Below are 57545 nucleotides of genomic sequence, written 5' to 3'. Positions count from 1 at the left end.
ACACGGGTGGGGCGGGGCGCTACGCCGTGCTCGTCCGTCAGCCCGAGGATGCCCGGGATGGAGAATCCGTGCACGTCGGCGTCGACGATCCCGACCCGGAGTCCCCGCTCCGCCAGGGCGACGGCGAGGTTGGCGGTGACGGTCGATTTGCCGACCCCGCCCTTGCCGCTGGTCACGGCGTAGACCCGCGTCAGCGAGTCGGGGCCGAACTGCGCGGTGCGGGCCGCGCGGCCGCCGCGCAGGCGCTCGGTGAGCGCCTTCCGCTCGGCCGGTGTCATGACCGTCACGTCCACCGTCACGTCCGTCACCCCGGGCACGCTCGCGGTGGCCGCGCGCACGTCGCGCTCGATGGCGTCCGCGGCGGGGCAGCCGACGATGGTGAGCTTGATACCGACCGTCGCGTGGCCGTCGGGCGCGACCTCCACGCCCCCCACCATGTCGAGCTCGGTGATCGGCTTCCGGATCTCGGGGTCGAGCACCGCCGCCAGCGCACGCCCCACGGCGTCCGCCAGCTCAGGCACGGGTCGTCTCGCCCTCTCCCGCGTCGCGCTCCTCGAGGTCTTCGAGCAGCGCGCGCAGCTCGGCGCGGATGAAGTCCTTCGTCGCCATGTCCCTCACGGCGAGCCGCAGAGCGACGACCTCGCGCGCCAGGTACTCCGTGTCGGCCAGATTGCGTTCGGCACGCTGCCGGTCCTGCTCGATCTGGACCCGGTCGCGGTCGTCCTGCCGGTTCTGCGCGAGCAGGATGAGCGGGGCCGCGTACGACGCCTGGAGGGAGAGGACCAGTGTCAGCGCGATGAAGCCGAGCGCCGCGGAGTCGAAGCGCCAGGCAGGCGGGACGAGGGTGTTCCAGGCCATCCACGCGGCGACGAAGATGGTCAGCCCGAGGATGAACCACGGCGTCCCCATCGCGCGCGCGATCCACTCGGTGAAACGTCCGAACCGGTCGTTCTGATCGGCGCGCCCCCGGCGGGACGACGAGCCGAGGACGGGAGTGCGCAGCCCCTTCGGCGCGTCGAGCCGGTCGTCCTGCCTACCGCGTGCCACCTGGGCCCCTCCTTCCGTTCACGATGCGGATGCTGCCGGTCTCGTCGGACGGACTCGGCTGTTTGACCGGTTCGTCCTCGTCCTGACTTCGCCAGTCGTCCGGGAGGAGGTAGTCGAGCACGTCGTCGATGGTCACCACGCCGACGAGCCGGTGCTTGTCGTCGACCACGGGGACCGAGACGAGGTTGTAGCTCGCGAGGATGCGCGAGACCTCGGCCGCCGAGGTCTCGCCGGTGACCGGTTCGAGGCTCGGATCGAGCAGGGTGCCCAGCCGCACGTGCGGCGGGTAGCGCAGCATCCGCTGGAAGTGCACGATACCGAGGAACCGCCCCGTCGGCGGCTCGTACGGCGGCAGCGTGACGCACACCGCCGCCCCCAGTGCCGGAGCGAGCTCGTGCCGGCGGATGAGCGCGAGGCCTTCGGCGACGGTGGCGTCGGCCGACACGATGATGGGCTCCGTGGTCATCAGGCCGCCGGCTGTGTCGGGCGCGTAGCTGAGGAGCATGCGGACGTCCTCCGCCTCCTCCGGCTCCATCAGCTCCAGGAGGTGCTCGCCGCGCTCGTCGGAGAGCTGGGCGATGAGGTCGGCGGCGTCGTCCGGCTCCATCTGGTCGAGCACGTCGGCGGCCCGGTCGTCGTCGAGCTTGGTGAGGATCTGCACCTGCTCGCTCTCGGGCATCTCCTCCAGCACGTCGGCCAGGCGGTCGTCGGGGAGCTCTTCTGCGACTTCGAGCATGCGCTGCGGTGGGAGGTCGAGCAGGGTGTTCGCCAGGTCGGCGGGCTTGAGCTCGGAGTAGGTGGCGATGAGCTGCTCGGCCGACTGCGCCTCGCCGCGGCGCAGACGTTCGGTGACCTCGTTCCAGGTCACGATCGTCGTCGGACCCTTGCCGAACGGTGACGCACCGGACTTCGGGCGCCGCACGAAGAGCTGCCCGACGGCCCACTCGCCGGTGGCGGACTCCTCGATGGCGACGTCCTCGATGGTGGCCTCGCCGCTGCCGTCGGCGAAGTCGACCTTGCGGCCGAGGAGCTCGGCGATCACGCGCACCTCGCCCCCGCGCTGCTCGAACCGGCGCACGTTGATGAGCCCGGTGGTGATGATCTGGCCGGGAGAGATGCTGGTCACGCGCCCGATCGAGACGAAGACGCGCCGCTTGCCGGGGATCTCGACGACCAGCCCGACGACGGTCGGCGGATCGGATTTGCGATAGACCACCAGGACGTCCCTGACGCGGCCGACCCGGTCGCCGACCGGGTCGAAGACGCTGGTCCCGGCGAGCCGGGCGACGAAGATCCTCGTGGCACTCACGTGTATAAACCTAAGCCCTTCCCGCCGAGCGCACCGTGACAATGGGAGAATGGGAAGATGACCAGCCCCAGCCCGCTCGGCGGCCGCAACCGGATGCTCTTCCCGACCCTCCCGCGCGGTGAGGTCGTCGCGACCTTCGAGACCTACCTCGCCGCGCAGGAGGCCGTGGACGTGCTCGCGCGAGCGGACTTCCCCGTCGACAAGGTCTCGATCGTCGGCAGCGACCTGAAGAGCGTCGAGCGGGTCACCGGAAAGCTCACGTGGGGGAGGGTCGCCCTCGCGGGTGCGGCCTCCGGCGCCTGGCTCGGCATCTTCTTCGGGCTGCTGCTCATCATCTTCTCGCCGACGGTGAGCTTCGCGTTCGTGATCGCCGCCGTGCTCATCGGCGCCGGGTTCGGCATGCTCTTCGGCATCGTCTCCTACGCGATCAACCGCCGCCGCAAGGACTACACCTCGGTCATGCAGGTGATCGCGACCAGCTACTCGGTGCTCGTGGACAGCGACCTCGGCAACCGCGCGCGCAACCTCCTCCAGGGCGGGGCAGGAGCCGCCGAGCAGCCCGCCGCCGCGGCACCGCACCCGAGCGACCCGCCGGCCGCGCCGCATCCCAGCGACCCGCCGCCCGCGTGGCAGCCGCCGCCCGCGGCGCCGGACCCCGACGCGCCGCCCGCACCGCGCGACTGACCCGCGCCCGGGTCAGCGCGCGCCGAGCCGGCTCATCCACGCCTCGACGTCGTCGGCCGTGCGGGGGATGGCGAGCGAGAGGTTCTCGGCGCCGCCGGCCGTCACCAGGATGTTGTCCTCGATACGCACGCCGATGCCGCGGAAGCGCTCGGGCACGGTCAGGTCGTCGGGCTGGAAGTACAGCCCCGGCTCGATGGTGAAGGTCATCCCGGGCTCCAGGACGCCGTCGAGGTACAGCTCACGTCGTGCCTGGGCGCAGTCGTGCACGTCGAGCCCGAGGTGGTGGCTCGTGCCGTGCACCATGTAGCGGCGGTGCTGCTGGTTCTCCGGCAGGAGCGCCTCCTCCGCCGAGACGGGCAGCAGCCCCCACTCGGCCGTCCGGCGCGCGATGACGGCCATGGCGGTCGCGTGGATCTCGCGGAAGCGGATGCCGGGGCGGACGATCGCGAACGCGGCGTCGGCGGCCTCGCGCACGGTCTCGTACACGAGCCGCTGGGTCTCGCCGAACGTGCCGTTCACGGGAATCGTCCTGGTGATGTCCGCCGTGTAGTAGCTGTCCATCTCCACGCCGGCGTCGAGCAGGATCAGGTCGCCGGGCACCACAGGGCCGTCGTTGCGGGTCCAGTGGAGGATGCAGGCGTGCGGACCGCTGGCGGCGATCGTGTCGTAACCCACGGCGTTGCCGTCGGCCCGCGCACGGCCGTTGAAGATGCCCTCGACGAGGCGCTCGCCGCGCGGGTGCGCCACGATCCGGGGGAGGTCGGCGATCACGTCGTCGAACCCGCGCGCGGTGGCGGCGATCGCGGCCCGCAGCTCGGCGAGCTCGTAGTCGTCCTTGACGAGCCGCAACTCGGACAGCTCGCGCGCGAGGCGGTCGTCCTCGGCGTGATCCTCGGGATCGGCGGCCTCGGAGAGCAGGAGGCGCGCGGTGTCGACCCGGTCGGTGAGCGCGGGGTCCGCCTCCCGCAGGACCACGGCCGTCGCGTCCACGGTGTCGATGACGTCGGCGGCGTCGGCGATGCCGCGCGTCGGCAGATCGAGGTCGCTCGCGACCTGGGCGAGGGAGGGGCGCGGCCCGATCCAGAACTCGCCGATCTCGGGGTTCGCGTAGAACTCGTCGGAGTCACGGCCGGCACGCTCGCGGAAGTACAGTGTCGCCTCGTGGCCGTCACCGACGGGTTCGAGCACCAGCACGCTGCCGGGCTCGGCGTCGGATCCCCATCCCGTGAGGTGGGTGAACGCGGAGTGGGCGCGGAAGGCGTAGTCGGTGTCGTTGGAGCGCTGCTTCAGCCGGCCGGCCGGCACGATGACACGGCGACCGCGGAAGAGCTCCGAGACGCGCGCACGGCGGCGCGCGGCGTAGGCGGCCTGCTCGCGGGCGCCCGGGAGCACGTCCGGCCGTTCGGCCCAGCCGCTCCCGATGTACGCCTTGAAGGCGTCGGAGCCCGGTGTGGTCGAGCGGTTCGCGGTGGCGCGTGGGGCCTCCGCGGCCTCTGCGGGGATCTCGGCCGACTCGGCGGCGGTGTCGGCGGGGGACGGCGTGGACGACTGGGACGACATGCCGACCATTCTCCCACTCCTAGGATGGAGGGCATGGCTGATGCGCGACGGTTCCGCGGTCCCGTCGACCTCCACACGCACTCGAGCGTGTCGGACGGGACGGAGACCCCTGCGGAGCTCGTCCGCGCCGCAGCGGCGGCGGGGCTGGGGACCGTCGCGCTCACCGACCACGACTCCACCGCCGGGTGGGCGGACGCGGCCGCGGCGGGTGCGGACGTCGGGGTGACGGTCATCCCGGGGATGGAGCTGAGCACGCGGATCGAGTTCGCGAGCGTGCACATGCTCGGTTACCTCTTCGACCCCGCCGATCCGGCGCTCGTCGCCGAGACGCAGCGCATCCGCGACGGTCGGATGCGACGCGCGGAGGACATGGTCAGGCGCATCGCGGAGGACTATGACATCACCTGGGCCGACGTCATGGCGCAGGCCACGGAGGGCGCGACCGTCGGCCGCCCGCACATCGCGGACGCGCTGGTCGCCCGCGGGCTCGCCGAAGACCGCAGTGCCGCGTTCGCGGGGATCCTGCACTGGCGCAGCGGCTACTTCCAGCCGCACTACGCCCCCGACCCGCTGACCGGCGTCCGTCTCATCCGCGCCGCGGGAGGCATCCCGGTGCTCGCGCATCCCGCGACGGGCGGACGAAGCCGCGTCATCCCCGAGGACCGTCTGCGCCGTCTGGTCGACGCCGGGCTGTTCGGTCTCGAGGTCGACCATCGCGAGAACACCGAGGACGGCAAGGCGCGGCTGCGCGAGCTCGCGGCCCGCTACGGCCTGGCGATCACCGGATCGAGCGACTACCACGGTGCGGGAAAACCGAACCGGCTCGGCGAGAACACCACCGATCCCGCCGTCCTCGACCGGATGATCGAAGAAGCGACAGGCGCGGCGCCTTTCTCCGCTCCGTGACCAGGTGCGCTTAGCCTGGACCGCGGGGGACGGAAGGCGAGGTACTCGGGTGAAACGGATGTGGACGTCCTCTGCGGCGGCGGCGGCGCTCGTCGGCGCGCTCGTCCTGGCGGGAGGTGCGGCGCCTGCGGCGGCGGACACCAGCTATCCGTCGTGGGATGACGTCCAGGCGGCGAAGGCGAACGCGGCGAACGCCCAGGCGGAGGTCGACCGCATCAACGGCCTCCTCGCGAGCCTCCAGACCGCCGCCAACGCCGCAGGCGACCTCGCCGTCAAGCGTGCGGGCGAGTACGGCGCCGCCGAGTCGGCCCTCCAGGCCGCGACGGCGAAGGCCGATGATCTGCAGACCCGGGCGACGGCCGCAGCGGCGCAGGCTGCGATGCTCCGCACCCAGAGCGGGACCCTGGCGTCGCAGCTGGCGCGCGCCGGTGCGTCGGACGTCACCCTCCGGCTCTTCTTCGACGCCAACTCCTCCCGCCAGCAGTCCCTGCTCTACGAGCTGGGCGCGATGTCGAAGCTGACGTCGCGCTCCACCGCACTGCTCGCGGCGGCCGACCAGCAGAAGAACGTCGCCTCCGCTCTCAGCACCCAGGCCGCCGCCGCACAGAAGGTGCGCACCCAGCTCGACGCGGACGCGAAGAAGGCCTACCAGGCGGCGCAAGAGGCGGAAGCGGCCGCCGAGGCGCAACTCGCGGACCAGAAATCCCACGCCAACACGCTGTACGCGCAGTTGGCGTCGCTGAAGAACACCGAGGCGTCGGTCGAGCAGAGCTACGCGGCGGGGCAGGCCGCCGCAGCGGCCGCGGCCGCTGCGGCCAATCCGGGCGGCGGCTCCGACGGGTTCGCACCCCCGCCGGGAATGGTCGTCGACCCGGCCGGCGCGCAGGCGTACGCGTCGAGCCGCCTCGCCGCCTACGGCTGGGGGCAGGACCAGATGGGGTGCCTGATCAAACTGTGGAACCACGAGTCCGGCTGGCGCGCCGACGCCTACAACAGCTCCAGCGGAGCGTACGGCATCCCGCAGGCGTGGCCGGCCAGCAAGATGGCGTCGGCAGGGGCCGACTGGATGACCAACCAGGACACCCAGGTGAACTGGGGTCTCGACTACATCGACCGCGCCTACGGATCGCCGTGCGCCGCGTGGAACTTCGAGATGAGCCACGACCCGAACTGGTACTGACATGAGCGTGTGGGCGCGATCCGCGGCGGTCGCCGTGCTGGTGGCGGGGATGGTGGCCGTCGACACGAGCGAGCGTGCCTCCGCCGAGACGTATCCGAGCTGGGACGACGTCGCCGCCGCCAAGGCGAACGCGTCCTCCGCACAGGCTCAGGTGGACCGCATCACCTCCCTGCTCGCCGGACTGCGGAGTGCGGCGAACGCGGCGGCGGAGGAGACGATCGCTCGCGCTGCGGACTACGGGGCGGCGCAGGCCGCCCTCGAGACGGCCACCCGCACCGCGGCGGATCTCGCCGCGCAGGCGGAAGCCGCCACAGCCGAGGCGACGACGCTGCGGACGCAGAGCGGCGCGCTCGCGGCACAGCTCAGCCGCGGGGGCGGTTCGGACGTGTCCCTCCGCCTCTTCGTGAGCGGCGGGAGCGCGTCCGCGGACTCCCTCCTCTACCAGCTCGGGGCCGTCTCGAAGCTCGGCGAACGCTCGAGTGCGCTCTACGCGCGGGCGACGCAGCAGAAGAACGTCGCCGCGTCGTTGCGTGACCAGGCGGCGGCGGCCCGGACCGAACGGACCCGGCTCGACGCGGAGGCGAGGAAGGCGTACGACGCGGCGGCCGCGGCGAAGGCCGCCTCCGACGCCGCGGTCGCCGAGCAGCAGACCCGCGCCGACACCCTGTACGCACAGCTCGCGTCGCTGAAGAACACCGCGGCCTCGGTCGAGCGGCAGTACGCGGAGGGGGTCGCCGCGCGCGCCGCGGAGGAGGCCGCGAACTCCGGGAGCGGCGCAGGTGCAGGCGGCGGGAGCGGTGGAGCCGACAGCTCCGCTCCTCCGCCCGGGATCGTGGTGAACCCGGCCGCCGCGCAGGCGTACGCATCGAGCAGACTCCCCGCCTACGGCTGGGGCGGCGAGCAGATGAGCTGCCTCATCAAGCTCTGGACGAAGGAGTCGAGCTGGCGCGCCGACGCCTACAACCGATCGAGCGGCGCCTACGGCATCCCGCAGGCGCTCCCGGGGAGCAAGATGGCCAGCGCCGGCCCCGACTGGATGACCAACGCGAACACGCAGATCGACTGGGGACTGTCGTACATCTCCGGCCGCTACGGGTCCCCGTGCGCCGCGTGGTCGTTCCACCTCGGACACAACTGGTACTGACCGGCCGACGGCACGCACGACGAAGGCGGCGACCCGTGAGGGTCGCCGCCTTCGTCGTGCAGCGCCGCGAGCGGCGCCGGGTCAGTTCGCCGGGGGCGTGCTCGGTGCGGTGGATGCGCCGCCCCGCGAGCGGCGACGGCGACGGCGGGGGGCGCTGTTGCCGTCGCGGTGCTGCGAGCCGCCGCCGTCGTGCGTGCCGGCGGCGACGCCCTGCTCGCCCGAGCCGTCCGTCGCGGCAGGCGCGCTGGTGGACGCCGAGCCGGCGGCCGGAGCCGAGGAGCCCTCACCACGGGTGCGGCGCCGGTTGCGGTTGCCGGACGGACGCTCGCCGTCGCGCCCTGCCGCGGCCGGCCGGGCGGCCTCGGCCTTCACGACGGGCGTGCTCTTCAGCCGCCCCTTCGACCCGGCGGGGATGCCGAGGTCCTCGTAGAGGTGCGGGCTCGACGAGTAGGTCTCCGTCGGCTCCGGCACGCCCATCTCGAGTGCGCGGTTGATGAGGGCCCACTTGTGCAGGTCGTCCCAGTCGACGAAGGTCACTGCGACCCCGGTCTTGCCGGCGCGGCCGGTGCGGCCGGCACGGTGCAGATAGGTGTCGTGGTCGTCGGGGACCGTGTGGTTGATCACGTGCGTGACGTCGTTCACATCGATGCCGCGAGCAGCGACGTCCGTCGCGATCAGGATGTCCTTCTTGCCGGCCTTGAAAGCCGCCATCGCACGCTCGCGCTGCTCCTGGTTGAGGTCGCCGTGCACGGCGGCGGCGTTGAAGCCCCGGTCGTTGAGCTCCTCGACGAGCTTCGCCGCAGCGCGCTTGGTGCGCGTGAAGACGACGGTCTTGCCGCGGCCCTCGGCCTGCAGGATGCGGCCGATGACCTCGTCCTTGTCGAGCGAGTGCGCGCGGTAGACGACGTGCTTGATGTTGGCCTGGGTGAGACCCTCGTCCGGGTCCGTGGCGCGGATGTGCACCGGGCGCGTCATGAAACGGCGCGCCAGCGCGACGATCGGCCCGGGCATGGTCGCCGAGAAGAGCATGGTGTGGCGCGTCGCAGGGACCTGCTGGAAGATCTTCTCGATGTCGGCGAGGAAGCCGAGGTCGAGCATCTTGTCAGCCTCGTCGAGCACCACCTCCTGCACCTGCTTGAGGTCGAGGAGACGCTGCCCTGCGAGGTCGAGCAGACGCCCCGGAGTGCCGACGACGATCTGCGCGCCGGCCTTGAGCTGCTCGACCTGGCCCTCGTAGGCCTTGCCGCCGTAGATGCTGACGACCTTCGTGGAGCGGTTCGACGTGGCGAGCTCGAGGTCCTCGGCGACCTGGACGCACAGCTCGCGGGTCGGGACGACGACGAGCACCTTGACGCCGGGCTCCGGGTCGAGGCCGATGCGCTGGATGATGGGGAGGCCGAAGCCGAAGGTCTTGCCGGTGCCCGTCTTCGCTTGGCCGATGATGTCCTGGCCGCTCAACGCGAGGGGGATGGTCTGGGTCTGGATGGGGAACGGCTCCACGATGCCTTTGGAGGCGAGCGCGTCCACCATGTCCTGGTCGATGTTGAGTTCGGAGAAAGTCAAAAGGTATGCCTGTCGTTTCGTACGTGAGGTCTACGCCGTGGTCTCTGTCGCAGGCGCAGGGGCCGTCGATCCACCGCCGACGGACGAGGCAAGCCTACTGGACGACCCCGTTACACTGCTGTACGTGTCAACCTGGTTCACGCGCCGACGCCCCGTGGTCGAGCTGCCCCGTCTCGCCACGCGCGCCGACCGCGCACCGGCGGTCCGCATCGACCTGCACGAGGTGATGCCGGACCTGCTGCCCTACCTGGGGCAGGCGGCGTACCTGCAACTGGAACAGTTCCAGACCCTGTCGCGCGTCGCGGCGGAGTGCGGTTCGCTCGCCGCGAAGGAACTCGTATCGACTGCGGCGGGGCGCGCGTTGTCGAAGCACCAGGGCATCGTCGCCGAGATCCGTCGCCGCGGCGACGAGCCCGGCGAGGTGATGAAACCCTTCGCCGATGCGATCGAGGGCTTCAGTGCGACGATCGTCGGATCGGACTGGCGGGAGACCCTGCTCTCGGCCCTCGTGACCGGCGGCCTCCTCGACGACTTCTTCATCCGGCTGGCCGCGGGGCTGCCGGGCGACATCGGGCCGCGCGTCGCGCACCTCCTGGGCTCCGAGTCCGGTCAGGAGGGGGTGCTGGAGGTACTGCGCACCGAGATCGGGGCCGACCCGCGGCTCGCGTCTCGGCTGGCGATGTGGGGCAGGCGTCTGGTCGGCGACACGCTCCTCGTCGCGCGCTCCGCGCTCCACCTCTCCGGCAACCGCGCCACCGACGAAGAGCGCATCGAGCCGATCTTCACCGAGCTGATCGCCGCGCACACGCGACGGATGGACGCGCTCGGGCTCACCGCCTGACGGTCGCCGCGGGCATGCCGGGGCGCCCGCCGGGTCAGCGCGCGATCGCACCCTTCGCGAGGGTGTGGAGCAGCTTGTCGTCGTGCGCGGTGCGGATGCGACCGACCACGAGATCGACGGCAGCGACGATGACCGCGGTGCCGACCAGGGTGATCCACCAGATCCAGCCGCCGTCCCACTTCAGGCCCGCCCAGGTGAGGGCGACCCAGAGGACGCTCGCGGCGATCACGCCGAGCGCGGGGATGAGCACCGCACCGTGGGTGTGACGGTTGGGGAGCAGATAGCGGGCGCCGAGGCCGAGCAGGGCGCCGCCCAGGGCGACGAAGAGGAGTTCCACGAGACGGGAATCTAGCCGACGAAGCCGATGCGGCGCGACTCCTCGGCGCCGACCTCGACGTAGGCGATTCCGGCGGTGGGCACGACGTAGACGCGACCCTTGTCGTCGGTCAGCTTGAGCACGGCGGCGCCGCCCGTGACGGCGGTCTCCACCTGCTGCGCGATCTCGTCGGGCGACTGCGCCGACTCGAATCCCAGTTCGCGGGGGGCGTTGACGATTCCGATGCGGATCTCCACGACGGTCCTTTCACGTGTTCCGGGCCGTTCGAAACCGACAGGCCGATGTGAATTCAGACTACGGCACACGGCTCGCGGCACCGGGTCGCGTTCTCTGTCGGCGGACGCCGATACCGTGAGGGACATGACGACCCGAGGTTTCCGTCCGCGCCCCGACCGGCGCACCTCGGGCGCCGCGCTCGTCCTCGACGACACTCAGGCCGCCGTCCTGCGGCTCGCCGACGGCGCCTCCGCGGCGGTTCTCGGCGCGCCGGGCACCGGCAAGACCACCACGCTGGTCGAGGCCATCGCCGATCGGGTGCTCGGCCGCGGCTACGGCGTCGACGAGGTGCTCGCGCTGAGCGCCTCCCGCGCCGCGGCGACCGCTTTGCGGGACCGCATCGCGCTCCGGCTCGGCGTACCGACCAATGGACCGCTCGCGCGCACGGCGACCTCGCTCGCGTTCCAGCTCGTGGGCTCGCGGGCACGCCGCACGGGCGAGGAGGCCCCACGGCTCCTCACCGGCGGTGAGCAGGACCAGATCATCGCCGAGCTGCTCGCCGGGCACATCGAGGACGGCACAGGGCCGCGCTGGCCGGAGCCGCTCGGGGAGGAGGTCCGCGCGCTGCGGGGGTTCCGCACCGAATTGCGCGAGCTGATGGCCCGCTGCGCCGAGCACGGCGTGACGCCGCCCCGGCTCTCGGAGCTGGGCGCGATCACAGGACGCGACGAGTGGCGCGCGGCCGCCCGCTTCCTCACCGAGTACCAGGACGTCGTCGACAGCTATCGCGGCGGGTTCGTCGACTCGGCCGAGCTCATCGCCTCCGCGGTCGCCGTCGTCCGCGAGGGCGGCGCGCTCGACAGGCTGAGGGTCGTCCTCGTGGACGACGCGCAGGAGGCGACGGTCGCCACGCTGTCGCTGCTGCACGCGCTCGCCGAGCGCGGGGTCGCCGTCGTCGCCTTCGGCGATCCCGATGTCGCCTCCACCACCTTCCGCGGCGCCGAGACCGGTGCGCTGGGGCAGCTGAGCCTGCGGCTCGGCGTGCCGGTCGAGCGCGTCGTCCTGGGCACCGCCCATCGTCAGACGCCCGAGCTGCGTGAGCTCACCGCGCGGGTGACCGAGCGCATCGGGACGGCCGCGGCCGGGGTGCAGCGCCTCGCGTCGGCCGGGCGCGTCGGCACTGCGGACGGCCCCGCGGCGGTGCTGCGCCTCCAGGCGTCCTCCGCGCCGGCCGAGGCGGCGCGGCTCGCGCGGCGGCTGCGCGAGCGGCACCTGCTCGACGGCGTCCCCTGGGACGATATGGCGGTCGTCGTCCGATCGGGTGCGCACGTCCCCGGCCTCGCACGCGCATTGGCGGTCGCGGAGGTCCCGACGAAGACCAGCATCGCCGGTCGAGCGCTGCGCGACGACTACGCCGCCCGCCAGCTGATCACTGTCGCCGGCGTCGAACTGGGCGCCGTCGAGGCGACCCCGCAGGTCGCGACCGAACTTCTGCTCGGGCCGTTCGGCGGTCTCGACGCCGTGAGCCTGCGGCGGCTGCGGCTCGCGTTGCGTCAGGAGGAGCTCGCGGGGGAGGGCAACCGGCCCGGCGACGAGCTGCTGGTCGAGGCGCTGGGCGACCCGACGCACCTGTCGCTGATCGACTCGTCCCCGGCGCGCCGTGCGGGGCGGCTCGCGGAGACGTTGCGTGCGGGGCGCGAGAAGGCGGAGGCGGGAGCCACCATCGAGGAGTTGCTGTGGCACGCCTGGGAGCGCAGCGGCCTCGCGACGCGCTGGCTGGAGCAGTCGGAGCGCAGCGGCATCGTGGCCGACGAGGCCAACCGGCACCTGGACGGCGTCGTCGCCCTGTTCACCGCCGCGCGGCGGTTCGTCGAACGCTACCCCGAGCGGCCGGCGGCCGACTTCGTCGTCGAACTCCTCGGAGCGGAGGTCCCCGAGGACACCCTCGCCGCCCAGACCGCCGGACCGGCGGTGCTCGTCTGCACGCCGAGCGCGACCGTCGGCCGCGAGTTCGAGGTCGTCGCGGTCGCCGGCCTGCAGGAGAGCGTGTGGCCCAATCTGCGGCTGCGCGGCTCGCTCCTCCATCCGCAGGAGCTGGCCGATGCCCTCGACGGTCGCGAGACCGTCACGGAGGACCAGCGTGCCCAGGTGCTCGGCGACGAGCTCCGTATGTTCGCCCTGGCCGTGTCGCGCGCCCGGGGTCAGGTCATCCTCAGCGCGACGGCGAACGACGACGAGCAGCCCTCGCCGTTCCTCCGGCTCCCGGGCGAGGTCGCCGTCGACGACACCGACGAGACCCTCCACCCGCTCTCGTTGCGCGGCATGGTGGGCCGCCTGCGGCGCCGTCTCGCCACGACCGGCTCCGCGGATGCGGCGGAAGCCCTCGCCCGCCTGGCCGACGCCGAGGTCGAGGGCGCCGACCCGGCGGAGTGGTACGGCCTGGTCGAGCCCTCCACCGTCGAGCCGCTGGTCGACCTCGACGACGAGGAGCAGGTCGTGCGCGTCTCGCCGTCGCGGCTCGAGACGTTCGAGAAGTCGCCCCTGGCCTGGTTCGTCGACGCGATGGCCTCGTCGCCGAGCGGGCTGGCCGCCGGCATCGGCACGGTCGTGCACGCGGTGATGGAGGAGGCGAGCACCAGCGACGATCGCGATCTGAGCGTCGAGCGCCTCTGGGGCGGCATCGAACGCCGCTGGAAGGAGCTCAGCTTCGAGTCGCCGTGGCTGGAGGAGAAGGAGCGTCGTCGCACGCGCACCCTCGCGCAGGGCGTCTCCGAGTACCTCCGCGACTTCGAGCGCGCCGGGGGAGTGCTGCTCGGCTCGGAGGGGGAGTTCGAACTGCGGATCGGGCGGGCGCTCGTGCGCGGCACCATCGATCGGGTCGAGCGCACGGCGGACGGCACGGTCGTGATCGTGGACCTGAAGACCGGCAACCGCACACCCTCGGCGGCGGAAGCCGCGGAGCACGCCCAGCTCGGCGCCTACCAGCTCGCGCTCGAGCACGGCGCGATCGAGGTCGCGACCGGTCTGCCGTCGGGCGGTGCGAAGCTGCTGTTCGTGGCGAAGGGCGTGCGAGGGAAGAGCTACCGCGAGGTCGCGCAGGATCGCGTCGACCGGCGCGGACTCGAGCGCTTGAAGCAGCGTGTCGCCGCAGCGGCGGACGGCATGGCCGCGGCCACGTTCGCGGGTGTCGTCGATCTCGGGGAGCGCGACCCGCACGCGAAGTACGAGTACCGCATCCACCTGGTGCCGGCGGTGAGCGCCTGATGCGCGCGCGGAGAATTCGGGGCGAGAGGGAGGAGCGATCGTGAACGACGAGAACGTGCTGGAGTGGGCCGCCGCCGACGCCGACCTCGACCTCGTCGAGCAGGCACTGACCCTCGACGACCCGACGCACGGGCTCGAGCGGGAGGAGCGGCCCACGCGCGCGATCAGCGCGGTGGAGATCGCGCGAGCGCTCGCCCTCCCGGAGCCGACCCCGCAGCAGCAGGCGGTCATCGAGGCACCCGTGCGGCCCGCCATCGTGGTCGCCGGCGCGGGCAGCGGCAAGACGGAGACGATGGCCAACCGCGTCGTCTGGCTGCTCGCGAACGGGCACGCGCGCGTGCCGGAGATCCTCGGGCTCACCTTCACGCGCAAGGCGGCCGGCGAGCTCGCCGCGCGCATCCGCACGCGGATCGAGCAGCTGGTGGACTCCGGGCTGACCGAGATCGCGTTCGACCCCTTCGAGGCTCCCGAAGTCGCCACGTACAACGCCTTCGCCAACGCGATCTTCCGCGAGAACGCCCTGCTCATCGGCCGGGAGCCGGAGTCGGCCGTGCTGAGCGAGGCCTCGGCCTGGCAGCTGGCCAGGAGGCTCGTGGTCGGAAGCGCCGACGATCGTCTGGTCGAGCTGGAGCGGGGCGTCGACGCGGTGACGAGCGCCGTGCTCACCCTGAGCCGGGCCCTCAGCGAGAACGTCGCGGACGCGGTCGACGTCGAGCGCATGGTGGTGGAGGAGTTCTCGCGCGTCCTCGAACTGCCCACGGGGAACGCGCGCAAGAGCACCCCGTACAGCTCGGTGCTGAAAGCGGTGGAGGCGGTCGGATCCCTTCCGCCGCTGCTCGCGCTCGCTCAGGAGTTCGCCGCGGAGAAGCGGCGCCGCGGCTTCGTCGAGTACTCCGACCAGGTGGCTCTCGCGCTCGACATCGCCGAGCGGCTGCCGGCGGTCGTCGCCGACTACCGTCGGCGGTTCCGGGTCGTGCTGCTGGACGAGTACCAGGACACCTCAGTGGTGCAGACGCGCCTGCTCTCCACGCTGTTCGCCGGCCAGGCTGTGATGGCCGTCGGCGACCCCCACCAGTCGATCTACGGCTGGCGTGGCGCGAGCGCGGCGAACCTCGGACGCTTCTCGGCCGATTTCACCGGGCACCGCGCGGGCGGCGAGCACGGCGGGGCAGACGAGTACGCACTGAGCACGAGCTGGCGCAACCCGACCCGCATCCTCGACGCCGCCAACACGCTCGTCGCGCCGCTCTCAGCCGCCTCGCCGGTCCCTGTCGAGCTCCTGCTGCCGCGCCCCGGAGCCGCATCCGGCGAGTTGACGGCAGCCTTCGACCAGACGGTCGCTGACGAGGCGGAGACCGTGGCCGCGTGGCTGGAGGCGCGGATCGGCGATCGTGACGCGGACGGCGTGCCGCCGAGCGCCGCGCTGCTCTGCCGTTCCCTCAAGAAGATCGACGTGTTCACGGCGGCACTCACCCGCCGGGGCGTCCCGTACCATGTGCTGGGCCTGGGCGGCCTGCTCGAGCAGCCGGCGATCGCCGACCTCGTCAGCGCGCTGCGGGTCATGCACGACCCGACGGCCGGTTCCGAGCTGATCCGGCTGCTCACCGGCGCGCGCTGGCGGGTCGGGCCGAAGGACGTCGCCGGGCTGCGCAGCGTGGCCTCGTGGCTCTCGACGCGCGACCACCGTTTCCAGGAGCTCGACCCGGAGGTGCGCGACCGTCTGCGTCGCTCGGTCGCGGGGGAGGAGTCCGCCTCGCTCGTCGACGCCCTCGACTTCATCGTGGAGGCGCCGGACGGGCACAGCAAGCTCCAGGACATCAGCCCGACCGGTCTGGAGCGCATGCGCGACGCCGGGCGACTGCTCGACCGCCTGCGCTCCCGGGTCGGCCTCGACCTCCTCGATCTGGTGACCCTGGTGCAGCAGGAGCTCCTGCTCGACATCGAGGTCGCGGCGAACGAGTCGGCACAGCTCGGGCAGGCGAGTCTCGACGCGTTCGCGGAGCAGGTCGCGTCATACCTCGCCGCCGACGATCGGGCAACCCTGGGGTCGTTCCTGGCGTGGCTCGCGGAGGCCGAGCAGCGCGACAATCTCGCGCCCCGCAGCGAGGAGCCCGAACCGGGCACGGTGCAGATCCTCACCATCCACGGCGCCAAGGGCCTGGAGTGGGATGTCGTCGCCGTGCCGCGCCTGGTCGACGGCGAGCTCCCCGGCCCTCCCCAGAGCCGCAAAGGCTGGCTGGCCTTCGGGCAGCTGCCGAACGAGTTCCGCGGAGACTCCGCCGAGCTGCCGGTGCTCGCGTGGCGCACGGCCGAGGATCAGAAGCAGATCGACGACTCCATCGCGGACTTCGAGGCCGAGAACCTGCGCAGGCACCTCGAAGAGCAGCGCCGCCTCATCTACGTCGCCGTCACGCGGGCGCGCGAGCGGCTGCTGCTGACGGGCTCGTACTGGTCGACGCAGACGCGGCCGCGCGGGCCGGGCGCCTACCTGCTGGAGCTGCAGGCGGCCGGGCTGCTGCCGGAGGACGCGTTCCCCGAGTGCGACGAGCCGGACGAGAACCCGCTCTCCCTCACGGCCCAGACGGTCACCTGGCCGCTCGACCCGTTGGGGACGCGGCGCGACCGCGTGCAGGCCGCCGCCGAAGCGGTACGCGCACGACGGGAGCGGGGCGAGTCCCGCGGCGGGGTGTACGCCCGTGATCTCGACCTGCTGCTCGCGGAACGCGCCGCGCGGGTCGCTGAGGCCGGGCTGGTGGAGCTGCCGACCCGCATCCCCGCGTCCCGGTTCAAGGACTACATCTCGGATCCAGGAGGCGTCGCCGCGTCGTTGCGCCGGCCGATGCCCGAGCGGCCCTACCGGCAGACGCGCCTGGGCACGCTGTTCCACCACTGGGTGGAGGAGCGGTTCGGCACGCCGGCCGGCGGAGCGGACGAGCTCGATGCGACGGCGACGGAGCTCGACGACCCGGCGGGGGAGCTGCTCGAGGCCGATCGGCTGGCCGAGCTCCAGGCGACGTTCGCGGCGAGCGAGTGGGCCGGTCGCCGACCGGAGGGCGTGGAGTTGGAGATCCACGTGACGCTCGCCGGCCAGGTGGTCGTGTGCAAACTGGACGCGATCTACCGCGCCGACGACGGGGTGCACGACTACCAGATCGTCGACTGGAAGACGGGGAAGGCGCCGCGTGACGCGGAGGACCTCGAGCGCAAGCAGCTGCAGCTCGCGTTGTACCGGCTCGCGTTCGCCCGCTACGCGGGCGTGGATCCCGCACGCATCGACGCCGTCTTCTACTTCGTCGCCGACGACCGGGTCGTGCGGCCGGAACGGCTCTACGAGGAGGAGGAGCTGCGCTCGCTCTGGTCTTCCGCCACCGGCTTCATCCCGCCCGAGCGGCCGTAGCCGTCGGGGCGGTCGCCGGGGGTGCGGTCGAGCATGGCCTCGACGTCGCCGATGGCCATGATCGGGCCGGTGGCGTTCGCGAGCGGGTTGACCGCGTTGCTGTGCACGCGGTCGACGAGCCCGTCGAGCATGCTCACGGCGTCGTCGACGATGTGCTGGTCGCGGACCTCGCGCCCGTGCAGCAGCCAGCGGGCGACTTCCAGCTCCGCGTACAGCATCGCTCGCTGGGTGAACTGCCGATCGGTGGCCACCTGGCGCGCGGACGCATAGGCGGTGAGTGCGCCGTCTGTCGCCTCGGAGTTCATGGCGAGGAGCCAGTGCAGGTCGCGGGCGGGGTCGCCGACGCGCAGGGCCGACCAGCCGATGACGGCGGTGACGGAGTCGCCGTCGACGAGGAAGGAGTCCGCGGTGAGCGCCCCGTTGATGACGGTCGGCTGGAACTGCCAGAGCGAGTGGTCCGCGGTGGCGTCGCGCCATCGGTCGCGCAGGGCGGCGGGAAGCAGCCCGGTCGCTGCGGCGGACTCGATGAGGGAGGTCGTCGACGCGAGACTGTCGGCGGCGGAGAGGACCGGGAGGCCGGCCTCCCCGACGAAGCTCGTGGGCAGCCTGTGGATCGCCGCGATCGCATGGCCGATCGATCCGGCCAGACCGTCGCCGGGTGGGATCTCCTCGACCGCGACGTGCTCGCCGGGAAGGAAGTCGTAGACGACGGCGCGGGTGCCGCCCACCGGTGCCTGACCGAGGTACTGCGGCACGTCGAACGGGAGGCGGCTGCGGATGCCCGCGGTCAGCGCGCGGAGCGCGACGAGGTCGGCGCTCTGCTCGGACTCGGCCGACTGCGACAGTGGGACGCGTACGATGCAGACGCGGCCGTCCCGCTCATCCAGCAGCGCGGCGTCGAATTCGCCGGCTCCGTCGCGAGAGTAGCTGCGAGCGCCGGAGACGACGAGGTCGGGCACGGCCGAGGCGGCCAGCGCGGCTAGAGTGAAGTGGGATCTGGCCATGCTCCCTAGGCTAAATGGACATCCGTGCGTGGGCTCTGATCGCCACGCCTTGAAAGGTTCTCGATGTCGTCAGCACCCCCGTCCGGCGCGCTCAGCGCCCTTCCGCTCTCGCGCCACGCCGTGGACCGCGACCACGCCGCCCGATCGCGACCCGCGTTGTTCGACGAGCTCTGGGAGGAGCCGGGAACGCGCGTGCTGGCACTGTGGAAAGGACGTGCGCTCGTCACGGCGGAGAGCATCCCGGCCGCGACGCCCGCGGGCGACGGGTGGAGCGCACCGGACGGTGGCGAGGCCGCCCTCGACCTGCTCCCCGTCGAGCGCGTGACCGCCGCACTGGTCCGCGTCTACCTCGGGCGCACGCTCGTCGCCACGCCGACGGAGCCTGCAGGCACGGCCGTCGTGCTGGAGGTGCTCACCGATGCCGCCGCGCAGGAGCTCGAGCCGGACGAGTCGCGCTGGGCGAACCTGCGCACGGTCGCCACGGCGTTGAGCGACCGCGATGCCGGGCTGTTCACCGAGGCGCTCGCCATCGCCAACTGGCACGCCTCGCACACGCACTGCCCGCGCTGCGGCACGCCGACGGTCGTCGAGCAGGCGGGCTGGGTGCGTCGCTGCTTCGAGGACGGCTCCGAGGTGTTCCCACGGACCGACACCGCCGTGATCGTGACGGTGCTCGACGCCGCCGACCGTCTGCTGCTCGGCTCGAACGCCATGTGGGAGCACTCGCGCTACTCCCTGCTCGCCGGATTCGTCGAGCCGGGTGAGTCGTTCGAGTCCGCGGTCGAGCGCGAGATCTTCGAGGAGGCCGGCGTGCGCGTCGTGGACGCACGCTACAAAGGCTCGCAGCCGTGGCCCTTCCCCGCCTCCGTCATGGTCGGGATGACGGCGCGCCTCGCGGACGACCAGCCGCCTGCGGCGCTGGCGCCGGATGGCGAGGAGATCCTCGACCTGCGCTGGTTCAGCAGGCAGGAGCTGTGGGACGCCCGCGGGCAGGTCATCCTGCCCGGTCGCTCCTCGATCGCCCGGGCCCTGATCGAGGACTGGTACGGAGGACCCCTCGACGAGCCGCCGGCGGCCCCGTGACGGACGCTCCACCCACCCCGGCGGGGCTGTTGGCGGGGCTCGACGCCCAGCAGCGCGTCGCCGCAGAGGCTCTGTTCGGCCCGGTCTGCATCCTCGCGGGTGCAGGCACCGGGAAGACCCGCGCGATCACCCATCGGATCGCCTACGGCGTGGCCTCCGGGGCATTCACCCCCAACCGCGTGATGGCGCTGACCTTCACCAACCGCGCCGCCGCGGAACTGCGTGGCCGCCTGCGTCAGCTCGGCGCCGGGGGAGTCGCCGCGCGCACGTTCCACGCCGCCGCCCTGGCGCAGCTGAACTACTTCTGGCCGCAGGTGGTGGGCGGGCAGCTGCCCAGCGTCCTCGACGGCAAAGGCCGTGTGCTCGGGCACGCGGCCGAGAAGCTGTCGTTGCGGGTCGACACCGCGACGCTGCGCGACATCGCGGCGGAGATCGAGTGGCGCAAGGTGTCGAGCCTGACGCTCGACCAGTACGCGGACGCGCTCGCGTCGCGCCCGCTGCCGGGCACGCTCACGGCCGATCAGCTCCTCGACCTGCATCGCACGTACGAGGAGCTGAAGGACGAGCGCAAGCAGATCGACTTCGAGGACGTCCTGCTGGTGTGCGCCGGGATGATCGAGGTCGAGCCGTCCGTCGCGATGCAGGTCCGCGAGCAGTACCGCTTCTTCGTCGTCGACGAGTACCAGGACGTGTCGCCACTGCAGCATCAGCTGCTCGGGCTCTGGCTCGGCGATCGCCGGGACCTCTGCGTGGTCGGCGACGCCAGCCAGACCATCTACTCCTTCGCCGGTGCGCGGAGCGAGTACCTGCTCGGGTTCGAGCGCGAGCACCCCGGAGCGACGGTCGTGCGGCTCGAGCAGAACTACCGTTCGACGCCCGGTGTGATCGAGACCGCCAACCGGCTGATGCGGGGGCGCTCCGGGGCGCTCACCCTGCACGCCGCCGCAGCACAGCGCGGCCGCGACGGAGCGCCCACCGGCGACGTCGCCCCACCCGCCGCGTTCGACGACGACCGTGCCGAGGCGCGCGCGGTCGCCGAGGGGATCGCGGCCGAGATCGCCGCGGGTGCGAGACCCGAGAGCATCGCCGTGCTGTATCGGGTCAACGTCCAGGCGGCCCTGCTCGAGCAGGCGCTCGGCGATCTCGGGATCAGCTACCAGATCCGCGGGTCCAAGCGGTTCTTCGATCTGCCGGAGGTGCGGCAGGCGATCATGACTCTGCGCGCCGCCAGCGTCGCCGCGACCGACGAACCCGTTTTCAAGTCCGTCAGCGATGTGCTGCGCACGCTCGGCTGGTCGGTGCAGCCGCCGTCCGGCCGAGGAGCGGTGCGCGAGCGGTGGGAGTCGCTGAACGCGATCATGGGCCTCGTGGACGAGATGCCGGCCGGCACGACCTTCCGCCGCTTCACGGACGAGCTGCTCGCCCGCCAGGCCGGTCAGCACGAGCCGACGCTCGCCGCCGTCACGCTCGCGACGCTGCACGCCGCGAAAGGTCTCGAGTGGGAGTCGGTCTATCTGATCGGGTTGAGCGAAGGCCTCGTCCCCATCAGCTACGCCACCGGCTTCGAGCAGATCGACGAAGAGCGTCGCCTGCTCTATGTCGGCATCACGCGTGCCCGCCGCCGTCTGCGGCTCAGCTGGTCGCATCGAGGCTCCCAGCCGGGACGTCCGGTCGTCCGGCAGCCGTCGCGCTTCCTCGCCGAACTGGCCCCGCCGGCGCGTCAGCAGGGCACATCGGACGACTGAGCGGCAGCGCGAGGCACCCGCATTCCGGGTGCGGCATATGCTCCGCCGTGCTCCAGCGGCCCGTAGCCGGGTCGAAGCTCGTGCTCCTGGCCGGCTGCGGCTCGACGGCCCTCCCGCGCCCGACGGCCCGCCCACCCACGACGGCCAGCGCGATCGCCGCCGCGACGGAGGCGACGGCCTCGACGACCAGCGGCGACTCGCCGGGTCGAGCGCGGGAGTGCAGCTGTGTCGCCAGCGCGGGCCACGCTGGATCGGCGTCGCGGCGATGCAGATCCAGGCATCGAACGCACGCGCCGCGACCGGGGTGGACCACCGGCCCGACCACCACCCGCTTCTCGCCGAAGACGACGGGGAGGTGCGGTACGTCCCTGCGCAGCCACTTCCCGTGGCGCGAAGGCTCGATCGCGTAGGAGCCCACGAGGACGGCGAAGGCTGCGGCCTCCACCCGCGGATCGCTCCACGAGAGCCCTGCAGCCACCTCCGCTCCGCCATCGCGCAGGTGCCCGACGACGCGGGCGGCGGTCGGCCCGTCGCCGTCCAGGGCCACGAACGGTGTCGCGGCCGCGCGGTCGTCGGGTCGATCGAGCACCGGATGCAGCCGCGCGAGCAGCGCGTCGACGGTCGTCTGCCCCGCGCGCGAGCGCTTCGCGATCATCCGCAGCCCCGCCATCGACACGCCGTCGGCGAGGGCGGCGATCATCCGCTCCTCCGCCGGGCTGACCGGCTCCAGCACCAGCACCGGCGCGTCGACGCCGAACTGCAGCGCGTCCGGTGAGCGCCAGACCCGGGGGATGCGGGGATCGAGTGCGAGGACCATCCCGTCATCCTGCCCGGGGACCCACGGCGATCGGCCGTTATCCACAGGTGCGAGGCACGCCGGCGGTCATCCCCAGCCGGCCACACCGGATGCGGTGGTCAGCCCTCCGAGGGACGGTCCGTGTCGTCGCGCAGCAGGTCCTCGATCGCCTGGTCCAGCTCGTCGCGCTCGGGCTCCGCGCCCGTCGCCTCGGCCGTCAGACGCGCGACGAGGGCGGACGGGTCGTCGAGGTCGCTCGCGCGGGGGAGGAGGTCCGGATGCGACCAGAGGGCGTCCCGCGCCTCCTGGCCGACGGCGTCCGTCACGGCGCGCCACATCGCGGCGGCCTCCCGCAGTCGGCGCGGGCGCAGCTCGAGGCCCACCAGCGTCGCGAAGGCGGACTCGGCGGGTCCGCCCGAAGCCCGGCGGCGGCGGACCGTCTCGGCGATGGCATCCGCGCGAGGGAGCAGGCGGGTCGCGTCCGCCGTCACGACGTCGACCCAGCCCTCGACGAGGGCGAGCACCGTCTCGAGTCGGCCGAGCGCCTCCAGCTGTTCCTCGGTCTTCGGCGGGATGAGCGCCCCGCTGACCATGGCCTCGCGCAACTCCTCCGGGTTGGAGGGGTCGAAGCTCTCGGCGAGCGACTCGAGGCGCTCCGTGTCGATGGTGATGCCCTTGGCGAAGGCGGTGATCTGGGTGATGAGCTGCAGCCGCAGCCACTTGGCATGCCGGAAGAGGTTCGCGTGCGCGAGCTCGCGCACGGCGAGGTAGAGCTGTACCTGATCGTCGGGGATGTCGAGGCCGGCGCCGAACTCGGCGACGTTCTGGGGGAGGAGCGCCGCCGTCCCGTCGGCGAGCAGCGGGATGCCGATGTCGCCTCCCGAGACGACCTCCTTCGCGAGCTGCCCGACCACCTGGCCGAGCTGCATGGCGAACAGCGCGCCGCCGATCGAGCGCATCACCTGACCGGCGTTCTGGATCATGCCCTGCATCTCCTCCGGGGCTTGATCGGTGAGCACCTGGGTGAGGGCATCGGAGATGCTGAGCGCGACCGGCTCGGCGAGCTGGGTCCACAGCGGCATCGTCTGCCGCGCCCACTCGGCGCGACCGATCAGCTCCGGCGTGCCGGAGAGTCCGGCGACGGTGGTCGCCTGATCGAGCCACAGCCCGGCGACGTTGAACGCCTGGTCCAGGGAGGCGCGCTCGGCCGGGGTGACCGTGTGCGCGCCGTCGCCGGCGAGTGCGCGCGCCTGCTGCTCGGCGACGTCCCAGTTGATTCCGCCACCCGGGTTCATCAGCGCGTTCTGCAGCTGACCGAGCAGTTTCTGGATGCTCGCGGGGTCGTTCGGCAACCCGGCGGCCCCGGCCAGCTGGCTCGGATCGATCGACGCACCTCCGGAGAGGAACTCGCGCAACATGTCCCGGAACTCGTCGTCCGGCTCCTTGTTCGGCTCGTCGGCCATCGTGGGCGCCCCTCGTCTCGAAGTGATACCGCCGCGGCGTGCGGCTTTCAGGCTTGCCATCTACGCTAGCTCCTGATCTCCAAGAGCCGGGTGGGAATCCGCCCAGGCAGCAGGGTGCGCCGTGCGCCCGTGGCGAACACGACCGAAGGGACGACCCGCGTGACCCTGTTCACCGACGACGAGCACGCCGCGGTGGAGCCGCCACAGCCGGTCCGGCCGCCCCGGCGGGTCGTGGTCGGGTGGGTCTCGGTGCTGGTCGCGTTCGCCCTCACCCTCGTGCTCGCGCTGGCGCCCGCACCTTTCGTCATCGAGATCCCCGGTCCCGTCTTCAACACCCTGGGCACCGACCAGCAGGTCGGCGGTGCGAAGAGCGAGGATGCGAAGCAGCTCATCTCGATCCCCGACCAGAAGACGTATCCCACCTCCGGATCGCTCGATCTCCTGACCGTGTCGGTGGTCGGCAACCCCGACTCGCGTCCGAGCTGGTTCGACATCGTGTCGTCGTGGTTCCAGCCGAGCAGGGCCGTCGTCCCGATCGACTCCGTCTTCCCTCCGGGGACGACCACCGAGCAGTCCAACGCCGAGAACGCGGCGCTGATGGTGGACTCGCAGCAGGACGCCGTCGCCGCCGCGCTGAACGAGCTCGGCTACGACTTCCCGCAGGCGATCGTCGTGAAGCAGTTGATCAGCGGCACGCCCGCTGCGACGTCGCTCAAGGAGGGCGACGAGATCACCAGCGTGAACGGCACCGAGGTGAAGAGCGTCCAGGCGCTGCGTGACGCGATCGCGGACAACGGCACCGGCACGGCCGCGCGGATCGGCATCCTGCGCGACGGCGCCGCCTCGACCGTCGAGATCACCCCGACCGAGTCCTCCGGGCGCGCGGTGCTCGGCATCGGCGCGGGGATGGACTACACCTTCCCCTTCGACGTCAAGATCCAGCTCGACAACGTGGGCGGCCCGAGCGCCGGCCAGATGTTCGCCCTCGGCATCATCGACAAACTGACACCGGGCGAGCTGAACGGCGGCAAGCGGGTCGCCGGCACGGGCACCATCGACAATGCGGGCAACATCGGGGCGATCGGCGGCATCCGGCAGAAGATGTACGCCGCGCGCGACGACGGCAAGGCGCAGTACTTCCTCGCTCCCGCGTCCAACTGCGACGAGGTGACCGGCCACATCCCGTCCGGGCTGAGGGTGTTCGCGGTCAAGACGCTCGCCGACTCCCTCGCCGTCCTGAAGGCCGTGAGCTCGGGCGGCAGCACCGCCGGCCTGCCCACCTGCCCCGCCTCCTGACGCTCCCGGTCCGCCCCGGCCCAGCGGCGGGCACGGCGTTCTCCAAGCGACGCCCGCCTAGGATGGATCCGATCTGCACATCACGCGAGAGCAAGAGGGCCGCACGTGAGTTCAACAACCGCCGCACGACCAGCAGGACGCCGCCGCGCGGCCATCTGGATCACCCTCGGGGTGATCGTCGCCCTGGTGATCCTGTTCTTCGTCTTCGCCGGACTCTACGCGGACATCCTGTGGTACCAGCAGGTCGGGTTCCTGAATGTGCTGACGACGCAATGGTTCGGCGCCATCGCGATGTTCTTCGTCGGGTTCCTGGGCATGGCGCTGCCGCTCTGGGCCTGCATCCAGTTCGCGTACCGGCTGCGGCCTGTCTACGCGAAGCTCAACAGCCAGCTCGACCGCTACCAGCAGGTCATCGAGCCGCTGCGCCGGCTCGCGATGTACGGCATCCCGATCGTCTTCGGCATCTTCGCCGGCGTCTCGTCGGCCAGCCGCTGGCAGCTCGCCGCGACCTGGATCAACGGCACTCCCTTCGGCAAGACGGACCCGCTGTTCAAGCTCGACATCGGGTTCTACGTCTTCGCGCTGCCGTTCTACCGCAGCGCCGTGGGCTTCGCGTCCGCGGTCGTGCTCATCGCGCTGATCGCGACGCTGGCCACCTGCTACCTGTACGGGTCCATCCGCGTCTCGGGCCGTGAGGTCCGCATCAGCAAGGCCGCGCGCGTGCAGATCTCCGTCGTGTCCGCGCTCTACCTGCTCCTGCAGGGCGTCAGCATCTGGCTCGATCGCTACGCGACGGTCACCGATTCGAACGTCGGCGACATGATCAACGGCGCCGCCTACACCGACGTGAACGCCACGATCCCTGCCCGCGCGATCCTCGCGGGCGCAGCGGTGTTCGTCGCCATCCTGTTCATCGTGACCGCGTTCGTCGGCCGCTGGCGGTTCCCGCTGGTCGGCACGGCGCTCCTCATCGTCTCGGCTCTGGTGGTCGGCGCGATCTTCCCGTGGGTCATCCAGCGGTTCCAGGTCGAGCCGAGCCAGAAGACACTGGAGACGCCCTACATCCAGGACTCCATCGACGCGACGCGCGCGGCGTACGGCCTCAGCGACATCGAGGTCATCCCGTACGACGCCAAGACCGATGCCGAGGCGGGCGCGCTCCGCCAGGACGCCCAGACGACCGCGCAGATCCGCATCATCGACCCGGCGATCGTGAGCCCGTCGTTCCGCCAGCTGCAGCAGTTCCGCCAGTACTACGCCTTCCCGAACACGCTCAACGTCGACCGCTACACGATCGACGGCAACGAGCAGGACGCGGTGGTCTCGGTGCGCGAGCTGCAGCAGTCGGGCCTCACCAGCGCCCGCAACTGGTACAACGACACGCTGGTGTACACCCACGGCTACGGCCTGGTCGCCGCGTACGGCAACCAGCGCTCGACAGACGGCCAGCCGGTCTTCATGGAGTACGGCATCCCGACGCAGGGCACCCTCGGCGAGTACGAGCCGCGGATCTACTTCGGCCAGCAGTCGCCCACCTACTCCATCGTCGGCGCACCGAAGGGGTCGAAGTCGGTGGAGCTCGACTACCCCGGCGGTGCGGACGGTGCGCAGCAGACGTATACGACGTTCTCCGGCAACGCCGGGCCGAAGCTCGACAACATCTTCAAGCGGCTCGTCTACGCGCTGAAGTTCCAGGACGAGCAGATCGTGCTGTCGGACGCGGTCAACAACGACTCGCAGATCCTGTACGACCGTGACCCGATCAAGCGCGTCCAGAAGGTCGCCCCCTACCTCACCCTCGACTCGCAGGCGTACCCCGCGGTGGTCGACGGCCGGGTGAAGTGGATCATCGACGGCTACACGACGAGCGACCAGTACCCCTACTCGCACGTCGGCAGCCTGAGCGACGCCATCGCGGACACGGAGACGCCGAAGCCGGCCTACGCCTTCGACGACATCAACTACATCCGCAACTCGGTGAAGGCCACCGTGGACGCCTACGACGGTTCCGTGACCCTGTACGCGTGGGACGCGAAGGATCCGGTGCTCAAGACGTGGGAGAAGGTCTACCCGTCGACGGTCAAGCCGATCAGCGACATGAGCGCGCAGCTGCTCAGCCACGTGCGCTACCCGGCAGACCTGTTCAAGGTGCAGCGCTCGGTGCTCGGGCAGTACCACGTGACCGACGCGGGATCGTTCTACTCCCGGGAGGACGCCTGGACGACGCCGAACGACCCGACCTCCTCGTCGACGGATCCGACGCTCCAGCCGCCGTACTACCTGACGATGCAGATGCCGGGCCAGACCTCGCCGAGCTTCTCGCTCTACACGACGTTCATCCCCCAGGCATCCAGCGAGGCCAGCAGATCGGTCCTGAAGGGCTACTTGGCCGTCGATGCCGACGCGGGCTCCACCAAGGGGAAGGTCGCCGCCGGTTACGGCAAGTTGAGACTCTTGTCCCTGCCCACCAGCGACACCATACCGGGGCCGGGTCAGGTGCAGAACAACTTCAACTCCGATCCGACGGTGTCGCAGGAGCTCAACCTCCTGCGCCAGGGGAAGACGGATGTGATCAACGGCAACCTGCTCACCCTGCCGGTGGGCGGCGGTCTGCTCTACGTGCAACCCGTCTACGTCAAGTCGACCGGGGAGACGAGCTACCCGCTCCTCCAGAAGGTGCTCGTCGCCTTCGGTGACAAGATCGCGTTCGAGGACACCCTCGATCAGGCTCTGGACGCACTGTTCGGGGGAGACTCCGGGGCGAGCGCGGGAGACAACAACGTTCCGCCGGGAGGTGAAACCGGTGCCGGAACCGGTACGGACACCGGAGCAGGCAGCGGCACCGGATCGGGCACCGGCTCGACCGGCTCGGCGAACAACGCCGCCCTGCAAGCGGCGCTGCAGCAGGCCAAGCAGGCTCTCGCCGACCGCGAGACGGCCCTGAAGGCCGGCGACTGGGCCGCCTACGGCCAGGCCGACGCGCGACTGCAGCAGGCCCTCCAGGACGCGATCGCGGCCGAGGGCAAGTAGCACCACGAACACGACGGCGCCCGTGCGGATCGCTCGCACGGGCGCCGTCGTGTTTCGCGCGCCGCGCGGCTATCGTCGGGGACTGCCGTAAGCCCGCATCGGATCCGTGCCGGTTTGCACGAACGGCGCCGAAGCACTTGCCAGAACTTTGATTGTCCACTTTACTAACAAACATGCTCCTCGATGATGTCCGCCGTCCGCCGTCCTCGGATCCGGTAGGCCCGACCGTCGACGGGGCGATGATCCCGGGGCGCGCCCTGCGTCCGCGGACAAAGGTGCTGCCGGAGCACGCCCGCAACCACAACCGCTCGCTCGTGCTCCAGTCCCTGTACCGCGACGGTCGAGCGAGCCGCGCCGATCTGGCGCGGGGAACCGGCCTCACCCGGGTCACGATCTCGGATCTCGTCGGCGAGCTGATCGCGGATGGCCTCGTCGTCGAGCTGGGGCAGCGCGACGATGCGCGGCCGGGCAAGCCCGCGGTCCTGCTCGACATGGACCGCGGCGCCACGCAGATCATCGGTGTCGACCTCAGCGAGCACGCCGTCTTCCGCGGAGCCGTGATGGACATCGACGGCACGGTGCTGCGCAGCGCGGAGGTGCTGCTCGCGGGGAGCAAGGGCGAGGCCGCGATCGCCAAGGCTCTCGACCTCGTCTCGCGCCTGGTCGAGCTGGCCACCGCGCCCGTGCTGGGCATCGGCATCGGCTCGCCCGGTGTGGTCGACGCGAGCGGTGCCATCGTCGCGGCGCCGAACCTCGGATGGACGGACGTGCCTCTCCAACGGCTCGTCGCCGAGCGGACCGGGCGGGCCGTCTTCGTCGCCAACGACGCGAATGCCGCGGTGCTCGCCGAGCACGGGTTCGGCGCCGCGGAGGGCGACATGATGCTCGTCAAGGTGGGGCACGGTGTCGGCTCCGGCCTGCTCGTCGCCGGAGCGCTTGTCGTCGGCAGCCGGTTCGCGGCCGGCGAGATCGGTCAGGTGATGGTCGGCACGGACGACGGGACCGAGGCCCCGTACGACCGTGAGCAGGTGCTCGAGGCCTGGCTGGCGGTGCCGCGCCTGGAGTCACGGGTGGCCGCGGCCGCCATCGCGGGACGATCGATCGAGCCCGTGCTCCGCGAGGCGGGGCAGCGGCTCGGGGTCGCGCTCGCACCGATCGTCGGGGCGCTCGATCTCGGCGAGGTCGTGCTGAGCGGCCCGGAGGAGTTGCTGGACGGCGCCCTCATCGGCGCCGTCCGCCGCACGCTCGACAACCGCACCATGGCGGGCTTCCACTCCGCGTCCGCGGTCAGGATGACCGCGCTCGGCCGCGACATCGTGCTCCGCGGCTGCGTCATCCTGGTGATGTCCGCGCAACTCGGCGTCTCCTGAGACGCGACCCGGTGGTGGGTCAACGCGCCCAGGTGACCCCGAAGGTCGAGTGGAGGGCGTGCTGCGCAGCGCCCCGGAACGGCTGGTCGATGGCCGAGCGCGCGTAACGGAAGCTCAGCGGCATGGCCGCGCGCACGGGATGGCGGGCCGCCTCCGCGCGCAGATGCCCGATGAACTCGGGCCCCAGCTCGGCCGACGCTCCGCCCAGCACCACGGTGGGCACATCCAAGGCCGCCCCGACCAGAAGGAGGGCGCGGGCGAGGACCCGGGCGCCCGACGCTATCCGCTCGCGCGCCTCCGGGGCGGCGGCCAGCGCCGCGATGTCGACGGCCTCGAGGTCGGCGCCGTGGGGGAGCCCGAGGAGGCTGGTCACAGAGACGACCTCTTCGAGGCATCCGCGGTTGCCGCACGCGCAGAGCGGGGCATCGTCGCCGAACAGCACGGGCACGTGGCCGATCTCACCCGCCCGGTGCGCGGCCCCCGCCACGACCATCCCGTCGACGATGACCGCGGCGCCGACGCCGGTGCTCAACGAGACGAAGAGACGGTTGGCGCCGAAGCCGTCGTCGGCGGAGGTGTCGGCGATCGCCTCGGCGTCGGCGTCGTTCACCAGATGGATGGGTGCGTCGACCGCTCCGGAGAGTTCGCGCACGAGGTCGAGGTCGCGCCAGCCGAGCTGGACGCTTTCCCGGATGAGGGAGCCGTCCGCGATGCCGGGCACCTGCACGCCGACCGCGGCGATCCGCGCTCCGGTCGTGGCGGCGAGCCGGCGGATGACGGTGCGGACGTCGTCGACGGAGCCGGGGGAGGACGGACGGAGGGAGGTCCGGTGCAGCTCTTCTCCGAGCATGCTCAGCACGGCTCCGCGCACGAGTCCGGGCTGTACGAGCACCGACAGCAGCACCTGCCGTTCGGTGTCCACCCGGAGCGTGGTCGCCCTCTTGCCGCCGGTGCTCTCGGCGCGTTCGCCCTCGGCCACGAGCCCGTCGGCGATCAGGCCGCCGAGAAGGGAGGAGACGGTCGCCGAGGTGAGGCCGGTCCTCCGGGCGATGCTCGCCCGGGTGGCCGTGCCGTTGCCGGAGAGCACCAGCTGGAGAGCCGTCGTGAGATTCCGCTCGCGGACGGCGGCCTGCGTGGCCTTGCCGGGTTCGTCTGTCACTGCCTCTGCCGTCCTCGCCGTGCGCCGTCGTCGGCCCATCCGGCCGCGGCGACCCTTACGACCCTAGCGAATGGGGCGCAAGATGGGGTCATGGGGTATGGATTGATGCTCGTCGACGTGCAGCGCACGATGCTGGAGGGCGACGACGCCGTCGACGGGGCCGACGATCTCCGGAGGGCACTGGGTGGCCTGCTCGACGCGGCGCGCGAAGCGGGCGTCCCCGTGATCCACGTCGAGAACGACGGAGCCGTGGGCGATCCGGACGAACCGGGGACCCCGGGATGGGAGCTGGTCTTCCCGCCCGAGCCGGGCGAGCCCGTCGTGCGCAAGGATGTCCCCGACACCTTCCTCTCGAACCCGGCCCTCGCCGACGTGCTCCACGCGATGGGGGTCGACACCCTCGTCGTGGCCGGGCTGCAGAGCGAGCTGTGCGTGCAGGCCACCGCACTCGGCGCGCTGGAGCGCGGTTTCGACGTCGTCGTGCCCACGGGCGCGCACGCCACGTTCGACGCGGAGATCCCCGCGCAGGAGATCGTCGCGCGCGTGACCCTCGAGCTCACCGCCGCCGGAGTGGAGGTCGTGGAGCTCGACGAGGTGGCGTTCCGCTGATGCCGCTCACTCAGTCCGCGATGCGCTCCAGCTCCACCGCCTCCCGGATGCTGAGGGCGTAGATGCGCGATCGCCCGGGACGCGCCGGGTCACCCGTGACGTAGGCCACGCTCTCCACGTGCTGCTCGAAGGCGTTCACCTTGTCGCGCGGAGCGCCGACGATCAGCTGGAAGCCGAGCCCGCGCAGGGCCGAGAGCGCGCGGCCGGTGTACTCGTTGTCCGCCTTCACGAATCCCTCGTCGAGCACGATCGGCGCGTACACGGGAACCCGGTCGGTCCCGTCGCCCAGGCGATAGCGCAGCGCGGCGCCGAGCACGAAGGCGATGAGCTCCTGGCCCTCGCCGCCGGATTTGCCTGCCACCCCCTCGTGCACGATCTGGGTGCCGTCGCGGCGCGTCTCGATCGCACGGAACTGGAAGTGCTCGCGCGCGTCGAGCACGCGGCGTCGCCAGGCCTCGCCGGCGCGCGAGCGCTCCTCCAGCCGACCGAGATCGGCCCGGAGGGAGAGGAAGTCACGCTCGATCCGCGCGGGATCGCGCGTCTCGCCCGGTGCGGCCGCGGTGTGCTTGCGCAGGGTGCGCGTGAACTCCGTCAGGTCGCTGTTGCCGGCCGGCCGCGGGTCGATGTCGAGCGTGGAGCCCTCGCGGAACTCGATGCCGTGCAGGGCGGCGGAGATCGGCCGCACGCCGCGGCGGATGGCCCGGGCGTCCTCCTCGATCTGAGTGAGGAGGGCGCGGAGACTGTCGCCCATGTTCGCGCCCGCCTTGGCGAGCCATTCCGACTTCGCGCGCGGCAGGTCGTCCTCGACGAGGGCGCGTTGAACCGCGAGGGCGGCGGGCAGGCTGTCGATCGTCGCGTCCAGCTCCGCCGACGGATCCAGCTCGCGGAATCGCTGGAACGCGCCGACCAGGAGTGACTCCGACTGCTCCTGGACGCGGTCGTGCGCCTCGATCTGATCGCGCACGAGTCGCTCGGCGTCCAGGTACCGGCGCCGCACGTCGGCCGCCTCGCGCGGCGCGGCGAAGGGCAGTGAGCCGAGGAGTGCGCGCTCGTCGGCGTCGAGCCCGGTCGCGTCGGCCAGGTGGTCGGCGACCTCGTCCTCGATGTCGGCGAGGGCGGCGTGCTCGGCGTCGAGCTGGTCGATCACGCGCTGGATCCCGGCGCCGCGCCGGGCCGCGGCCAGCCGGGCCTCGTCCTCGCGGTCGGCCGCAGCGGTCAGCTCGGCGATCTCCGGGCGGTCGACCGCGACACGCTCGAGGCGGCGGGCCAACTCGGCGACGCGCTCGGCGGCCGGGGCCACGTCGATCGTCGCCCAGTCGAGGTCCGCCACCGATGCGAGCGCGTCACGGCGGTGACGTTCACCGGCCGATCGAGCCTCGGCGGCGTCGGAGGCCGTGCGCGCCTGATCGAGCTCGGCCTCGAGCCGTTCGATCTCTGCAGCGAGATCCACGATGCGCGGGGCGTTGTCGAGACCGATCCACGATTCCGCACCGCGGTCGTCCTTGATGACCCGGTTGCGGGATCCCGTGCGCAGCCCGGCCCGGGTCACTGCGCCCCTGACGCCGGCGGGGAGCGACGCGTCCAATTCGTCCGGAGTCTCGACGCACAGGACGGTCCGGTCCGCGACGATCTCGTCGTGCAGCCATCCGCGGAACGGGCTCTGCTCGTCGAACGCGAGCAGCGCGGGGACGGTGCCCTCTGTCGCCGTCCGCTCGGACGGGGCGTCTGCGACCGCGGGTACGAGCACGACCCGGCCGCGCATGTCGTTGTCATTGACGAAGCGCCGGGCTGCGGCGAAGCGGCGCTCGTCGATCACCAGGTGGGTCGCGAGGTCGCCGAGCACCCGCTCGACGGCGCGCGCCCAGTCGCGGTGACCCGGCGCGACCTCGAACAGCTCACCGGCGTACGGGACCTCCTCCGGGGCGAGTCCGATCCCCTCCGCGATCCGGCGCCGGCGCGCGTCGGCCTCGGGCGGGACGTTGCTGCGACGTCGCTCGTACGAGCTCTTCTGTGCGGTCTTCTCGGCCAGGGAGCGCTTCACGGCCTCCACGCGGGCGGCGAGCTCCCACCGCTGCGAGCGGTCGTCACCGGTCTCGGAGGGCTCGGCCAGCAGGGCGAGGGCGCGCTCCTTCGACTCGGCGAGCTCGGCGGCGGTCAAGGGCAGGTCGAGGCCGGCGCTGGTCAACGTGCGCGCAGCGCGGTCGCGTTCGCGCTCCAGCTGGGAGAGCATCATCGCCGCGACCTCCTGCTCCCGGCGGATCGCCTCGGAGGGGTCGCCGCCGAGCGCGGCGAGCTGGTCGAGGGCGTCCTTGTGGGCGCGGTGGGCGGCGGCCTCCTCGTCGGCGGCCGCCCGGCGCAGCGCCTCCTGCTCGCGCTTGGCGTCGCGGACGCGGTCGACTTCGCCACGCACCCAGTCCGCCACCTTCTCGGAGAGCCAGACCCAGAGCCGGCTGCTCTCCTCGCCGTCGAGCGGCGCCAGAAGCCGGCGCTTGCCGGTCGCGTCGTCGAGCGCCGCACGGTACTGCTCGGCGCGCGCGGGCACGTCGGCGAGCACCTCGAGCTTGCGTCTGGTGGTCTCGAAGACGTCGTAGAGGGCGGAGGCCTCGCGGTAGCTGGACAGCGTGGTCTCCCAGCGGGAGAGTGCGCGCGGCTCGGTGAGAACGAATTGCTTGAACAGGTCGTCGATCGAGAACACACCCTTCGACGCCTGTGCCCGGCGCAGCAGCGTGAGGGCCTTCAGCTGTGACTCGTCGCTGCCGCCGATGCCGAGCTCGGTGCACAGGCGAACGCGGAACTCGGGCTGCGAGCCGGTCACCAGGTCGCGGACGGGGTCGACGAGCCGGCCGAGCGAGCCGCGCGTCAACGGCGACGAGCTGCCCGGCTCCGGCCGCAGCTCGGCCAGGCGCGTCAGGGGGAACTCGCCCTGCACGAAGACGTAGACCGTGGCGGCGGTGACCTCGTCCTGCGTCGCGGTGTCGCGACCGAGCCACGCCAGGCGTGCGGCCGTGATCGTCTCGCCCAGCTCCGTGCGCCAGGTGATGGCCGCGCCGGAGGCGAAGGCGGTTCCGAGTGGACGCAGGAAGTGCGTGGTCGTGACATCGGAGCCCGCTTCGCGAACCTCATCGGTCTTGCCGCGCGCGTAGCTGTAGACGGTCCGCTCCGACCGCTGACGGGTGTCGTCGCGCGCCGCCCGGTTGAACTCCTGGGGATTGGGCATGACGACGGCGGCCATCGCGTCGAGCACTGTGGACTTGCCGCGCCCCGTCGGGCCGAGGATCGCAAGACCTCCGCGGCCGACGGGCATGGTGTGGAGGTCGTCGTAGCTGCCCCAATTGAGCAGCTGCACCTGCTCGATCCGGAACTGACCGCTGTGGATGAGCCCGTCGGCCACGGGGAGGTCGTCGTCCAGCTGTTCGGGGCCGGTCGTCAGCAGATCGGTCACGCGTCCACCTCCGTGGCGTCGATGCGGGTGTCGTCGGCGTCCGTCCTGTCGTCGCCGCGCAGCTCGGCGCCGCTCGCTTCCTGGAAGAGGCGTGTCAGGTGCGCGAGCTCGGTGGTCGTGACCAGCGGCACGACGGCGGGCGAGACGACATAGAGGTCGGGGTCGTCGGTTTCGGGGACGAGCAGCCCGATCCGCTCCATCGCCGCGATCGCCGCACGGATGCGCCGGTCGACGCGCACCTCGTCGTGCGCGGCGTCGGTCTGGAATCGGCCGAGGAACTCGGAGATGTGGTCGCGGCTCACGGTCACCGCGTCGTCGGAGGCGTCCGTGTACGCGTGCTCCTGACGCAGCAGGACGAGCAGCAGCGACGCGTCGCGCGACAGCGGCTTCTCGCGACGGAGGAGCACGGGGGCGCCGTCCTCGGCGCTCTGCCGCTTGAACGCCACCTCGTGGTCGCGGTCGATCGACAAGGTGAGGAAGATCTCCTCGAGACGGGTGCGCACCTCGTCCTCGTGATCGATCAGACCGCCCCACGCCTCCGGGTGCGTCGAACGGGTGATGAACCGGCTGGTCAACAGGGCGACCAGTGCGCGCCGGGCGGCGAGCGGGAGCCGCTCGTCGGCGGCGTCGCCGAACGCGTCGGTCGCGCCGCCGGCGTCGTTCGCCGCCGCCTCGGCCCCACGGTCCGATCCGGTCTCGGTGATGATGTCGCTCATCGTTCCGTCCTCCCGCCGCGTGCCGCGGCCGTCTCGTCGTCCGCGCCGCCGAAACGGGATCGCGGGAAGGTCACCTCGCGGGCCGGCTCGCCCGATACGTCGATGCGGACGGTGTCGGTGCCGTCCTGCACCGCGTCCCGCTCGGCGGCGTGGTCGAGGAGGCTGATCAGGAGGCCGAGCCGGCGGAACTCCGGCGGCGTCGCCGCGAAGACCTCGGCTCCGGTGACCGTGCCGCGCTCCGCCAGGAGGCGCTGGACGGTCTCCTGCACGGCGTCCGGTCCCGTCCCGACGGCGAGGCGCAGTGCGGCTCGCTCCGAATCGGGCAGCGTGTCCTTGCTCTCGGTCACGGCGACGCCGATCTCCGGCCGTTCGCCGCCGCGCCACACCTGGGTCTGCGTGATGTCGGTCAGCGCCCACGGGCCGAGGCCGAGCACATCCTCCGGCACCGACACCGGGCCCGGACGCACCTGCGCCCAGTGCGCTCCCGCGGCGAGGGCCTGATCGGCGAGCGAGAGGAGGCGCTGGTGCCGGGCAGCGCCCGACCGGCTCAGGAACCGGCGCAGCGACGACATCCAGCGCAGGTAGGTCTCCTGCACCGTCTGCTCCTCCGTGAGGAGCGAGCCGATCAGGGTCTCCAGCTGCATGCGCTGGCGCTCGGTCATCCCCGTGGCGGCGTCCGGCTGGGAGAGCACGCGCTCGAGGTCGGCGCGCATGCCGTCGAGTCCGCGCGACGAGAGCATCGTGGCGAAGCCGCGGTACGCGCGCCCCTCCGGCGTCTGTTCGAGGAGGTCGTTGTCGCGGAGGTACTGCTCGACCAGCGCGCCTTTGCCGACCTGCTCCTCGGTCGCGCGGCGGGCGACCTCGCGGTGCCGCTGCTCGACCATGGCGCTGAGCCGGCGGAAGTCCTCGGGCAGGGAGGCGGTGAGGCGCAGCACCTCCCGCAGCTGGCGACGCACCGCTTCGCCGTCGACCGTCTCGAGGCCGCCCGCGGCGATGCGCTCGCGTCGGGCCTGCAGCTGCGCGATCTCGTCGTCGATCCGCGCGAGCTGAGTCCCGACGTCGGGGTCGGCCATGTCGGCGAGCTGGTGCACCGCGTGCGCGATGCTGCCGAAGCGGGCCTCCGACACGACGGAGTCCGCCTCCACCAGCTCGCGCACGATGCGGAGCGCCTGGAGGGAGTGCTGCGACAGGCGGTATTCGGCGCGTCCCTCGCGGTCGTGGGGCCGGGAGCGAACGAGCCAGCGGTTGTCGACCCAGGTGCGGCAGTAGTCGGCGGGGGCGGAACGGCGGGGGAGTGCCGCATCGTCGGCGGGCGTGTCGATGGCGGCGGCGTCGTCGGAGGCGGGGGAGGCGTCGCCCTCCGCGATCGTGCCGAGCGCCTCCGCCACCTTGCCGTGGAACCAATCGGCGGAGACGGGGCCGTCGGCGAATTCGAGGTGCCGTGAGAACAGGGGGAGGATCCACCGCCCGTTGTGGCTGCGCAGCAGCGCCCAGGTGGGATGCTGCTCCCAGGCGTCCGCGACGGTGTCGGCGGCGAGGGCCTCGTCCATGTTCCTCCGCGCTCGAGGGCCACGAGACCCCGGGGTCAAAAAAGGCCCGGACCGGGGATTTCTCCCCGAAGTCCGGGCCTGTCTGGTTGCGGGGGCAGGATTTGAACCTACGACCTCTGGGTTATGAGCCCAGCGAGCTACCGAGCTGCTCCACCCCGCGTCACAAGAAATGACTCTATCACGGCGTGGGGAGGCCGGGAAATCGAGCCGCGATCCCGGGCGCGTCCGGCGCGATTCTCCGCGTGGTAGACCGTCCGTCCCACTAAAGTCGGGAGCAGGACGTAGGGGAAGCGTATGGCGAGTGTTGCACAGAAGTACCGGGTCGTCGTGATCGAGGACGACCCGGATGTGGCCTTCTTCATGAAGACCGTGCTCGAGAAGCGGGCGGACGCGGTGGTCGCTGCGGTGACGGACCCGTCGCGCGCGCTTTCGACCGTCGCCGACTTCGAGCCCGATCTGGTGCTGACCGACATCGAGATGCCGGGCATCTCGGGGCTCGACCTCCTCAAGGATCTGCGCGCGCAGTACCCGGGCATGCCGGTCGTCGTCATGACGGCGCATGTCTCCGTCGACTACGCGGTCGCGGCGCTGCGCAGCCAGGCGGACGAGTTCCTCACCAAGCCGGTCGCGTCGGCCGACCTCGTGTCCATCGTGACGCGCCTGGCCGAGGAGGGGCGCACCAAGCGTTCGGCCAACCGTCAGCAGGTGGTCCTTGCGGTCGGAGCCCATCCCGACGACGTCGAGATCGGCGTCGGCGGCATCCTCGCCGCGCACCGCGACGCCGGCAACCAGGTGGTCATCCTGACCCTGTCTCGCGGAGCGCGGGGCGGCGACGCCACCGACCGTCAGCACGAGTCGCTCGCGGCCGCCGAGCTGCTCGGAGCACGACTGTTCCTGGAAGACCTGGAGGACACCCGGATCTCGGCGGCCGACCCGACGGTCGGCATCATCGAGCGCGTCGTGCGCGAGGTGAACCCGGACATCGTCTACACCCACTCCGCGCACGACCGCCATCAGGATCACCGGGCGGTGAACGCCGCCGTCAGCGTGGCGACCCGCACTGTGCGCACGGTCTGCTGCTTCCAGAGCCCCAGCGCGACGATCGACTTCCGGCCGACCCGGTTCGTGCCGATCGACGGATTCACCGACGCCAAGCTCGCGCTCATCGACTGCTTCCGCTCGCAGGACCTGCGCGCGTACCTCGAGCACGACTTCGTGCTCGCGACCGCCCGCTACTGGTCACGCTTCGGCGGCGGCACCTGGTGCGAGCCGCTCGAGGTGATGCGCGACACGGCGGACATCTCCATCCCCGCCTCGACGATCTCGACCGAGGCCCGAATCCGAAGGACCGCCGAATGACCAGAGTTCTCGTGACCGGCGCGGGCGGACCCGCGGGCGTCGCCGTCATCCGCTCGCTGCTGGCGAGGGACGACGTCGACGTGCTCGCCGCCGACATGGACGGCTGGGCGAGCGGCCTCTACCTGGTGGCCGCGGGGAATCGCCGCATCGTCCCCGCAGGCCGCTCGGAGACTTTCGTCGACGAGCTCATCACGATGTGCCGTACCGACGGCGTCGACGTGCTGTTCTCGACGGTCGACGTCGAGCTGCCGGGGCTGGCCGCCCGCCGGGACGAGCTCCTCGCGGTCGGTACGGCCCTCGCGGCGCCGAGCTACGAGACCCTCGTCACCTGCCTCGACAAGCACGCCCTCGCCCGGCGGGTGGACGGCGCGGCGCGCATCCCGCTCACCCGGCTGCTCACGGCCGAGGGCGTCGCGGAGGACTGGGACTTCCCGGTCATCGTCAAGCCCCGCAGCGGTGCGGGATCCCGCGGCGTCCGGCTCATCCCCGATCGCGACGCGCTGGAGGGGCTGACGCTCGACGACAGCATCCTCATCCAGGAGAACCTGCCGGGCGACGAGTTCTCGGTCGACGTGCTCGCCGGTCTCGACGGCGGCGTGATCGCCGCGGTGCCCCGCTCGCGCGAGCGCGTGGACTCGGGCGTCTCGATCGCCGGGCGCACCGTCAAGCGCGCCGAACTCTCCGACACGGCGGCGGCGGTGGCCAGGGCGATCGGCCTCACCGGCGTCGCCAACGTGCAGCTGCGCTACAGCGTGGAGGGCGTGCCCGCGCTGCTCGAGGTGAACCCGCGCTTCCCCGGGGCCATGCCGCTCACCATTGCGGCCGGCGTCGACATGCCGTCCCTCCTGCTCGACCTGGTGCTGGGCCGCGAGGTGCCGTCGTCCGTCGACTTCCGCGAGGTCGCCAACGTGCGCTTCCTCGAAGACGTCTTCCTCGACCCCGCGGACGTGCTGGTCTCGGAGAACGCGGCGCACGCGGACGAGCTCGACGAGTGACCGGCGCACCCGTCGTGCCGGACGTCTCCGCGCTGCTGCGCGGCGATTTCCACGTGCACTCCACCTTCTCGGACGACGCCGTCAGCACCCTCGCCGAGAACATCGCCGCTGCGAAGGCCGCCGGGCTCGCGCGTCTGCGACTCAACGACCACGTGCGCGCCTCCACCACCTGGGTCCCCGAGTTCGTCGCGGCGGTCGCGGCAGAGCCCGTCCCGGCCGGACTGACCGTCGTCACGGGCGTCGAGACCAAACTGCTGGACGTGTCGGGCGCGGTCGACATCCCGGCCGACCTCGTGGTCGGGCGCGGCGGCGTCGACGCGATCGTGATCGGCGACCACCAGTTCCCCGGCACGGACGGCCCGTGGTCGCCGCAGGCGACGCGTGACCGGATCGCCGCGGGCCTCAGCGCGGACGACGCCCTCGACCTGCTCGTCACCGCAAGCATCCGGGCGATGGAGCGCACCCCGCACGCGCAACTCGCGCACTGGTTCTCCATCCTGCCGAAGGTCGGCCTCGACGAGGCCGAGCTCGGCGCCGACCGGCTCGCCGCCTGGGCGCAGGCCGCGGCCGCGACCGGGACGGTCGTCGAGGTGAACGAGAAATGGGAGTGCCCGGGAGCCGACGCGATCGTCGCCCTCCACCGCGCGGGAGCGCGTATCGTTGCCTCCACCGACAGCCACATCGCGACCGACGTCGGGCGGTACGACCGCGTGACCGCGCTCCTCACCGAGGCGGCCGGCAAGATCGCGACCGAGGATGAGGACGAACAATGAGCCCCGTCGAGCTGAACCGTGCCCAGCACGCAGAGCTCCAGCGCGAGATCGACCAGAACCGCCGCTGGGAGCTGCGCCTGCCGGTCTACGGGGGGATCGCGCTCCTCGTCCTCGCGGCGATCGTCGTCGTCCGGGTGGTGTTCTTCTCGTGAGCGGAGCGGTTCCCCGCATCGTCATCGCGGATGACGATGACGACATCCGCGGGCTCATGGTGATCGCGGCGAAGCGCGCCGGCGTGGAGGTCGCCGCAGCTGTGGACAACGGCCGCGCCGCCCTCGACGCGCTGCTCGCCGAGGACGTCGACCTCGCCGTGCTCGACATCTCGATGCCCGCATTGAACGGCGTCGAGGTGGCGGAGGCCGTCCGGGCCCAACGGCCCCGCACCCGCATCCTGATGGTCTCGGCGTCGGTGCAGCTGCTCACGGATCACGGCGTCGTCGCCGAGCAGTCCGACGGGTTCATCGTCAAACCGTTCAGCCCGCGCGTGCTGTCGGAGCGTATCCGGCAGATGCTCGGGATCGAGGCCACCGCATGACGCTCGACCGCTGGCTCGGCCGTCTCCCGATCGACTCGCCGTCGGTCCTCATGAAGCAGGTCCCCACCCTGGTGGGATTCCTGCTGGCGCTCACCGTCGCGCTGATCCCGCACTTCGTGCCGGTCGACAACCCGGAGTTCGTCTGGGCGTCGATCGGCCTGATCGTCGTTGCCACCGTCCTCGCCGCCGTCGTGCCGTGGCCCCGGTTCCACGCGGGCTGGATCGTCGTCGTCCCCGTGCTCTCACTGTTCGCGATCGGGCTGCTGCGTCTCGGCACCGGCGGCTCGGCCTCGCCGATCGTCGTCGTCCTGCTGCTCCCATTCGTGTCGATCGCCACGGAGGAGGGGCGGAGGAACATCCTGATCGCGACCCTGGGCATGTTCGCCGTGCTGTTGGCGCCGATCTTCGCGACCAGTGTCCCCAGCGCACCGGTCGACCTCGTACGCGCTCTCTTCTCGCCGGTCGTGTATCTGATCCTCGCAACGGTCGTCAACGAGATCGCGCACCGGTTGCGGGCGCAGCTCATCGTCACGCGGGCGGCGGCCGAGCAACGCGCCGAGCTGCTCGCCCACGCCGTCACGGCCCAGGACGAACTGGTGCTCAACGAGGCGCGGCTCAAGACGGCGAACCGCCTCATCCAGAGCATCTGGAACGCGGTCACCGAGCAGTCCGTCATCGGCACCGATCTCGACGGCCTCATCGACGTCTGGAACCCGGGCGCGGAGAAGATGCTCGGACTGACCGAGAAGCAGGTCGTCGAGGGTCGCCGGCACATCGTCGAGTTCCATCTCGAATCCGAGCTCGAGGATCGGCTGCGCGATATGGATGCGCGCTTCACGACGGTCGCCAGCGCGGACGACTTCTCAGCCCTGGTCGATACAGTGCGCGCCGGGTACGCCGATGTCCGCGACTGGACCTACGTGCGGGCCGACGGCAAGCTCGTGCCGGTGCAGGTGGCCGCCACTCCGCGGCTCGACGAGAACGGGCACCGGGTCGGCTTCATCTTCGTCGCGACCGATATGACCCAGGCTCGCGAGTTCGCGCGCCTCAAGGACGAGTTCGTCGGGCTCATCTCGCACGAGCTCCGCACCCCGCTCAGCTCGATCCTCGGCTACCTCGAGCTCATGCGCGACGACGACGAGTCTCCGCTGTCGGACGAGCAGCTGCAGTATCTGGGCGTCGCCGAGCGCAACGCCCACCGGCTCCTGCGTCTGGTGGGGGACCTGCTCTTCACCGCGCAGGTCGAATCGGGCCGCTTCCCCCTGGACATCACGGACGTCGAGCTCAGTTCCGTCGTCGCCGCCTCCGTCGAGTCCGCGCGGCCGGTGGCCGGGGCCGCGGGCGTCGCGCTGGTCGGTGAGGTGCCGGAGCAGCAGGTGGTCGTCCGGGGCGATGCGGTACGCCTGGGACAGGCCGTCGACAACCTCATCTCCAACGCGGTGAAGTTCACTCCGTCGGGTGGCACGGTCACCGTGTCGCTGCGATCCGGTCGGGACGAGGCCGTCATCGCGGTGACCGACACCGGCATCGGCATCCCCGCGGTCGAGCTGAGCCAGCTCTCGCAGCGGTTCTTCCGCGCGTCCACCGCGACGCGCAACGCGGTCCCGGGCGTCGGGCTCGGCCTCACGATCACGAAGGCGATCGTCACCGCCCACGGCGGACGGCTCGACATCGCAAGCGAGGAGGGCATCGGCACCTCGATCAGTCTGGCCCTGCCGGTGGAGACCCCGCAGCCGGTCGTGGAGGCGCTCCCCGGCGCCGACGCGCGGCCCGCCGCCGGGTCGGTGCAGGGCACGGCATCATGACCGCCGTCGCGGTCGCCCAGTTCACCCCGCGGGACGACACGACGCACAACCGCGACACGGTCGCGGGGTTGGTGGCTGTCGCGGCCGAGCGCGGTGCCCGGCTCGTCGTCTTTCCCGAGTACTCCTCGTACTTCACCGACCCGCTGGGTCCGTCGTTCGCGCGCAACGCGGAGGCACTCGACGGCGCGTTCGTCGGCGCGCTCGCCCGCGCAGCGCGGGACCACGGCGTCCACATCGTCGCCGGTCTGGTCGAGAGCACCGGGGAGCGGCGCCGCTTCGCCAACACCCTCGTCGCCGTGGCGCCGAGCGGCGACGTCGTCGCGGTCTACCGCAAGCAGCACCTGTACGACGCGTTCGGCTCCCGCGAGTCCGACTGGGTCGTCGCCGGTGAGACGGTCGAGCCGCAGGTCTTCGAGGTCGACGGGCTCCGGGTGGGGATGCAGACCTGCTACGACCTGCGATTCCCGGAGGTGACGCGGACCCTCGCCGACGCCGGCGCCGAGCTGGTGGCGATCCCCGCGGAGTGGGTGCGCGGGCCGCTGAAGGAACATCACTGGTCCACGCTCCTGCAGGCGCGCGCGATCGAGAACACGCTCTATGTGGCGGCCGCCGACCACACCCCGCCGATCGCGGTCGGGGGCAGCGCGATCGTCGATCCGATGGGTGCCGTGGTCGCGGGCGTCGCCGAGGTGGCCGGGGTCGCGATCGCCGACATCTCCCGGGACCGGGTGCGGCAGGTCCGCGAGGTCAATCCCGCTCTCGCCCTGCGGCGCTACCGGGTGGTTCCACGCGATTGAGCGATCCTGACCGAGCAGGCCGCCGGCCAGGCCGCGGGCGCCGCTTCCTCAGGCCCGCAGCGCCGAGAGCCGCGCGGCGGCCTCGGTGAGCACAGCCTCCCGCTTGCAGAACGCGAAGCGGACCAGGGAGGCGGTGCGCGCCGCGTACTCGGGGCGGCAGAACGCGGCGAGCGGGACGCCCACCACCCCGGCGAGTTCCGGGAGCGCGCGGCAGAAGCCGACCGCGTCGGAGTGGCCGAGCGGAGCCGCGTCCGCGACGACGAAGTATGTGCCATCGGTCGGCAGAACGCCGAACCCGGCCTCCCGGAGACCGGCGGACAGGATGTCCCGCTTGCGTGCGAGCTCCGCGGCGATACCGGAGAAGAACGAGTCGGGCAGTGCGAGGCCCGTGGCGATGGCCGGCTGGAACGGCGCCCCGTTCACGTAGGTCAGGAACTGCTTCACCGCCAGCACCGCGGTCACCAGCTCCGGGGGAGCGGTGAGCCAGCCCACCTTCCATCCGGTGGTGTTGAAGGTCTTCCCGCCCGAGGAGATCGTCACGGTGCGCCCCTGTGCACCCGGCAGCGTCGCGACGGGAATGTGCTCGGGCCCGAAGGTGAGGTGCTCGTAGACCTCGTCGGTCACGATCACGGCGTCGTGGCGCTCGGCGAGCTCGACGATGGTGGTGAGCAGTTCGCGGTCGAAGACGGTCCCGGTCGGATTGTGGGGCGTGTTCACGAGGATGACGCGCGTCCTGTCGGTGACTGCCGCTCGCAACCGGTCGGGATCGGGGAGGAACATGGGAGGTTCGAGCGGCACCGTGACGTGGCGGCCTCCGGCCAGGGCGATCACGGCGCCGTACTCGTCGTAGAAGGGCTCGAAGGTCACGACCTCGTCGCCAGGCTCCAGCAGGGCGAGCAACGTGGCGGCGATGGCTTCGGTGGCGCCCGCGGTGATCAGCACCTCCCTGTCGGGATCCGGCTCGAGGCCGTAGAACCGGTGCTGGTGCTCCGCGACGGCCTGCCGGAGTGCGGGGATGCCCGGGCCGGGCGGATACTGGTTGGCGCCCGAGCGGATCGCGGCGACCGCGGCGTCGAGCACCTCAGCGGGGCCGTCCTCGTCGGGGAACCCCTGCCCCAGGTTGATCGCGCCCGTGCGGGAGGCCAGGGCGCTCATCTCGGCGAAGATCGTCGGACGGACCGAACCGTCGGAGCCGAGCAGACCCGCCCCGCCCGCCGCTCGACGCCAGGCTCCCGAGACCGACATGTCCACCCCTTTCTCCGCTGCTCTCCCAACCTAACCGCCCGGGCGGCGCCAGACCCGTCGACTAGGTTAAGGAGAGTCATCGACAGGCGGAAGGCAGCCCACAGGGGGCGCAAATAGAACACCCAGGTTCGCGTCCCAAGCTGTCTGTGCTTGGAAGGAGCAACACCATGACCGACACCCCGATCACCCCGGAGCCCGCGAAGGCCCAGCACGACGCCGACACCGACGCGGTCGTGGATGCTGGCAGCACCGCCTCCACCGACACCCCGGCCGTCGCCGGGTCGGCCGCCGAGGCCCCCGCCGCTCCGGCCGCCGATGCGCCTGCCGCTCCTGTCATCGAGACGCCCGCTCCGCTCGTCGTCGAGCAGCCCACCGCCCCCGAGGCCGCGTCGGCCGCCCCGGCCGGTGGATGGAGCGCTCCCGCGGCTCAGCCCACGCAGCCTGTCGCCCCGCAGCAGACGCAGCCGACCCAGCCGGTCGCGCCTCAGCAGCCGTACGGAGCCCAGCCCACCGCGCAGCAGCCCACCGCGCAGCAGCCGACCGCGCAGCAGCCGACCGCGCAGCAGCCCACCGCGCAGCAGCCCGACTACGGCAACGGTTCGTTCGGTCAGCCGGCCTACGCCGGCGCCGCCCCGGCAGGCGGCTACGCCCCGCACGCCCACCAGCACGCGTACGCCGCAGCGCCGGGCACACCGGCACCCGGCGCCCCCGGCGCCCCCGGTACCCCCGGGGCCGACCGTCCGGCCAAGAAGCGCAACACCGGCCTCATCATCGCCACGCTCGCGATCGGCGCCCTCGTCGGCGGCCTGGCCGGCGCCGGCGCCGGCGTCGGCATCTACTCCGCGGCCAACTCGAACAACGCCACGATCAAGACCGTCTCGGGTCCGCAGAACATCACCGTGAACGATGCCAACAACGCCACCACGGTCACGGCCGTCGCCGCCAAGGCCTCGCCGAGCGTCGTCACCATCTCGGTCACCGCCTCCAGCGAAGGCGGCACCGGCTCGGGCATCGTCCTCACGTCGGACGGGTACATCCTGACCAACACGCACGTCGTCACCCTCGACGGTGCCGCCTCCGACGTCTCCATCAGCGTGACCGACAACGACGGCAAGATCTACTCGGCGAAGATCGTCGGCACCGACCCGACGACCGACCTCGCGGTGATCAAGCTCGACGGCGCGTCCGGCATGACCCCGATGACGTTCGCCGACTCGAGCAAGCTCAACGTCGGCGACACCGCCGTCGCGATCGGAGCCCCGCTCGGACTCTCCGGAACCGTCACCGACGGCATCGTCAGCGCTCTCAACCGCAGCATCAGCATCGCGTCCTCGGCCGCGCCGAAGTCGACCGACGGCAGCGACGGCAACGGCAATGGCAACGGCAACGGTGGCTCGCAGAACCCGTTCAACTTCGACTTCCCGGGCCAGGGCGGCAGCGGCTCCCAGCAGCAGTCCACCTCGAAGGGCACGATCTCGCTGCCGGTGATCCAGACCGACGCGTCGATCAACCCCGGCAACTCGGGCGGCGCGCTGCTCAACAGCAAGGGCGAGCTCATCGGCGTCAACGTCGCGATCGCCAGCGCGAACAGCAGCAGCGACTCGAGCGGCCAGTCCGGAAGCATCGGCGTCGGCTTCGCGATCCCGTCGAACCTCGCCAAGCGGATCTCCGACGAGCTGATCAAGAACGGCTCTGCCACGCACGGCCTCCTGGGCGCCTCCGTCGCCGACGCCAGCTCCGACAGCAAGGCGACCACCGTCGGCGCGCTGATCAAGGAGGTCACGTCTGGCGGTGCCGCCGCCGGTGCCGGGCTGAAGGCGGGCGACATCGTCGTCAACGTCAACGGCGTGCCCATCACCGACGCGACCGACCTCACCGCCCAGGTGCGCGCGCTCGCAGCCGGTGCCACGGCCGAGCTCACCTATGTGCGCGACGGCCAGACGAAGACCGCGACGGTCACTCTCGGCTCGCTGACCGCGAACTGATCCCGCCCCGCGACCGGATAGGCGCCCCGTGCCCGGCACGGGGCGCCTTCCTCGTGAATCGAAGCTGCTCAGCAACCGGCTGGTAGGCTCGGGCGGACCCTGGAATCACGAATGGAACGCATGCCGGACGACACCCCGAACACCGTGCCCGGTGTCTCGTACGTGATGCCCGTGCTCAACGAGGCGACACACGTCCGCGCCGCCGTCGACAGCCTGCTGGCGCAGGACTACGCGGGCCCGATCGAGGTGACCATCGCCCTCGGTCCGAGCATCGACGGAACCACCGAGCTCGTGGAGGAGCTCGCGGCCGTCGACCAGCGCATCCGAGTCGTCGACAACGTCGTCGGGTCCACGCCGGCCGGGCTCAACCTGGCCATCCGCGAGTCGCACTTCCCGATCATCGTCCGCGTCGACGCGCACAGCGTGCTTCCCGTCGACTACACCCGCATCGCCGTGGAGACGATGCTCGAGACCGGTGCCGACAACGTCGGCGGTCTGATGGACGCGCAGGGCACCACCGATTTCGAGCGGGCGGTGGCGCGCGCGTACGGCAGCCGGGTCGGTCTGGGCGGCACCAAGCTCCACGTCGGCGGCTCCGCGGGCGCCGCCGAGACGGTCTACCTGGGCGTGTTCCGACGCGACAAGCTGCTGGAAGTCGGGCTCTTCGACGAGGAGATCAAGCGCGGCCAGGACTGGGAGCTGAACCGGCGCATCCGGCACTCGGGCGGTACGGTCTGGTTCACCCCGCGGCTGACGGTCACGTACCGCCCGCGCCCCAATCTCTATCGGCTGGGCCGCCAATTCTTCTCGACGGGTATCTGGCGCGGCGAGCTGGCTCGCCGGTATCCGGCCTCCAATGGCCTGCGCTACTTCGCTCCGCCCGTGATGGTTCTGGGCGTCGCCATCGGCACGCTCCTCGGCCTGGTCGGCATCGTGCAGAATGCGGTGGGGGCCGCGCCGTGGCTTCTGTGGGGCTTCGCCGCGCCCGCCTTCTACCTGCTGATCGTCGTGGTCTCCGCCGTGCTCTGGGGGCGTCGCGACGGTTTTCGCCCCTTCCTCTGGTTTCTCGTAGTCTTGCCGTGCATTCATTTCTGCTGGGGGACCGGTTTCGTGCTCGGGTACCTGTCTCTCACGCGCAACATCACGGCCCATACGGGAAGGTAGGCATGTCAGCACAGGGTAGCGGGGCGCGGACGACCCGCCCGGCCTCGATCGCCGAGCTCAAGGCGGTCGCACAGCCGCCCGAGGTCCGCGGCCGTCGCAACGCCGAGCACTGGACGGCGTCGCTGTACCTGCGCATGCTCTCGCCGTACCTCACGTGGATCCTGCTCAAGACCTCCATCTCCGCCAACGGCGTCACCGGACTGATGATCCTGACCGGCTGGGCCACCGCGGCCAGCCTGCTCGTCCCCGGCATCGGGGGAGCGGCGCTCGCGCTCGTCCTGGGCCAGCTGCAGATGCTGGTCGACTGCTGCGACGGTGAAGTCGCGCGCTGGCGCAAGACGTCGTCGCCCGCCGGGATTTTCCTCGACAACGTGGGTCACTACACCACGGAGACGCTCATCGCGATCGTCCTCGGCGTGCGCGCCGCGGGCTTCCCGTTCGAGGCGCCCCAGGACTTCCTCTGGACGAACCTCGGCACGCTCCTCGCGCTGCTGATCGTGCTGAACAAGGCTCTGAACGACATGGTCCGGGTCGCCCGCGCCAATGCAGGCCTCCCCAAGCTCGCGGACACCAAGGCGGCGTACGCGCCGACCAACGGTGTGATCGCCTCGCTCCGCCGGGCGGCGCGCTACCTGCCGTTCCACCGCCTGTACCACTCGGTCGAGCTGACGATCCTGATCTTCGTGTTCGCGATCGTCGGGCTCTTCATCGGTCCGGTCCTCGCGGATCGGATTCTTCTCTCGGCTCTCGTCCCGCTCGCCCTCCTCGCCGTGATCGGGCACTTCGTCGCGATCATGGCCTCCCGGCGCGTCCGTGGCTGAGCAGCCCGCCGTCGGCGTCGTGGTGCTCACGCAGGGCACCCGCCCCGTCGAGCTGCGGCACGGTCTCGAGTCCGTGCTGGCGCAGCGGGGTGTTCGCATCGACATCGTCGTCGTCGGCAACGGCTGGGACCCGGCGACCGCCGACCCGCCTCTCCCGGACGGCGTCGCGGCGCTCGCGCTGCCCGAGAACCTCGGTATCCCGGCCGGCCGCAACCGCGGTGTTCCGCTCGTGAACGGCGAGTGGCTCTTCTTCCTCGACGACGATGCGAGCATCCCGTCTCCGACCTTCCTCGCCGACGCCATCGGCCTCCTCGTCGAGGATCCGTCGATCGGGATGCTGCAACCCCGGCTCGCCGACCCGCACGGCGGGGAATCGCCGCGGCGCTGGATCCCGCGCATCCGCAAGGGCGATCCGACGGCGTCGAGCACCGTGTTCTCGGTGCTGGAGGCGGCGATCGTGCTTCCTCGCACCGTGTTCGAGCGTGCCGGCGGGTGGGCCGATCCGTTCTTCTACGCCCACGAGGGCATCGATCTCGCGTGGAAGGTGTGGGATCAGGACAAGCGGGTCTGGTACGCGGGCGATCTCCTTGCCGAGCACCCGGCTGTGTCTCCCACCCGCCACGCCTATTACTACCGCCTCAACGCCCGCAATCGCGTCTGGTTGGCCCGGCGCAATCTCCCCGCCGTCCTCGTCCCGGTCTATGTCGGCTCGTGGACCGGCATCCAGCTCCTGCGCTGGTTCCGCAAGCCCGCCGTGCTGCGTGCCTGGTTCGGCGGCTGGGTCGAGGGGTGGCGCACGGATCCCGGTGAACGGCGGCCGATCCGGTGGCGCACCGTCTGGCGCATGGCACGTGCCGGGCGCCCGCCGATCGTCTGAGCGGCCGCCTGTCTGATGGCCGGGGACTCTCAGGCCGTCGGCCCGTCCGCTCCGTCCTCCGCGTCGAGCTCGTGCGGTGCGGGAGCCGGTGCCACAGACGACCGGGTGCCCGCGCGTCGAGGGAGTGCTCCGCGGATCACCGTGCCGACCCGGAGCACGCGGTCCCCCGTCGCGCGGCCGAGACGGATCACGGCGGCCGGCCCCTCGCCGGGCTGGAGGGTCGCGGGCACCACGAGAGGCGCGGCGCCGAAGGCCAATCGCGAGTTGTGCACCACTCGGCGGCCGAGGATGTTGTTGCCGGCTCCTCCGACGACGGCCCCGACCCCGAACGGGATCGCGCGCGCCACGATCCCCGCACCACCGCGGACCGCGAACTGCCGAAGGAATACGCTCTTCAACCGGTCGACCAGCGGTCCGACCACCATCGACGGCAGTGTGGACGTGACGAGTTCACCCCAGTAGGCCGTGCGGGTCACGCTTCCCCCGCCCACCTGCCCGGCCAGTTGCCTCACGAGATCGGAGCCCTCCTTGCCTAGCATCATCGTGAGGACGAGCGCTCGCGCGCGGTTCGGGTCGTCGACCGCGATTCCGTGCAGTTCGCTGAGCGACTGCGCATAGAGCGCGGTCGCCTCCAGGAAGGCGGCGGTCTCGAGCCCCGACAGCGCCAGTGTGATCCCCGTGCCGATGGCCGGGATCACCGCCGTCGCGCCGACCGCAGCGCCTCCGGTGGTGACTGCCGCGAGGTACCGCCGTTCGAGCATGGCCGCCAGTTCGGGCCCGGTCGCCTCGGGATGCCGTCGTCGCAGCGCGCGGAGGTGGGCGATGACCGCCGGGCGCTGGACGCCCAGGAATCGATCGAGGGTGGCGTCGACGAGTCGGGGCGTGTCGCCGCCACGCGGAGGTCCGCCGGTCGCGGAGACGTAGGGGAGCTGCTTCTTGGCCATTGCTACAGAGTGTAGGCGCACCGCCCGAGCGGGCATTCAGCTGAAGGCTCTGGTCGTCTCGCGCACCCGCGCGCCCATGGCCCACAGCGGTTGCACCCGAGGCGGTGAAGCTGGATGCATGCGTTCGATGCATTTGATGCTCTAACCTCCTGAGGCTCTAGCGCTCTGGCCCTGTCGATGGCTGATCACTAGGAATGAGACATGCTAGAACCACTCTCTCCCGCCGCGGAGATCTTCGGGAGCCGTGTTCGGATGGCCCGCATCGAGCTCGGGCTGAGTCAGGAGGCCGTCGCCGACCTCGCCCAGATGCACGTGACGAACTACGGCAAGATCGAGCGCGGTACGGCCAACCCGAGCCTCTTGACCGTGCTGCGGATCGCCAGCGTGCTCGGACGAGATATCGGGTACTTCACGGAGGCGATCACCGCCGAGCATCTTCCGGCCGAACTGACCGTGCTCACGGCTGCTGACTACATCCGCGCCCGCGACACGAGCCGGGTCTCCTAGTCTCGCCCGCGATCCTCCGGCCGGCGAGGGCTCGACCCTCGCCGGCCCGCTGGCTCAGAACGACACCTGCCAGAGGTACTCGCGGCCGTCCGGTGGGAACCAGCGAACGACGAGGATGGTGTCACGCGCCAGGTCGGAGCCGGAGAGGCTCGCTCTGACCCATTCGCCCGGGCTCACGGAGGTGGGTGCGCTCACGCGCAGTTCGGAGTGGCCCGCCACGCTGACGCTGACGCCCGTGAGCACGTCGCCGCCGGTGTTCACGAGCCGATAGTGCGGAGCGGTGCTGCGGTCGACGCTCCACGGGACGCGATACGCGAAGCGGCGGAGCGGCAAGGCGGGACGGGGGCTGCGGAGGTTTCGTCGGTCTCTCATGCCGACGACGTTAGCCACCCCGTCCGACGCTCCCGCCCCCGAATCGGGCAGTTAAGCCACATGTGGGGAAAACTCGATCGGATTCTTTTTGTGGAGAGATCCGTGCTGCTCTCGAAAAGTGCCCTGATCGGGGATTCTCGTCAGCCTCCGTAGTCCTGGTTGTAGAGATCCAGAACGTCCGAGATCGGCCCATCGAGCACGAGTCCGCCCTTGTCGAGGTAGAGCCCGCGAGCACAGAACCGGCGCAGGTCCTTCTCGTTGTGCGAGACGAAGAACAGCGTCCGCCCGCCGGCGAGGAGCTCCTCGATGCGCCGGTAGCACTTCTCGCGGAACCCCCGGTCGCCGACCGCCAGCACCTCGTCGACCAGCAACACGGGCTCCTCCAGCTGCGAGATCACCGAGAAGGCGATCCGTACCTTCATTCCGCTCGAGAGATGCTTGTACGGCGTGTCCACGAAGTCGCCGATCTCGGCGAACCCGATGATCTCGTCGAAGCGCGCGTCGATCTGAGCACGCGTCATACCGTGGAGGCCCGCGGTGAGGTAGACGTTGTCGCGGACGGTGAGGTCGTCCACGAAGCCGCCGGTGATCTCGATCAGCGGCGCGACGCCCTCGTGCACGCGCACGGAGCCCTCGTCCGGCAGGAGCACGCCGGCGACGAGCTTCAACAGCGTCGACTTCCCCTGTCCGTTCCGGCCGACGACGCCGATCGCCTCGCCGGCCTCGACCCGGAACGAGACACCGCGCAGTGCCCAGAAGTCGTCCGGTCGCGTGCGCCGCTGGCGCGACGCGAAAAGGTCCTTGAACGATCTCCGGCCGCCGCGATTGCGGCGGAACCGCACGCCGAGTCCGGCGACCTCGATGACGGGCGCCACTCAGATCTCCTTCAGCACATCGCGCTCGTAGCGCTTGAACACCAGCCAGCCGACCAACAGGATGACCACGGACATCGCGGCGCTCACACCGACGAGGAACCAGTCCAGCTCCGCCGCGAAGAAGGTCGCCCGATACAGGCTGAAGATGCCGGTGAGGGGGTTGAACGCGGACCAGAAGTGCAGCGAGAAGAGCGTGTCCCCGATCGCGTCCGGGTGGGCAGCCGCGTAGGCGGCGCAGTGCTTGGCGGCGACGTCGGCGCCTCCGCAGCCTCCGGGCAGATCGCGCGCGCTGTAGATGATCGGCGACGCGTAGAACAGGAAGCGGAGGGCGAGCTTGACCACCCGCTCGAGGTCGCGGAAGAGCACGACGAGGGGGGCGATCAGGAGCCCGATCCCGATCGTGAGCACCGTCTGGATCAGCACGGCAAGCGGGAACAGCAGGATGTCGATGTTCACCCGCGCGCCGGTGGCGATCGCGAACACCGCGAGCACCGGCAGCGACAGCAGGAACTCGATGCCCTTGGATGCGACGATGCGGTTGACCCAGATCGTGCGCGGGATCATCGTCGACCGGATGAGCTTGGACTCCCGCAGGAACGCCCGTGTGCTGTCCGACACCGCTCCGTTGAACCACATCCACGGCAGCAGGGCCGCGAGCAGGAAGACGATGTACGGGTCCTCGCCGACGCCGCGATGGAAGATCACCGTGAAGACGAACCAGTAGATCGCGCTCATCACGAGCGGATCCAGGATCGACCACAGGTAACCGAGGGCGCTGGTCGAGTAGCGGACGCGGAGGTCGCGTTTGGTCAGCAACCAGAGGGAGTGCCGATAGCGTGCGAAACGGGTCCGCTGCGCAGGGCGCACCTCAAGCGAAGAACTGGTCACGAGTACCCATCGTATTGATCGAAGCTGCGTGATCCGTCACGCGGCTTCGACTACACGAAAAGATTCGCGCGCTCCAGGTCCTCCTGGAAGTCGACCTCCACCGCATAGAGATCGGAGATGTCCACCGGCTCGGCCAGCAGGCGGTCCTGCTCGATGGCGAGCTCGATGCCGCGTTCGAAGTAGTCCTGGTCGCCGACGCGCTGCAACTGGCGCACGAGGGCTGCCTTGTCGGCGCTCGAGATGTAGTTGATGCCCACGGCCTCGCCCAGGCCGCCCTTGACGGTCTTCGAGAGCTCCTGGATGTAGCCTTCCGGGCCGGTCGTGTACTTGACCTCCTCGTCGGCGACCGACGAGGTGTTGACCGTCACGAACGTCTGGTCGCGGCTCACCATGGCCGCGCCGCGCACCAGAACGGCGGGGTCGAACACCACGTCGCCGTTCATCCAGAGCACGCCGCCGGGGCCGGAGGCCTGCAGGGCGCGCATGAGGCTCTTGGAGGTGTTGGTCTGGTCGTACTGCTCGTTGTAGACGAACTGGGCGTCCGGGAAGGCCTCGATGATGTGCTCGAGCTTGTAGCCGACGACGATCGTGACCGTGACATCCTTGCCGAAGGCGGCGTGGATGTTGTCGAACTGCTGCTGCATGATCGTGCGGCCGTCGCTCAGCTCGGTCAGCGGCTTCGGAAGGCTGCGGCCGAGGCGGCTGCCCATCCCGGCCGCGAGGATCACTACCTGGGTCGTCACAATCATCTCCTTGGAATCCGCGCGGACGGGCGCTGCGGCTTCGTAGCCACGCACCGGGACTGGGACGGTTAACCCAGGGTTCATCAGCGCTTACGCGTATGGACACCCCTTCATGCCTCGACCAGACTACCGACGCCCCCTCTCCGGGGGCAGGGGTTGACGGATGTCGTTGCGGGGTCGTTATGTTCCTCACAGGTGTTTCAGAGGTGCTCCGGCGCGCCCGAATCGCACCGGAGGGCTGTCCTGAGGTGAGCCTGTTGGTACGTTAGCGGGGTGAGTTTCGAGCGTGTGCATCAGGACGACGCCGAGCCCGTCGAGGACACGGGCGTCGCCGTGGAGCACACGGGCACTGCGGGGGATACGGGGGAGACCATGACGGAGAGCACGAGCGAGGGGGCGCAGGCCAAGCCGCGCCCGGCTCCGCGGCGCACGCCGGCGAAGACCGCGCCGGCCGCCACCGGCACCAGCACGCGGGCGCCGCGCAAGCGCAGCACGTCCGCGAAGGCCCGCACGGCATCGCCCGCGACCGTCGCCGCAGACGAGGCGGCGACGGAACAGACTCCGGCTCCCGCCCCGGATCCGCGCCCGACCGTGCTCGCCGTCCGCGACATCCACAAGCGCTTCGGCGACACGGTGGCGGTCGACCACGTGAGCCTCGAAGTGCGCGAGGGTTCCTTCTACGGCATCGTCGGTCCGAACGGCGCGGGCAAGACCACGACGCTCTCGATGGTCACCGGTCTCCTTCGCCCGGACGCCGGGTCGGTGATCGTGCACGGCGTGGACGCGTGGGCCGACCCGATCCGAGCCAAGCGCGTCATCGGCGTGCTCCCCGATCGTCTCCGGCTGTTCGATCGCCTCACGGGCGCGCAGTTCCTGCAGTATGCAGGCACGCTCCGCGGGCTCAGCGCCAAGACGGTGCGAGCCCGCTCGGCCGACCTCGCGACGGCCTTCGGAATCGACGACGCTCTCGACCGCCTCGTCGCCGATTACTCGGCCGGGATGACGAAGAAGATCGCTCTGGCCGCAGCGATGATCCACTCGCCGCGCCTCCTGGTGCTCGACGAGCCCTTCGAGTCGGTCGACCCGGTCTCCGCGGCGAACGTCGTCGACATCCTGCAGCGCTACACCGCTGCCGGCGGCACGGTCGTGCTGTCGAGTCACGGCATGGACATGATCCAGCGCGTGTGCGACAGCGTCGCCATCATCGTGCGCGGCAAGGTCCTCGCGGCCGGCACCATCGACGAGGTGCGCGGCGAGCAGACGCTCGAGGAGCGGTTCGTCGACCTCGCGGGCGGACGCAAGGCAGCGGAGGGCATGGAGTGGTTGCACAGTTTCTCGGACTGAAGCTCCGGCTGATGGGCAACGCCTTCCGGCGCAGCCCGTGGCAGGTTTTCGGGCTGGTCCTGGGGGTCGTCTACGGCGGCGTCATCACCGTGGTGGCCGTCTCGGCGCTGGTCGCGGCGCGCCTGGTGACCGATGTCGACGCCGTGCACGATGTGCTCGTCGTGCTCGGCTCGATCGTCGTGGCCGGTTTCCTCCTGCTGCCGCTGCTGTTCGGCGTCGACGATACGCTCGACCCCCGAAAGTTCGCCTTGTTCGGCCTCCCGAACCGGGTCCTGTCGACCGGGCTGCTGCTGGCGGGCCTGGTCGGCATCCCGTCGTTCGTGCTCATCGTGTGCAGCGCCGCGACGGTCGTCACCTGGTCGCGGGATCCGATGACCACGATCGTCGCCCTCGTCTCGGCCGTGCTGGTGGTCGCCACCTGCGTGCTGGCCTCGCGCGTCTCGACCGCGCTCGCGTCGTTCCTGCTGGCGACCAGACGATCGCGGGAGGCGGGCGGCGTCGTCGCCACGCTGCTGCTCGTCCTCCTGGCGCCGGCCGTGCTGCTGCTGGTGACCGTCGACTGGGGCCGCGACGGGCTCGGGGCGCTCTCGGGTGCGGCGTCCTGGATGTCGTGGACGCCGTTGGGTGCGGCCTGGAGCGCTCCCGGGGCAGCAGCCTCGGGCGACCTCGGTCGCGCGCTCCTGCAGCTGCTCGTGGCCGTGGCGACCGTCGGGCTCCTCTGGCTCGTCTGGGACGTCCTGGTGAGCACCGTCCTCGTCACGCCCCCGCGCCGTGCGCGCACGAAGGCCTACCACGGCACGGGCTGGTTCGGCCGGCTCCACGGCGGACCGACCGCGGCGATCGCGGCGCGTTCGATGACGTACTGGGGTCGCGATCCGCGTTACTGGGTCTCGATCGTCATGATCCCGGTGATCCCGGTCTTCGTCATCGTCGCGCTCCTGCTCGCAGGGCTGCCGTCGCACTACGTCTCGCTGGTCCCGCTGCCGTTGGTGTGCCTGTTCCTCGGCTGGAGCGTCCACAACGACGTGGCGTTCGACGGCACGGCCGTGTGGCTGCACATCGTCTCCGGAACCCGCGGCATCGCCGACCGCGTCGGGCGTCTCTTCCCGCCGATCGTGATCGGCATCCCGGTGATCGCGATCGGCTCGATCGCGACCACGATCGCCTACGGCGACTGGGCGATCCTCCCGACCGTCGCCGCGCTGAGCGGGGCGATCCTGGTGATCGGGCTGGGCCTCTCGTCGATCTCCTCGGTGCTGTTCCCGTATCCGGCCACGAAACCGGGTGACAGCGCCTTCACCCAGCCGCAGACGTCCGGCGCTTCGGCGGCGTTGGTGCAGTCGCTCAGCTTCTTCGCCATCCTCCTCTTGGCCTCTCCGGTGGTCGTGTTCCTCGTGCTGGGCCTGGTGGTGAACCCGTTCTGGCTCGGGGTCGCCCCCGTCGTCGCGGTGATCATCGGCTTCGCCTGCCTGTTCGGCGGCCTCTGGGCCGGTGCCCGCCTGTTCGACCGGCGCGGGACGGACGTCATGGCGTTCGCCACGCGCAACGGCTGAGCGACGCGTCTACACTGGAGGGATGAACGAGGCGAGCATCTCCGAACCAGGCGGTCTGCCCTCGGGCGGCGGTGCGGCGACGCTGGACCGCGAGCTCGAGGAGCTCCTCCAGAACGTCGAGCCGGGCGATCACGAGCGCTTCTCGCACTACGTGAAGAAGGAGCAGATCCTCGAGTCCGCGATCACCGGCAAGCCGGTCAAGGCGCTGTGCGGCAAGAAGTGGACCCCCGGGCGGGATCCGGAGAAGTTCCCCGTCTGCCCGTCGTGCAAAGAGATCTACGAGAAGCTCAAGGACGAGTAGAGCCACCTAGGCGAAGATCGTCGGCAGCACCGGGTCGCCGCGACCGACGCGGAACGCCTGCTCCGGGAGCTCCCGCATCGCGCGTTCGCGGTGCTCCCTCGCCCGGCGGGTACCGTCCGCGCCGAGGTGCTCGGGGTGGATCTCGCCATCGGTGACGAGCGGGACCAGCAGGTCTCGCCCGGTGTCATCGGGAACATCGCCGTCGTCGACGATGTGGACGACCTCCGCCACCGCGAGACCGCGCTCGTCGAGCCGACGCACGGGGTGCTTGCGCCCGCCGACGCTCGCCTTGCCGTCCGACTTCTTGGCGACGGGAACCCACTCGCCGGTGCCGTCGACCGTGCGGTGCGCCACGAGCTTGTAGACCATGCCGGAGGCGGGGGACCCGGAGCCGGTGACGACCGAGGTCCCGACGCCGTACGAGTCGACCGGGGACGCGGCGAGGGCGGCGATGGTGAACTCGTCGAGGTCGTTCGTGACGGTGATCTTCGTCTCCGTCGCGCCGAGACCGTCGAGCTTCTCGCGCACCCGTCTCACCAGCTTCGGGAGGTCACCAGAGTCGAGGCGCACCGCGCCCAGCCCCGGCCCCGCGACCTTCACGGCGGTCTCGATCGCCCGCTCGACGTCGTAGGTGTCGACGAGCAGGGTGGTGCCGGGCCCGAGGGCGTCGACCTGGGCGCGGAAGGCGTCCTCCTCCGAGTCGTGCAGCAGGGTGAAGGCGTGCGCCGCCGTCCCCATGGTCGGGACGCCCCAGGTGCGGCCGGCTTCGAGGTTCGACGTCGCACCGAAACCGGCGATGTACGCGGCGCGGGCGGCGGCGACGGCGCTGCGCTCGTTGGCGCGGCGCGAGCCCATCTCTGCGAGGGGGCGGCCGGCGGCGGCGGAGACCATGCGCGCGGCGGCGGAGGCCACCGCGGAGTCGTAGTTGAAGACGCTCAGGATGAGGGTCTC

49 protein-coding genes and 1 tRNA gene (2 of these 50 cut by a window edge) are annotated in these 57545 nt (G+C 71.3%); 28 read left to right on the top strand and 22 right to left on the bottom strand.

What is annotated here, in order from left to right:
- The 3 genes in view from LLS1_RS06025 to LLS1_RS06015 are tightly spaced (each overlapping or abutting the next) and all read right to left on the bottom strand, a layout consistent with a single transcriptional unit that may run on beyond the window.
- Positions 1-521: the 5' end (the start) of an Mrp/NBP35 family ATP-binding protein gene (locus tag LLS1_RS06025; protein ID WP_226654000.1), read on the bottom strand. 622 nt of this gene lie to the left of the window's left edge; the window shows 521 of its 1143 coding nt (coding positions 1-521); it begins with the start codon at positions 519-521; its stop codon lies off the left edge, out of view.
- The gene (locus LLS1_RS06020) at positions 514-1047 is read right to left on the bottom strand and encodes a DUF1003 domain-containing protein (RefSeq protein ID WP_223360434.1); all 534 of its coding nucleotides are present in this window, start codon (positions 1045-1047) and stop codon (positions 514-516) included. Before LLS1_RS06020 ends, LLS1_RS06025 begins: the two co-directional genes overlap by 8 nt.
- Positions 1034-2356, bottom strand: coding sequence for a magnesium transporter MgtE N-terminal domain-containing protein (locus tag LLS1_RS06015; RefSeq protein ID WP_223360435.1), 1323 nt, complete (start codon positions 2354-2356; stop codon positions 1034-1036). Before LLS1_RS06015 ends, LLS1_RS06020 begins: the two co-directional genes overlap by 14 nt.
- Positions 2357-2413: 57 nt before the next feature.
- Here LLS1_RS06015 and LLS1_RS06010 point away from each other — a divergent pair, with 57 nt between their 5' ends.
- On the top strand, positions 2414-3040 hold the full coding sequence (locus LLS1_RS06010) for a general stress protein (protein WP_226653999.1): 627 nt from the start codon (positions 2414-2416) through the stop codon (positions 3038-3040).
- A 12-nt stretch (positions 3041-3052) separates the two neighbouring features.
- On the opposite strand, the gene LLS1_RS06005 is transcribed toward LLS1_RS06010, so the two are convergent.
- On the bottom strand, positions 3053-4609 hold the full coding sequence (locus LLS1_RS06005) for an aminopeptidase P family protein (RefSeq protein WP_226653998.1): 1557 nt from the start codon (positions 4607-4609) through the stop codon (positions 3053-3055).
- A 24-nt stretch (positions 4610-4633) separates the two neighbouring features.
- Between LLS1_RS06005 and LLS1_RS06000 the strand changes: the two genes are divergently transcribed.
- The 3 genes from LLS1_RS06000 to LLS1_RS05990 are packed head-to-tail and all read left to right on the top strand — an operon-like array spanning position 4634 to position 7830.
- The gene (locus tag LLS1_RS06000; RefSeq protein WP_226653997.1) at positions 4634-5506 is read left to right on the top strand and encodes a PHP domain-containing protein; all 873 of its coding nucleotides are present in this window, start codon (positions 4634-4636) and stop codon (positions 5504-5506) included.
- Positions 5507-5564: 58 nt separating this feature from the next.
- Entirely contained in the window at positions 5565-6686 is a 1122-nt protein-coding gene (locus LLS1_RS05995) for a hypothetical protein (protein WP_226653996.1), read from the top strand.
- Position 6687: 1 nt separating this feature from the next.
- On the top strand, positions 6688-7830 hold the full coding sequence (locus LLS1_RS05990) for a hypothetical protein (RefSeq protein WP_374758239.1): 1143 nt from the start codon (positions 6688-6690) through the stop codon (positions 7828-7830).
- Between the two features lie 81 nt (positions 7831-7911).
- Here the strand turns inward: LLS1_RS05990 and LLS1_RS05985 are convergent, their stop codons facing one another.
- On the bottom strand, positions 7912-9393 hold the full coding sequence (locus LLS1_RS05985) for a DEAD/DEAH box helicase (RefSeq protein WP_226653994.1): 1482 nt from the start codon (positions 9391-9393) through the stop codon (positions 7912-7914).
- Between the two features lie 124 nt (positions 9394-9517).
- Here LLS1_RS05985 and LLS1_RS05980 point away from each other — a divergent pair, with 124 nt between their 5' ends.
- Positions 9518-10234 (top strand): ferritin-like fold-containing protein, encoded by a 717-nt coding sequence (locus LLS1_RS05980; RefSeq protein WP_226653993.1) that lies wholly within the window; start codon positions 9518-9520, stop codon positions 10232-10234.
- Positions 10235-10268: 34 nt separating this feature from the next.
- On the opposite strand, the gene LLS1_RS05975 is transcribed toward LLS1_RS05980, so the two are convergent.
- Positions 10269-10571, bottom strand: a complete 303-nt coding sequence (locus tag LLS1_RS05975; RefSeq protein WP_223360444.1) for a hypothetical protein — start codon at positions 10569-10571, stop codon at positions 10269-10271.
- 11 nt (positions 10572-10582) lie between these two features.
- The gene (locus LLS1_RS05970; protein ID WP_223360445.1) at positions 10583-10807 is read right to left on the bottom strand and encodes a DUF3107 domain-containing protein; all 225 of its coding nucleotides are present in this window, start codon (positions 10805-10807) and stop codon (positions 10583-10585) included.
- A gap of 124 nt (positions 10808-10931) precedes the next feature.
- Between LLS1_RS05970 and LLS1_RS05965 the strand changes: the two genes are divergently transcribed.
- Both LLS1_RS05965 and LLS1_RS05960 read left to right on the top strand, forming a co-directional pair.
- Positions 10932-14051 (top strand): UrvD/REP family ATP-dependent DNA helicase, encoded by a 3120-nt coding sequence (locus LLS1_RS05965; protein ID WP_226653992.1) that lies wholly within the window; start codon positions 10932-10934, stop codon positions 14049-14051.
- A 40-nt stretch (positions 14052-14091) separates the two neighbouring features.
- Positions 14092-17448, top strand: a complete 3357-nt coding sequence (locus LLS1_RS05960; RefSeq protein ID WP_226653991.1) for an ATP-dependent DNA helicase — start codon at positions 14092-14094, stop codon at positions 17446-17448.
- Here the strand turns inward: LLS1_RS05960 and LLS1_RS05955 are convergent.
- Entirely contained in the window at positions 17379-18452 is a 1074-nt protein-coding gene (locus LLS1_RS05955) for a phosphotransferase (RefSeq protein ID WP_223360448.1), read from the bottom strand. The two genes, LLS1_RS05960 and LLS1_RS05955, sit on opposite strands and share 70 nt — an antisense overlap.
- A gap of 63 nt (positions 18453-18515) precedes the next feature.
- Here LLS1_RS05955 and nudC point away from each other — a divergent pair, with 63 nt between their 5' ends.
- The gene (nudC, locus tag LLS1_RS05950) at positions 18516-19535 is read left to right on the top strand and encodes an NAD(+) diphosphatase (protein WP_226653990.1); all 1020 of its coding nucleotides are present in this window, start codon (positions 18516-18518) and stop codon (positions 19533-19535) included.
- Positions 19532-21280: an ATP-dependent helicase gene (locus LLS1_RS05945; protein ID WP_226653989.1), complete on the top strand. Its 1749-nt coding sequence runs from the start codon at positions 19532-19534 to the stop codon at positions 21278-21280. The genes nudC and LLS1_RS05945 overlap by 4 nt, the downstream gene beginning before the upstream one ends.
- On the opposite strand, the gene LLS1_RS05940 is transcribed toward LLS1_RS05945, so the two are convergent.
- Positions 21168-22097, bottom strand: a complete 930-nt coding sequence (locus LLS1_RS05940) for a TOMM precursor leader peptide-binding protein (protein ID WP_226653988.1) — start codon at positions 22095-22097, stop codon at positions 21168-21170. The two genes, LLS1_RS05945 and LLS1_RS05940, sit on opposite strands and share 113 nt — an antisense overlap.
- A 98-nt stretch (positions 22098-22195) precedes the next feature.
- Positions 22196-23539, bottom strand: coding sequence for a zinc-dependent metalloprotease (locus tag LLS1_RS05935; RefSeq protein ID WP_226653987.1), 1344 nt, complete (start codon positions 23537-23539; stop codon positions 22196-22198).
- A gap of 159 nt (positions 23540-23698) precedes the next feature.
- Between LLS1_RS05935 and LLS1_RS05930 the strand changes: the two genes are divergently transcribed.
- From LLS1_RS05930 to LLS1_RS05920, 3 genes are all read left to right on the top strand, one after another.
- Positions 23699-24835, top strand: a complete 1137-nt coding sequence (locus tag LLS1_RS05930; RefSeq protein ID WP_226654048.1) for a PDZ domain-containing protein — start codon at positions 23699-23701, stop codon at positions 24833-24835.
- A 105-nt stretch (positions 24836-24940) separates the two neighbouring features.
- Entirely contained in the window at positions 24941-27865 is a 2925-nt protein-coding gene (locus LLS1_RS05925) for a UPF0182 family protein (RefSeq protein ID WP_226653986.1), read from the top strand.
- Positions 27866-28038: 173 nt separating this feature from the next.
- Positions 28039-29235: an ROK family transcriptional regulator gene (locus LLS1_RS05920; protein ID WP_223360455.1), complete on the top strand. Its 1197-nt coding sequence runs from the start codon at positions 28039-28041 to the stop codon at positions 29233-29235.
- Between the two features lie 19 nt (positions 29236-29254).
- On the opposite strand, the gene LLS1_RS05915 is transcribed toward LLS1_RS05920, so the two are convergent.
- Positions 29255-30394 carry an ROK family protein gene (locus LLS1_RS05915; RefSeq protein ID WP_226653985.1) on the bottom strand — a complete coding sequence of 380 codons (1140 nt, stop codon included), beginning with the start codon at positions 30392-30394 and terminating at the stop codon, positions 29255-29257.
- Between the two features lie 90 nt (positions 30395-30484).
- Here LLS1_RS05915 and LLS1_RS05910 point away from each other — a divergent pair, with 90 nt between their 5' ends.
- Positions 30485-31003, top strand: coding sequence for an isochorismatase family protein (locus LLS1_RS05910; protein ID WP_223360457.1), 519 nt, complete (start codon positions 30485-30487; stop codon positions 31001-31003).
- Between the two features lie 10 nt (positions 31004-31013).
- Here LLS1_RS05910 and LLS1_RS05905 read toward each other — a convergent pair whose 3' ends face one another.
- The 4 genes from LLS1_RS05905 to LLS1_RS05890 form a co-directional block, all read right to left on the bottom strand.
- A complete protein-coding gene (locus LLS1_RS05905; protein WP_226653984.1) occupies positions 31014-34445 on the bottom strand; it encodes an ATP-binding protein in 3432 nt (1143 codons plus the stop codon).
- Complete coding sequence (locus tag LLS1_RS05900; RefSeq protein WP_226653983.1) at positions 34442-35161, bottom strand: DUF4194 domain-containing protein; 720 nt, start codon at positions 35159-35161, stop codon at positions 34442-34444. The genes LLS1_RS05905 and LLS1_RS05900 overlap by 4 nt, the downstream gene beginning before the upstream one ends.
- Positions 35158-36711: a DUF3375 family protein gene (locus LLS1_RS05895; protein WP_226653982.1), complete on the bottom strand. Its 1554-nt coding sequence runs from the start codon at positions 36709-36711 to the stop codon at positions 35158-35160. Before LLS1_RS05895 ends, LLS1_RS05900 begins: the two co-directional genes overlap by 4 nt.
- 83 nt (positions 36712-36794) lie before the next feature.
- Positions 36795-36871: transfer RNA gene (locus tag LLS1_RS05890), tRNA-Met, on the bottom strand.
- Between the two features lie 134 nt (positions 36872-37005).
- Between LLS1_RS05890 and LLS1_RS05885 the strand changes: the two genes are divergently transcribed.
- The 7 genes from LLS1_RS05885 to LLS1_RS05855 are packed head-to-tail and all read left to right on the top strand — an operon-like array spanning position 37006 to position 42975.
- On the top strand, positions 37006-38070 hold the full coding sequence (locus LLS1_RS05885; RefSeq protein ID WP_226653981.1) for a response regulator: 1065 nt from the start codon (positions 37006-37008) through the stop codon (positions 38068-38070).
- Positions 38067-39065, top strand: coding sequence for an ATP-grasp domain-containing protein (locus LLS1_RS05880; RefSeq protein WP_226653980.1), 999 nt, complete (start codon positions 38067-38069; stop codon positions 39063-39065). Before LLS1_RS05885 ends, LLS1_RS05880 begins: the two co-directional genes overlap by 4 nt.
- Positions 39062-39838, top strand: coding sequence for a PHP domain-containing protein (locus LLS1_RS05875; RefSeq protein ID WP_226653979.1), 777 nt, complete (start codon positions 39062-39064; stop codon positions 39836-39838). The genes LLS1_RS05880 and LLS1_RS05875 overlap by 4 nt, the downstream gene beginning before the upstream one ends.
- Positions 39835-39990, top strand: a complete 156-nt coding sequence (locus tag LLS1_RS05870; RefSeq protein ID WP_226653978.1) for a hypothetical protein — start codon at positions 39835-39837, stop codon at positions 39988-39990. The genes LLS1_RS05875 and LLS1_RS05870 overlap by 4 nt, the downstream gene beginning before the upstream one ends.
- Positions 39987-40373 carry a response regulator transcription factor gene (locus LLS1_RS05865; protein ID WP_226653977.1) on the top strand — a complete coding sequence of 129 codons (387 nt, stop codon included), beginning with the start codon at positions 39987-39989 and terminating at the stop codon, positions 40371-40373. Before LLS1_RS05870 ends, LLS1_RS05865 begins: the two co-directional genes overlap by 4 nt.
- Complete coding sequence (locus LLS1_RS05860; RefSeq protein WP_226653976.1) at positions 40370-42178, top strand: cell wall metabolism sensor histidine kinase WalK; 1809 nt, start codon at positions 40370-40372, stop codon at positions 42176-42178. The genes LLS1_RS05865 and LLS1_RS05860 overlap by 4 nt, the downstream gene beginning before the upstream one ends.
- On the top strand, positions 42175-42975 hold the full coding sequence (locus LLS1_RS05855) for a carbon-nitrogen hydrolase family protein (RefSeq protein ID WP_226653975.1): 801 nt from the start codon (positions 42175-42177) through the stop codon (positions 42973-42975). The genes LLS1_RS05860 and LLS1_RS05855 overlap by 4 nt, the downstream gene beginning before the upstream one ends.
- A gap of 48 nt (positions 42976-43023) precedes the next feature.
- On the opposite strand, the gene LLS1_RS05850 is transcribed toward LLS1_RS05855, so the two are convergent.
- Positions 43024-44220 (bottom strand): pyridoxal phosphate-dependent aminotransferase, encoded by a 1197-nt coding sequence (locus tag LLS1_RS05850; RefSeq protein ID WP_226653974.1) that lies wholly within the window; start codon positions 44218-44220, stop codon positions 43024-43026.
- Between the two features lie 167 nt (positions 44221-44387).
- On the opposite strand from LLS1_RS05850, the gene LLS1_RS05845 reads away from it, so the two are divergent.
- From LLS1_RS05845 to LLS1_RS05830, 4 genes are all read left to right on the top strand, one after another.
- A complete protein-coding gene (locus LLS1_RS05845; protein WP_226653973.1) occupies positions 44388-46205 on the top strand; it encodes a S1C family serine protease in 1818 nt (605 codons plus the stop codon).
- A gap of 120 nt (positions 46206-46325) precedes the next feature.
- Positions 46326-47369: a glycosyltransferase family 2 protein gene (locus LLS1_RS05840; RefSeq protein WP_223360470.1), complete on the top strand. Its 1044-nt coding sequence runs from the start codon at positions 46326-46328 to the stop codon at positions 47367-47369.
- 2 nt (positions 47370-47371) lie between these two features.
- The gene (locus LLS1_RS05835; RefSeq protein ID WP_223360471.1) at positions 47372-48190 is read left to right on the top strand and encodes a CDP-alcohol phosphatidyltransferase family protein; all 819 of its coding nucleotides are present in this window, start codon (positions 47372-47374) and stop codon (positions 48188-48190) included.
- On the top strand, positions 48183-49067 hold the full coding sequence (locus LLS1_RS05830) for a glycosyltransferase family 2 protein (protein WP_226653972.1): 885 nt from the start codon (positions 48183-48185) through the stop codon (positions 49065-49067). The genes LLS1_RS05835 and LLS1_RS05830 overlap by 8 nt, the downstream gene beginning before the upstream one ends.
- A 29-nt stretch (positions 49068-49096) precedes the next feature.
- On the opposite strand, the gene LLS1_RS05825 is transcribed toward LLS1_RS05830, so the two are convergent.
- Positions 49097-50011, bottom strand: a complete 915-nt coding sequence (locus LLS1_RS05825; protein ID WP_226653971.1) for a hypothetical protein — start codon at positions 50009-50011, stop codon at positions 49097-49099.
- A 201-nt stretch (positions 50012-50212) separates the two neighbouring features.
- Between LLS1_RS05825 and LLS1_RS05820 the strand changes: the two genes are divergently transcribed.
- Complete coding sequence (locus LLS1_RS05820; RefSeq protein WP_223360474.1) at positions 50213-50518, top strand: helix-turn-helix domain-containing protein; 306 nt, start codon at positions 50213-50215, stop codon at positions 50516-50518.
- 54 nt (positions 50519-50572) lie between these two features.
- Here LLS1_RS05820 and LLS1_RS05815 read toward each other — a convergent pair whose 3' ends face one another.
- The 4 genes from LLS1_RS05815 to LLS1_RS05800 all read right to left on the bottom strand — a co-directional run bounded on the left by LLS1_RS05815 (position 50573) and on the right by LLS1_RS05800 (position 53396).
- Positions 50573-50890, bottom strand: a complete 318-nt coding sequence (locus tag LLS1_RS05815) for a hypothetical protein (protein WP_226653970.1) — start codon at positions 50888-50890, stop codon at positions 50573-50575.
- 140 nt (positions 50891-51030) lie between these two features.
- Positions 51031-51765, bottom strand: coding sequence for an ABC transporter ATP-binding protein (locus LLS1_RS05810; RefSeq protein WP_223360476.1), 735 nt, complete (start codon positions 51763-51765; stop codon positions 51031-51033).
- Entirely contained in the window at positions 51766-52653 is an 888-nt protein-coding gene (locus LLS1_RS05805) for an ABC transporter permease (RefSeq protein WP_226653969.1), read from the bottom strand.
- A gap of 50 nt (positions 52654-52703) precedes the next feature.
- Positions 52704-53396: an NTP transferase domain-containing protein gene (locus tag LLS1_RS05800; RefSeq protein ID WP_226653968.1), complete on the bottom strand. Its 693-nt coding sequence runs from the start codon at positions 53394-53396 to the stop codon at positions 52704-52706.
- Between the two features lie 372 nt (positions 53397-53768).
- On the opposite strand from LLS1_RS05800, the gene LLS1_RS05795 reads away from it, so the two are divergent.
- From LLS1_RS05795 to LLS1_RS05785, 3 genes are read left to right on the top strand one after another with little or no spacing between them, the layout of a single operon-like run.
- Positions 53769-54740: an ABC transporter ATP-binding protein gene (locus tag LLS1_RS05795; RefSeq protein WP_226654047.1), complete on the top strand. Its 972-nt coding sequence runs from the start codon at positions 53769-53771 to the stop codon at positions 54738-54740.
- Positions 54716-56293, top strand: a complete 1578-nt coding sequence (locus LLS1_RS05790; protein WP_226653967.1) for a hypothetical protein — start codon at positions 54716-54718, stop codon at positions 56291-56293. Before LLS1_RS05795 ends, LLS1_RS05790 begins: the two co-directional genes overlap by 25 nt.
- 22 nt (positions 56294-56315) lie before the next feature.
- On the top strand, positions 56316-56594 hold the full coding sequence (locus LLS1_RS05785; protein ID WP_223360480.1) for a DUF3039 domain-containing protein: 279 nt from the start codon (positions 56316-56318) through the stop codon (positions 56592-56594).
- Between the two features lie 6 nt (positions 56595-56600).
- Here LLS1_RS05785 and LLS1_RS05780 read toward each other — a convergent pair whose 3' ends face one another.
- On the bottom strand, positions 56601-57545 hold the 3' portion of the coding sequence (locus LLS1_RS05780; RefSeq protein ID WP_226653966.1) for a nicotinate phosphoribosyltransferase. The gene runs 366 nt beyond the window's last position; only the last 945 of its 1311 coding nucleotides appear in the window; the start codon falls outside the window, past its right edge; the stop codon is at positions 56601-56603.

Source organism: Leifsonia sp. LS1, assembly GCF_020521355.1.
In the GTDB taxonomy this organism is placed as follows: Bacteria; Actinomycetota; Actinomycetes; order Actinomycetales; family Microbacteriaceae; genus Leifsonia.
This window is presented reverse-complemented; position numbering and strand designations above follow the sequence as displayed.

What these genes read in the sequence shown, in the direction of transcription:
- LLS1_RS06010 (WP_226653999.1), top strand. Translation starts at nt 2,414, where the DNA reads ATGACCAGCCCCAGCCCGCTCGGCGGCCGCAACCGGATGCTCTTCCCG.
- LLS1_RS06005 (WP_226653998.1), bottom strand. Translation starts at nt 4,609, where the DNA reads ATGGTCGGCATGTCGTCCCAGTCGTCCACGCCGTCCCCCGCCGACACC.
- LLS1_RS06000 (WP_226653997.1), top strand. Translation starts at nt 4,634, where the DNA reads ATGGCTGATGCGCGACGGTTCCGCGGTCCCGTCGACCTCCACACGCAC.
- LLS1_RS05995 (WP_226653996.1), top strand. Translation starts at nt 5,565, where the DNA reads ATGTGGACGTCCTCTGCGGCGGCGGCGGCGCTCGTCGGCGCGCTCGTC.
- LLS1_RS05990 (WP_374758239.1), top strand. Translation starts at nt 6,688, where the DNA reads ATGAGCGTGTGGGCGCGATCCGCGGCGGTCGCCGTGCTGGTGGCGGGG.
- LLS1_RS05965 (WP_226653992.1), top strand. Translation starts at nt 10,932, where the DNA reads ATGACGACCCGAGGTTTCCGTCCGCGCCCCGACCGGCGCACCTCGGGC.
- LLS1_RS05955 (WP_223360448.1), bottom strand. Translation starts at nt 18,452, where the DNA reads ATGGCCAGATCCCACTTCACTCTAGCCGCGCTGGCCGCCTCGGCCGTG.
- nudC (WP_226653990.1), top strand. Translation starts at nt 18,516, where the DNA reads ATGTCGTCAGCACCCCCGTCCGGCGCGCTCAGCGCCCTTCCGCTCTCG.
- LLS1_RS05940 (WP_226653988.1), bottom strand. Translation starts at nt 22,097, where the DNA reads ATGGTCCTCGCACTCGATCCCCGCATCCCCCGGGTCTGGCGCTCACCG.
- LLS1_RS05935 (WP_226653987.1), bottom strand. Translation starts at nt 23,539, where the DNA reads ATGGCCGACGAGCCGAACAAGGAGCCGGACGACGAGTTCCGGGACATG.
- LLS1_RS05920 (WP_223360455.1), top strand. Translation starts at nt 28,039, where the DNA reads ATGCTCCTCGATGATGTCCGCCGTCCGCCGTCCTCGGATCCGGTAGGC.
- LLS1_RS05910 (WP_223360457.1), top strand. Translation starts at nt 30,485, where the DNA reads ATGGGGTATGGATTGATGCTCGTCGACGTGCAGCGCACGATGCTGGAG.
- LLS1_RS05900 (WP_226653983.1), bottom strand. Translation starts at nt 35,161, where the DNA reads ATGAGCGACATCATCACCGAGACCGGATCGGACCGTGGGGCCGAGGCG.
- LLS1_RS05895 (WP_226653982.1), bottom strand. Translation starts at nt 36,711, where the DNA reads ATGGACGAGGCCCTCGCCGCCGACACCGTCGCGGACGCCTGGGAGCAG.
- LLS1_RS05885 (WP_226653981.1), top strand. Translation starts at nt 37,006, where the DNA reads ATGGCGAGTGTTGCACAGAAGTACCGGGTCGTCGTGATCGAGGACGAC.
- LLS1_RS05880 (WP_226653980.1), top strand. Translation starts at nt 38,067, where the DNA reads ATGACCAGAGTTCTCGTGACCGGCGCGGGCGGACCCGCGGGCGTCGCC.
- LLS1_RS05870 (WP_226653978.1), top strand. Translation starts at nt 39,835, where the DNA reads ATGAGCCCCGTCGAGCTGAACCGTGCCCAGCACGCAGAGCTCCAGCGC.
- LLS1_RS05860 (WP_226653976.1), top strand. Translation starts at nt 40,370, where the DNA reads ATGACGCTCGACCGCTGGCTCGGCCGTCTCCCGATCGACTCGCCGTCG.
- LLS1_RS05855 (WP_226653975.1), top strand. Translation starts at nt 42,175, where the DNA reads ATGACCGCCGTCGCGGTCGCCCAGTTCACCCCGCGGGACGACACGACG.
- LLS1_RS05850 (WP_226653974.1), bottom strand. Translation starts at nt 44,220, where the DNA reads ATGTCGGTCTCGGGAGCCTGGCGTCGAGCGGCGGGCGGGGCGGGTCTG.
- LLS1_RS05845 (WP_226653973.1), top strand. Translation starts at nt 44,388, where the DNA reads ATGACCGACACCCCGATCACCCCGGAGCCCGCGAAGGCCCAGCACGAC.
- LLS1_RS05840 (WP_223360470.1), top strand. Translation starts at nt 46,326, where the DNA reads ATGCCGGACGACACCCCGAACACCGTGCCCGGTGTCTCGTACGTGATG.
- LLS1_RS05835 (WP_223360471.1), top strand. Translation starts at nt 47,372, where the DNA reads ATGTCAGCACAGGGTAGCGGGGCGCGGACGACCCGCCCGGCCTCGATC.
- LLS1_RS05825 (WP_226653971.1), bottom strand. Translation starts at nt 50,011, where the DNA reads ATGGCCAAGAAGCAGCTCCCCTACGTCTCCGCGACCGGCGGACCTCCG.
- LLS1_RS05820 (WP_223360474.1), top strand. Translation starts at nt 50,213, where the DNA reads ATGCTAGAACCACTCTCTCCCGCCGCGGAGATCTTCGGGAGCCGTGTT.
- LLS1_RS05815 (WP_226653970.1), bottom strand. Translation starts at nt 50,890, where the DNA reads ATGAGAGACCGACGAAACCTCCGCAGCCCCCGTCCCGCCTTGCCGCTC.
- LLS1_RS05795 (WP_226654047.1), top strand. Translation starts at nt 53,769, where the DNA reads ATGACGGAGAGCACGAGCGAGGGGGCGCAGGCCAAGCCGCGCCCGGCT.
- LLS1_RS05785 (WP_223360480.1), top strand. Translation starts at nt 56,316, where the DNA reads ATGAACGAGGCGAGCATCTCCGAACCAGGCGGTCTGCCCTCGGGCGGC.